General features: G+C 66.2%; 53 protein-coding genes and 1 tRNA gene (1 of these 54 running past the window's edge). 34 read left to right on the top strand and 20 right to left on the bottom strand.

The features are described from left to right. Nucleotides 1-1,009, bottom strand: a 1,009-nt coding sequence (gene aroB, locus SB4_RS00005) for a 3-dehydroquinate synthase (RefSeq protein ID WP_058750887.1), incomplete at its 3' end; no start/stop codon positions are given. After that, nucleotides 1,006-1,548, bottom strand: coding sequence for a shikimate kinase (locus SB4_RS00010; protein ID WP_058716841.1), 543 nt, complete (start codon nt 1,546-1,548; stop codon nt 1,006-1,008). The genes aroB and SB4_RS00010, both read right to left, overlap by 4 nt. Before the next feature lie 81 nt (nt 1,549-1,629). On the opposite strand from SB4_RS00010, the gene SB4_RS20475 reads away from it, so the two are divergent. Genes SB4_RS20475 through SB4_RS00025 form a run of 4 tightly spaced genes read left to right on the top strand, consistent with a single transcriptional unit; the run spans nt 1,630 to nt 5,432 of the window. Beyond that, nucleotides 1,630-1,764 carry a hypothetical protein gene (locus SB4_RS20475; protein WP_257575576.1) on the top strand — a complete coding sequence of 45 codons (135 nt, stop codon included), beginning with the start codon at nt 1,630-1,632 and terminating at the stop codon, nt 1,762-1,764. Between the two features lie 46 nt (nt 1,765-1,810). Next, the gene (locus tag SB4_RS00015; protein WP_241488423.1) at nt 1,811-3,574 is read left to right on the top strand and encodes a hypothetical protein; all 1,764 of its coding nucleotides are present in this window, start codon (nt 1,811-1,813) and stop codon (nt 3,572-3,574) included. Beyond that, a complete protein-coding gene (locus SB4_RS00020) occupies nt 3,571-4,470 on the top strand; it encodes a tyrosine-type recombinase/integrase (protein ID WP_058750888.1) in 900 nt (299 codons plus the stop codon). The genes SB4_RS00015 and SB4_RS00020 overlap by 4 nt, the downstream gene beginning before the upstream one ends. A gap of 11 nt (nt 4,471-4,481) precedes the next feature. Beyond that, a complete protein-coding gene (locus SB4_RS00025; protein WP_058750889.1) occupies nt 4,482-5,432 on the top strand; it encodes an acetyl-CoA carboxylase carboxyltransferase subunit alpha in 951 nt (316 codons plus the stop codon). 67 nt (nt 5,433-5,499) lie between these two features. Here the strand turns inward: SB4_RS00025 and SB4_RS00030 are convergent, their stop codons facing one another. From SB4_RS00030 to SB4_RS00040, 3 genes are all read right to left on the bottom strand, one after another. Continuing rightward, nucleotides 5,500-5,670: a Flp family type IVb pilin gene (locus SB4_RS00030; RefSeq protein ID WP_058750890.1), complete on the bottom strand. Its 171-nt coding sequence runs from the start codon at nt 5,668-5,670 to the stop codon at nt 5,500-5,502. Between the two features lie 202 nt (nt 5,671-5,872). Further along, nucleotides 5,873-6,043 (bottom strand): Flp family type IVb pilin, encoded by a 171-nt coding sequence (locus SB4_RS00035; RefSeq protein WP_058750891.1) that lies wholly within the window; start codon nt 6,041-6,043, stop codon nt 5,873-5,875. Between the two features lie 125 nt (nt 6,044-6,168). Then, entirely contained in the window at nt 6,169-6,354 is a 186-nt protein-coding gene (locus tag SB4_RS00040) for a Flp family type IVb pilin (RefSeq protein ID WP_058750892.1), read from the bottom strand. A 40-nt stretch (nt 6,355-6,394) separates the two neighbouring features. Here SB4_RS00040 and SB4_RS00045 point away from each other — a divergent pair, with 40 nt between their 5' ends. Beyond that, complete coding sequence (locus tag SB4_RS00045) at nt 6,395-6,862, top strand: (deoxy)nucleoside triphosphate pyrophosphohydrolase (RefSeq protein WP_058750893.1); 468 nt, start codon at nt 6,395-6,397, stop codon at nt 6,860-6,862. Here SB4_RS00045 and SB4_RS00050 read toward each other — a convergent pair. Further along, nucleotides 6,808-9,552 carry a DUF5695 domain-containing protein gene (locus SB4_RS00050; RefSeq protein ID WP_058750894.1) on the bottom strand — a complete coding sequence of 915 codons (2,745 nt, stop codon included), beginning with the start codon at nt 9,550-9,552 and terminating at the stop codon, nt 6,808-6,810. The genes SB4_RS00045 and SB4_RS00050 overlap by 55 nt on opposite strands. A 101-nt stretch (nt 9,553-9,653) precedes the next feature. Here SB4_RS00050 and SB4_RS00055 point away from each other — a divergent pair, with 101 nt between their 5' ends. The 9 genes from SB4_RS00055 (at nt 9,654) to SB4_RS00095 (ending at nt 19,986) form a co-directional block, all read left to right on the top strand. Continuing rightward, nucleotides 9,654-12,029, top strand: coding sequence for a beta-L-arabinofuranosidase domain-containing protein (locus SB4_RS00055; RefSeq protein WP_338112921.1), 2,376 nt, complete (start codon nt 9,654-9,656; stop codon nt 12,027-12,029). Between the two features lie 11 nt (nt 12,030-12,040). Further along, nucleotides 12,041-13,036 (top strand): Ldh family oxidoreductase, encoded by a 996-nt coding sequence (locus SB4_RS00060; RefSeq protein WP_193753705.1) that lies wholly within the window; start codon nt 12,041-12,043, stop codon nt 13,034-13,036. Between the two features lie 79 nt (nt 13,037-13,115). Next, entirely contained in the window at nt 13,116-14,849 is a 1,734-nt protein-coding gene (locus tag SB4_RS00065; RefSeq protein ID WP_206597975.1) for a DUF885 domain-containing protein, read from the top strand. A gap of 69 nt (nt 14,850-14,918) precedes the next feature. Then, nucleotides 14,919-15,833 carry a dihydrodipicolinate synthase family protein gene (locus SB4_RS00070; RefSeq protein WP_058716851.1) on the top strand — a complete coding sequence of 305 codons (915 nt, stop codon included), beginning with the start codon at nt 14,919-14,921 and terminating at the stop codon, nt 15,831-15,833. Further along, complete coding sequence (locus SB4_RS00075) at nt 15,833-16,543, top strand: GntR family transcriptional regulator (RefSeq protein WP_082669857.1); 711 nt, start codon at nt 15,833-15,835, stop codon at nt 16,541-16,543. The genes SB4_RS00070 and SB4_RS00075 overlap by 1 nt, the downstream gene beginning before the upstream one ends. Before the next feature lie 51 nt (nt 16,544-16,594). Then, nucleotides 16,595-17,998 (top strand): amino acid permease, encoded by a 1,404-nt coding sequence (locus SB4_RS00080; protein ID WP_058716852.1) that lies wholly within the window; start codon nt 16,595-16,597, stop codon nt 17,996-17,998. Nucleotides 17,999-18,077: 79 nt separating this feature from the next. Beyond that, a complete protein-coding gene (locus tag SB4_RS00085) occupies nt 18,078-18,686 on the top strand; it encodes a TetR/AcrR family transcriptional regulator (protein WP_058716853.1) in 609 nt (202 codons plus the stop codon). Between the two features lie 202 nt (nt 18,687-18,888). Then, entirely contained in the window at nt 18,889-19,308 is a 420-nt protein-coding gene (locus SB4_RS00090; protein WP_058716854.1) for a hypothetical protein, read from the top strand. 81 nt (nt 19,309-19,389) lie between these two features. Further along, nucleotides 19,390-19,986, top strand: a complete 597-nt coding sequence (locus tag SB4_RS00095; RefSeq protein WP_058750897.1) for an alpha/beta hydrolase — start codon at nt 19,390-19,392, stop codon at nt 19,984-19,986. 110 nt (nt 19,987-20,096) lie between these two features. Here SB4_RS00095 and SB4_RS00100 read toward each other — a convergent pair whose 3' ends face one another. Next, a complete protein-coding gene (locus SB4_RS00100) occupies nt 20,097-20,342 on the bottom strand; it encodes a hypothetical protein (protein ID WP_153005995.1) in 246 nt (81 codons plus the stop codon). Between the two features lie 66 nt (nt 20,343-20,408). Here SB4_RS00100 and SB4_RS00105 point away from each other — a divergent pair, with 66 nt between their 5' ends. Next, nucleotides 20,409-21,659 (top strand): S1 family peptidase, encoded by a 1,251-nt coding sequence (locus SB4_RS00105; RefSeq protein WP_241488424.1) that lies wholly within the window; start codon nt 20,409-20,411, stop codon nt 21,657-21,659. 57 nt (nt 21,660-21,716) lie between these two features. Here SB4_RS00105 and SB4_RS00110 read toward each other — a convergent pair whose 3' ends face one another. Beyond that, nucleotides 21,717-22,361, bottom strand: a complete 645-nt coding sequence (locus SB4_RS00110; RefSeq protein ID WP_058716857.1) for a GntR family transcriptional regulator — start codon at nt 22,359-22,361, stop codon at nt 21,717-21,719. Nucleotides 22,362-22,468: 107 nt separating this feature from the next. Beyond that, nucleotides 22,469-24,523, bottom strand: a complete 2,055-nt coding sequence (locus tag SB4_RS00115; RefSeq protein WP_058750899.1) for an NAD(+) synthase — start codon at nt 24,521-24,523, stop codon at nt 22,469-22,471. Between the two features lie 166 nt (nt 24,524-24,689). On the opposite strand from SB4_RS00115, the gene SB4_RS00120 reads away from it, so the two are divergent. From SB4_RS00120 to der, 5 genes are all read left to right on the top strand, one after another. Continuing rightward, entirely contained in the window at nt 24,690-25,034 is a 345-nt protein-coding gene (locus tag SB4_RS00120) for an ArsC family reductase (protein WP_058750900.1), read from the top strand. Nucleotides 25,035-25,083: 49 nt separating this feature from the next. Beyond that, on the top strand, nt 25,084-25,950 hold the full coding sequence (gene panB, locus SB4_RS00125; protein WP_058750901.1) for a 3-methyl-2-oxobutanoate hydroxymethyltransferase: 867 nt from the start codon (nt 25,084-25,086) through the stop codon (nt 25,948-25,950). A 116-nt stretch (nt 25,951-26,066) separates the two neighbouring features. Continuing rightward, nucleotides 26,067-26,735 (top strand): tetratricopeptide repeat protein, encoded by a 669-nt coding sequence (locus SB4_RS00130; protein ID WP_241488425.1) that lies wholly within the window; start codon nt 26,067-26,069, stop codon nt 26,733-26,735. Beyond that, nucleotides 26,732-28,054 (top strand): outer membrane protein assembly factor BamB family protein, encoded by a 1,323-nt coding sequence (locus SB4_RS00135; protein WP_058750903.1) that lies wholly within the window; start codon nt 26,732-26,734, stop codon nt 28,052-28,054. The genes SB4_RS00130 and SB4_RS00135 overlap by 4 nt, the downstream gene beginning before the upstream one ends. A 96-nt stretch (nt 28,055-28,150) precedes the next feature. Continuing rightward, the gene (gene der / locus SB4_RS00140) at nt 28,151-29,521 is read left to right on the top strand and encodes a ribosome biogenesis GTPase Der (protein ID WP_058750904.1); all 1,371 of its coding nucleotides are present in this window, start codon (nt 28,151-28,153) and stop codon (nt 29,519-29,521) included. A gap of 76 nt (nt 29,522-29,597) precedes the next feature. On the opposite strand, the gene bfr is transcribed toward der, so the two are convergent. From bfr to SB4_RS00160, 4 genes are all read right to left on the bottom strand, one after another. After that, nucleotides 29,598-30,113 carry a bacterioferritin gene (gene bfr / locus SB4_RS00145; RefSeq protein WP_058751020.1) on the bottom strand — a complete coding sequence of 172 codons (516 nt, stop codon included), beginning with the start codon at nt 30,111-30,113 and terminating at the stop codon, nt 29,598-29,600. 91 nt (nt 30,114-30,204) lie between these two features. After that, a tRNA-Ile gene (locus SB4_RS00150) sits at nt 30,205-30,280 on the bottom strand. A gap of 137 nt (nt 30,281-30,417) precedes the next feature. Next, nucleotides 30,418-30,684 carry a hypothetical protein gene (locus SB4_RS00155; protein WP_058716863.1) on the bottom strand — a complete coding sequence of 89 codons (267 nt, stop codon included), beginning with the start codon at nt 30,682-30,684 and terminating at the stop codon, nt 30,418-30,420. 193 nt (nt 30,685-30,877) lie between these two features. Further along, nucleotides 30,878-32,275 carry a M20/M25/M40 family metallo-hydrolase gene (locus SB4_RS00160; RefSeq protein ID WP_058750905.1) on the bottom strand — a complete coding sequence of 466 codons (1,398 nt, stop codon included), beginning with the start codon at nt 32,273-32,275 and terminating at the stop codon, nt 30,878-30,880. A 107-nt stretch (nt 32,276-32,382) separates the two neighbouring features. On the opposite strand from SB4_RS00160, the gene ettA reads away from it, so the two are divergent. Both ettA and SB4_RS00170 read left to right on the top strand, forming a co-directional pair. Continuing rightward, the gene (gene ettA, locus SB4_RS00165; protein ID WP_007403394.1) at nt 32,383-34,062 is read left to right on the top strand and encodes an energy-dependent translational throttle protein EttA; all 1,680 of its coding nucleotides are present in this window, start codon (nt 32,383-32,385) and stop codon (nt 34,060-34,062) included. A 138-nt stretch (nt 34,063-34,200) separates the two neighbouring features. Continuing rightward, a complete protein-coding gene (locus SB4_RS00170) occupies nt 34,201-35,385 on the top strand; it encodes a sensor histidine kinase (protein WP_241488426.1) in 1,185 nt (394 codons plus the stop codon). A gap of 28 nt (nt 35,386-35,413) precedes the next feature. On the opposite strand, the gene SB4_RS00175 is transcribed toward SB4_RS00170, so the two are convergent. The 4 genes from SB4_RS00175 to SB4_RS00190 all read right to left on the bottom strand — a co-directional run bounded on the left by SB4_RS00175 (nt 35,414) and on the right by SB4_RS00190 (nt 39,236). Then, complete coding sequence (locus SB4_RS00175; RefSeq protein ID WP_058732352.1) at nt 35,414-36,196, bottom strand: NYN domain-containing protein; 783 nt, start codon at nt 36,194-36,196, stop codon at nt 35,414-35,416. Nucleotides 36,197-36,222: 26 nt separating this feature from the next. Further along, entirely contained in the window at nt 36,223-36,603 is a 381-nt protein-coding gene (locus SB4_RS00180) for a DoxX family protein (RefSeq protein WP_058750906.1), read from the bottom strand. Nucleotides 36,604-36,716: 113 nt separating this feature from the next. Further along, nucleotides 36,717-37,199, bottom strand: coding sequence for a transcription elongation factor GreB (gene greB / locus SB4_RS00185; protein WP_058750907.1), 483 nt, complete (start codon nt 37,197-37,199; stop codon nt 36,717-36,719). 30 nt (nt 37,200-37,229) lie between these two features. Further along, complete coding sequence (locus SB4_RS00190) at nt 37,230-39,236, bottom strand: lytic transglycosylase domain-containing protein (RefSeq protein WP_058732355.1); 2,007 nt, start codon at nt 39,234-39,236, stop codon at nt 37,230-37,232. Nucleotides 39,237-39,316: 80 nt separating this feature from the next. On the opposite strand from SB4_RS00190, the gene dapA reads away from it, so the two are divergent. After that, complete coding sequence (gene dapA, locus SB4_RS00195; protein WP_058750908.1) at nt 39,317-40,216, top strand: 4-hydroxy-tetrahydrodipicolinate synthase; 900 nt, start codon at nt 39,317-39,319, stop codon at nt 40,214-40,216. A gap of 87 nt (nt 40,217-40,303) precedes the next feature. Next, nucleotides 40,304-40,612 (top strand): hypothetical protein, encoded by a 309-nt coding sequence (locus tag SB4_RS00200; RefSeq protein WP_193753702.1) that lies wholly within the window; start codon nt 40,304-40,306, stop codon nt 40,610-40,612. On the opposite strand, the gene SB4_RS00205 is transcribed toward SB4_RS00200, so the two are convergent. Further along, on the bottom strand, nt 40,609-41,520 hold the full coding sequence (locus tag SB4_RS00205; RefSeq protein ID WP_058750910.1) for an endo alpha-1,4 polygalactosaminidase: 912 nt from the start codon (nt 41,518-41,520) through the stop codon (nt 40,609-40,611). The two genes, SB4_RS00200 and SB4_RS00205, sit on opposite strands and share 4 nt — an antisense overlap. Nucleotides 41,521-41,644: 124 nt before the next feature. Here SB4_RS00205 and smpB point away from each other — a divergent pair, with 124 nt between their 5' ends. From smpB to SB4_RS00255, 10 genes are all read left to right on the top strand, one after another. After that, complete coding sequence (gene smpB, locus SB4_RS00210; RefSeq protein ID WP_007403364.1) at nt 41,645-42,124, top strand: SsrA-binding protein SmpB; 480 nt, start codon at nt 41,645-41,647, stop codon at nt 42,122-42,124. Beyond that, nucleotides 42,124-42,699 carry a DUF2062 domain-containing protein gene (locus tag SB4_RS00215; protein ID WP_193753703.1) on the top strand — a complete coding sequence of 192 codons (576 nt, stop codon included), beginning with the start codon at nt 42,124-42,126 and terminating at the stop codon, nt 42,697-42,699. The genes smpB and SB4_RS00215 overlap by 1 nt, the downstream gene beginning before the upstream one ends. Before the next feature lie 95 nt (nt 42,700-42,794). Further along, nucleotides 42,795-44,852: a M13 family metallopeptidase gene (locus SB4_RS00220; RefSeq protein ID WP_058750911.1), complete on the top strand. Its 2,058-nt coding sequence runs from the start codon at nt 42,795-42,797 to the stop codon at nt 44,850-44,852. A 61-nt stretch (nt 44,853-44,913) separates the two neighbouring features. Continuing rightward, entirely contained in the window at nt 44,914-46,941 is a 2,028-nt protein-coding gene (locus SB4_RS00225) for a M13 family metallopeptidase (protein WP_058751022.1), read from the top strand. Between the two features lie 78 nt (nt 46,942-47,019). Then, nucleotides 47,020-49,467: a hybrid sensor histidine kinase/response regulator gene (locus SB4_RS00230; protein WP_058751023.1), complete on the top strand. Its 2,448-nt coding sequence runs from the start codon at nt 47,020-47,022 to the stop codon at nt 49,465-49,467. Nucleotides 49,468-49,480: 13 nt separating this feature from the next. Beyond that, nucleotides 49,481-49,831: a response regulator gene (locus tag SB4_RS00235; protein ID WP_058716919.1), complete on the top strand. Its 351-nt coding sequence runs from the start codon at nt 49,481-49,483 to the stop codon at nt 49,829-49,831. Between the two features lie 93 nt (nt 49,832-49,924). Beyond that, complete coding sequence (gene ilvD, locus SB4_RS00240; protein ID WP_058750912.1) at nt 49,925-51,646, top strand: dihydroxy-acid dehydratase; 1,722 nt, start codon at nt 49,925-49,927, stop codon at nt 51,644-51,646. Further along, nucleotides 51,633-52,019 carry a hypothetical protein gene (locus SB4_RS00245; RefSeq protein ID WP_058750913.1) on the top strand — a complete coding sequence of 129 codons (387 nt, stop codon included), beginning with the start codon at nt 51,633-51,635 and terminating at the stop codon, nt 52,017-52,019. The genes ilvD and SB4_RS00245 overlap by 14 nt, the downstream gene beginning before the upstream one ends. Next, nucleotides 52,016-53,398, top strand: a complete 1,383-nt coding sequence (locus SB4_RS00250; RefSeq protein ID WP_058750914.1) for a bifunctional ADP-dependent NAD(P)H-hydrate dehydratase/NAD(P)H-hydrate epimerase — start codon at nt 52,016-52,018, stop codon at nt 53,396-53,398. Before SB4_RS00245 ends, SB4_RS00250 begins: the two co-directional genes overlap by 4 nt. A 4-nt stretch (nt 53,399-53,402) precedes the next feature. Next, nucleotides 53,403-54,599 (top strand): class I SAM-dependent RNA methyltransferase, encoded by a 1,197-nt coding sequence (locus SB4_RS00255; protein ID WP_058750915.1) that lies wholly within the window; start codon nt 53,403-53,405, stop codon nt 54,597-54,599. Here SB4_RS00255 and truA read toward each other — a convergent pair. Continuing rightward, entirely contained in the window at nt 54,581-55,330 is a 750-nt protein-coding gene (gene truA / locus SB4_RS00260; RefSeq protein ID WP_058750916.1) for a tRNA pseudouridine(38-40) synthase TruA, read from the bottom strand. The genes SB4_RS00255 and truA overlap by 19 nt on opposite strands. Then, a protein-coding gene (gene fmt / locus SB4_RS00265; protein ID WP_058750917.1) for a methionyl-tRNA formyltransferase crosses the window boundary here: on the bottom strand, nt 55,327-56,021 show its 3' portion. 211 nt of this gene lie beyond the right edge of the window; the window shows 695 of its 906 coding nt (coding positions 212-906); the start codon falls outside the window, past its right edge; it ends in the stop codon at nt 55,327-55,329. Before fmt ends, truA begins: the two co-directional genes overlap by 4 nt.

A 56,021-nucleotide genomic window follows, 5' to 3' on the forward strand; every position in this document is an offset into this window, starting at 1 on the left:
AGGGCAGGGTGCCCGCCGCCATCTTCTTGTCGTGCTTCATATGCTCGACCAACGTCGCGGACGACGCATTGATCCCGGCGGCGGCGAGACCATCGGGCAGGCCGACGGCGCGGAGATGCGCGGCGACCCGCTCGGCATCCTGCCGTTCGCAAATCCCCTGGCGTGCCGAATAGCGGAACGCCAGCGCACAGCCCGCCGCCACCCCCTCGCCGTGAAGCAGCCGGTCGGAGAAGCCCGCCTCCGCCTCCAGCGCGTGGCCGAAAGTATGGCCCAGGTTCAGCAGCGCGCGGATGCCGTTGGTTTCATGCTCGTCCGCAGCGACGATCCGCGCCTTGGCGGCGACCGAATGGGCGATGGCGTGGACGCGGGCCTCGGCATCCCCAGCCAGCAGGGCGGCGGCGTTGCTCTCGCACCATTCGAAAAAGGCGAAGTCGTCGATCAGGCCGTACTTCACCACCTCGGCATAACCCGCACGGACCTGCCGAGTGGGCAGCGTGTCGAGCACGTCCGGGTCGATCAGCACCATGGCAGGCTGGTGGAAGGCGCCGATCAGGTTCTTGCCCGCGCGCGCATTGATCGCGGTCTTTCCACCGACCGACGAGTCGACCTGCGACAAGAGAGTCGTCGGGATCTGGACGAAGCGGCAACCGCGCTTGACGATCGAGCAGGCAAAACCGACCAGATCGCCGATCACCCCGCCGCCGAGAGCAATGACATGATCCGCGCGCTCGACGCCCAGTTCGAGCAGCCGGTCGCAAACATGCTCCAGCTTCGCCCAGCTTTTGGTCTTCTCGCCGGGCGGCAGGACAATCGCCTCGCTCTCGACGCCCGCCGCGCGCAAGCTCGCCTGCAGCACCTCCAGATGCGGCCGGACATTCTCGTCGGTCACGATCGCCATGCGCCGCCCGCGCGACAGGGGCGCAAGATGCTCGGCGGCACGGGGCAGCAGGCCGCCCTCGATATGGATGGGGTAGCTGCGGTCGCCGAGCGACACGGTGACGGTCTTCATCGTCCGATGGCTTTCAGGATGGCGTTGACGGTGGCCTCGTGCGGGCCCCGCTTGCTGGAGACGTGGATGGGCGCGAGCGCGTAGATCGGGTTCCGCTTCTCGGAGAGTTCGCGAAGCACCTTCAACGGGTCCTTGCCGCGCAGCAGCGGCCGGGTGTCGCGTCGCTTCACCCGCTCGGCCAGCACCTCGGGACTGGCGTTTAGCCAGATGGCGGTCGCCTGTTCCAGGATCAGGGCGCGCGTGTCGTCGTTGATGAACGCCCCGCCGCCGGTCGCGATCACCTTGGGACGGCCATCGACCAGCCGGGCTATCACCCGGCGCTCTCCATCGCGGAAATAGGGTTCGCCGAACTGGGCGAAGATTTCGGTCACGCTCATGCCGGCGGCTTCCTCGATCGCGGTGTCGGCATCGACGAAGGGCACCCGCAACCGATTCGCCAGACGGCGTCCCACGGTCGACTTGCCCACGCCCATCAGACCGACGAGCACGATGGGCGACCCGTTCCAGCTTGCATCTACAGGGTTGTGGCTTTGCAACATTGCACTCTGCGCTATACAGCGGGCGCGCGCCCGGCAACACCGGCCGGGCTTTCACGGGTCCATTATAAGGTTTTGCGTTTCATGTCCCGTATGGTCGTTTCGCTCATCGTCCTCCTCGTCATCGTCGTCGGGGGCCTGTTCCTGCTCTCGGGCCGGGCGACCGAACGGCCGACCACCCAGGTCGAAAAGGCGGTTTCGCTTGGCAACCTGCAATAAGCGGACGGCCGCTTTTCGCCATCTTCCCCGGGCCGTCGCCTTATTGATGGTGGGGGCCGCCGCGATCGCCGCGGCACAGGATCGGCCCGAATCGCTGCTTCCCCCCGGCTTCGGCCAGCCTTCCGCGCCCTCCAGCGGGCGGGCCACGCCGCGCCCTACGCCGACGCCGGTGCGGACGGCCCCCGGCGCGGTGGTGGCTCCCGCGCCGACGCCGACGCCGGCCGATGCGGTGGGCGCATTGATCGAATCGCTGGCCAGCCCGGCGCCGAGCCCCACGCCGTCGCCGACCCCGACGATGAGTGCGCGGCAACTGGCCGAATATGAGCTGCCCGCTTCGGCGCGGCGTTCGCTGGCCCTAGTCGGCCCGGCGGGACCGGGCGAAGGTGCGCTCGACCAGAATGTCTTCGCGGGTGCCGATGGCCGCGTCGCCGAGACGCTGATGCGGCGACTGTCCGCGCCGCTGCCGTCGCGCTGGGCCTCGATCCTGCTGCGGCGGACGCTGGCGAGCCGCATGACGACGCCGCGTGGCGTGAACGGCGCAGACTTCGCCGCCGAACGCGCGTGGTTGCTGCTGCGCATGGGCGAGGCGCAGGTCGCCCGCGCGGTCGTCCAGTCGGTCGATCCGGGCAACTACACGCCCAAGCTCTATCAGGTCGCAATGAACGCGCTGCTGGCCGCCAGCGATCCGGCCGGGCTCTGCCCGCTCGCCGATGGCGGGGCCGCCGTGACCGGGCTGGGCGGTTATCGCGTGGCGCAAGGCTGGTGCGCGGCGTTGGCGGGTGACGGCGCGCGCGGCACGGCGCTGGTGCGGCAGGTCCGTCGCCAGGGCATCGCCGACGAGTTCGACATGAAGCTTGCCGACAAGCTGATGGGCGCCAGCGCCGGGCGGCGTGCGGTGACGATCGAATGGGGCGACGCCGATCGCCTGACCACCTGGCGCTATGGCCTGGCGACGGCGACGGGGATGACCGTGCCGCCGGATTATCTGGCCTATGTCGGACCGCAGGTGCGTGGATGGCTGGCGACCTCGGCGCCGGTGGCCGCGACGGACCGGGCGGCGGTGGTCGACCAGGCGGCGGCGATGGGCGTGCTGTCCAATGCCGCGTTGGTCGATTTCTACTCGAGCCTGGCCGATGACGATCAGGCGAGCCGTGATCAGGCCGCCATCGGCAACGACCTGCGCAATGCCTATGCCGCCAGCGACGAGGGACAGCGGCTGTCCGCGATCCGGTCGCTCTGGGGATCGGCGGAGCGCACGCCTTATGCTCGCCTGATCCTTACGGCCCGCGCCGTCGCGCGCCTGCCGGTGGTGGCGGATGGCAATGAAGCGGACCGGCTGGTCGCCTCGATGCTGTCGGCTGGTCTGGATCGTAGCGCGGCGCGTTGGCGCGATGCGGTCAAGGCCGGAAGCGACGGCTGGGCAATGATCCTGCTCAGCGATCCCGACCGGCAGGGACAGGTCTCTTACGATCAGGTCAGCAGCTATGGCGGCGGCGATGCGTTCAAGCAGCGCCTGTTCTTTGCCGGGCTCGCCGGGCTCGGTCGGCTGTCGCGGTCCGATATCGAAAAGGGCGCGGAAGCGCTCGACGTCCGGGTCGGGCAGAGCAACGCCTGGACCGAAGCACTCGACCAGGCGGTGGCCGACGAGCAGCCGGGCATGGTCGTGCTGCTCTGCGCGATCGGGATGCAGACCGGCGATTGGCGTGGCGTTCCGCCCCAGGGGTTGTATCGCATCCTGGAGGCGCTGCGCTCGGTCGGCATGGATACCGAGGCCCGGATGATCGCGGCGGAGGCCATCGCACGCGCATGACGGTTCGCGATGGCGCGCTGCTCGACCGCTTTCTGGAGATGATGGCGGCCGAGGCGGGCGCGGCGGGCAATACGCTGGCCGCCTATCGTTCCGACCTGCGACTGGCGGGGGAGGCGATGGGCGGACTGGCCGAGGCCGATGCCGATGCGTTGCGCGGGCTGGCCGATGGCTGGGCGGAGCTGGCCAATGCCACCGTGGCGCGCAAGGCGGCGGCGCTCCGGCGCTTCTACGCCTTTCTGCACGAAGAAGGGTTGCGGGCCGACGATCCGTCGTCGGTCTTGCCCCGCCCCGGTCCGAAGCGGCGACTGCCCAAGATATTGAGCCATGCCGATATTGACCGATTGTTTGCCGCGATCGGCGAGCGAACCGGGGCTGCGCATCCGAGCGCCAACGACCTGCGCTTGGCCGCCCTGGTGGAACTGCTCTACGGCTCGGGCCTGCGGGCCAGCGAACTGGTCGCCTTGCCGAGAGGGGCGGTGCATCCCGATCGGCCTTTCCTGATCCTGAAGGGCAAGGGCGGTACGGAGCGAATGGTGCCGATCTCCGACCGGGCGCGGGCGGCGGTCGCGGCGTGGCGGGTCCATGTCCCGGCCGACAAGCCGTGGCTGTTTCCCGGCGGCAAGAAGCATCTGACCCGTATCCGACTCTATCAATTGATCAAGGCGCTGGCGGCGGAGGCGGGCATTCCGCCCGACCGGGTCAGCCCGCATGTGTTGCGCCATGCCTTTGCCACGCATCTGCTGGGCGGGGGTGCCGATCTGCGCGCGGTGCAGGCGATGCTGGGCCATGCCGATATCGCTACGACCGAAATCTATACCCATGTCGAGGCGCAGAAGCTGGTCGAACTGGTCAACACGCGCCACCCGCTCGTTGATTTTCGGGCAAAGCGCCCTTAGGCGCTAGGCCCATGTCAACGACCTTCCTCGATTTCGAGAAACCGATCGCCGAGCTTCAGAGCCGGATCGACGAACTGCGCGACACGACGGCCGAAGGGGCGGTCGATATCGGCGCGGAGATCGCCAAGCTTCAGGCCAAGTCCGACAAGCTGCTGCGCGACACCTTCGCCAAGCTGACCCCGTGGCAGAAGACGCAGGTTGCCCGCCATCCGCAGCGCCCGCACTTCAAGCATTATGTCGCGGGGCTGTTCGACGAGTTCGTGCCGCTGGCGGGCGACCGCGCCTTTGGCGACGACCAGGCGATCATGGGCGGTTTCGCCCAGTTCCGTGGTCAGCGCGTGATGGTACTGGGCCATGAAAAGGGCGAGGATACCGCCAGCCGTCTCCGCCACAATTTCGGCATGGGCAAGCCCGAGGGCTATCGCAAGGCGATTCGCCTGGTCGAGCTCGCCGACCGTTTCGGCCTGCCGATCGTGACGCTGGTCGACACGTCGGGCGCATTTCCGGGCATCCAGGCCGAAGAGCGTGGCCAGGCGGAAGCCATTGCGCGGTCGACAGAGGCCTGTATGGCGGCGGGCGTGCCGGTCGTCTCTGCGATCGTCGGCGAAGGCGGCTCGGGCGGCGCGGTGGCGCTGGCAGCGGGCAACCGGGTGCTGATGTTCGAGCACGCGGTCTATTCGGTGATTTCGCCCGAGGGCTGCGCCTCGATCCTGTGGCGGACCGCCGACAAGGCCGCCGAAGCGGCCGAGGCGATGCGCGTGACCGCGCAGGATTTGAAGAGCTTCGGCATCATCGACACCATCGTGACCGAGCCGGTCGGCGGCGCGCATCGCGACCATGCGGGTGCGATCGCCAATCTGGGCGATTCGATCCAAAAGGCGCTCGGCGATCTTAGTGGCCTGGGCCGTGACGAGCTGAAGCGCGGCCGGGCAGCCAAGTTCCTGGCGATGGGCCGCCTCTAAAGAATAAGCGGGGCCGTTGACGAATATCCGTCGGCGGCCCCGAATGTCGCTAGCAGCTGTTTAGGGCTTAGCTGTTGGTGCTGAGCTTCGTCGAGATGTTGTTGAACGTGGTGTTCAACTGCGTGCCGAGCGCGCTCATCGCGCCAATGGCCGCCACAGCGATCAGGGCGGCGATCATGCCATATTCGATGGCGGTCGCGCCCTTGCGGTTGCGCAAGGTCTTGCGGATCATAGTCATACCAATCTCCGGGTCGAGAGCCGGAGCCGGTTGGGTGAACCTGGACGCTGGCCAGTGCCAGCGAGCGGTGCGCCGTGCGGCACCAGGTCTGTAGAAGCGTCGAATGACGCATAGGCCCGTCGCGTGGCGCACGGGCTGGCCGATCATGCCGAGAAGCGCGAACAGGTGGCGACGATGCGCCACCTGTTCTGCCACGAACCGTTTACGAGTTCGTCCTCAGCTTGCTCGAGATGTTGCCGAAGGTGGTGTTCAGCTGGGTGCCCAGGCTGGACATCGCGCCGATCGCGGCGACGGCAATCAGGGCGGCGATCAGGCCATATTCAATGGCGGTCGCACCCTTGTTGTCCTTCACCATCTTGCGAAGCGTCTTCATTCCGGTCTCCGTTAATTGCAGTATCTGGTCGATCACCCGGCTGAGCCGGAGCGCCGGTTCAGCTGCCGGAGCTTTACCCCGCCACTGGTTGACGAAGATTTAATGCGCTGCGCGGAAAGTGATTTTTAACCGCTGGCCTGGCGGAGATGATCGGCGATGAAGGTCAACAGGCTTTGAAAGCTTACCCCAAGCTGCGACAATCCGGCGAAAATCGCCACCATGACGGCCGTGACGATCAGGCCATATTCCACCGCCGACGCGCCGTGCGTATCGGCGAGGACATGGCGCAGGACGCGGAAAGCCTGGGGCATTCTCATGACGTTTGCGACATAATCGGATAAGGGTTAACAAATGGTCGATATCGCCGATAGGTCCGCAAGTCTGTTTCCAGTCGTCGCGGCGGCGCTGGTCGATGGGGAGGGGCGGGTCCTGCTGCAGCAGCGACCGGTCGGCAAGGCGTTGGCCGGGTTATGGGAGTTTCCCGGCGGCAAGCTGGAGCCTGGCGAGAGCCCCGAAGATGCGCTGGTCCGTGAACTGCGCGAGGAACTCGGCATCATGGTGACGGCGGACGCGCTCGAACCGGTGGGCTTCGCGACCGAGGTGTTGCCCGGCCGCCACCTGCTCCTGCTGCTCTGGGTCATCCGCTCGTGGCAGGGGACGCCGGTTGCGTTGGAGGCGGACGGGCTGATCTGGTGCGAGCCGGCGGCGATTGGCGCCTGGCCCATGCCACCCGCCGACGGGCCGCTCGTCCGCCAGTTGCGGACCTACCTCGCCGACAACAAAATGTCGGTCACCGACGCCGACAGCGGCACGGTGTAGCCTCCGCGTTCCAAAGTCCCGCGATTGGGGATGTAGGTGTGGCCGCCCGCTGTCGTCGTCTCGACGAACAGTCGGGCGGCGGGCGTGGCGGCGGTCGCGGGATCTAGGGTCAGGTGAACCTTGCCGGTGGCGGGGTCGTAATCGATCGCGGCGATCTTGCCCGCCTCCAACGTCAGCCACAGCCCGACCGGCGCGACGAATACCCGCGCGCGGGCGCCATCGCGGGGCACGACCCGGACATGGCCGTCGGCGAGTGACAGATTGCCGCCATAGCTGAGCCAGCCGAGCGTCGGATCGTTTACGACATAGGTGGCCGCCGCATAGGCATGGCCGAAAAAGCCCATGCCATAGTCGCCGCTATACGGGTCCCACTGCATCCGGTCGGGCCAGCTGTGGAAGGCGGCGGAGGATGCGCCGTCCTGGTCGATATTGGTGATGCCGCCCATCAACCCGCCATAAGCGACGCGCAGCAGGTGCAGGTCGCTGGGCTTGCGTCGGAACGAATCGAACAGCGGGATAGCGTTCAGCGTCGATCCGTAATGATGGATCTGCCGCTCCAGCCGCGGATATTTGCCGCCGTACAGGAAGTCCCAGTAACGCCGGGCATTGCCGTTATAGCCCCAGTGCGGGATCGACGGGTCATAGCCCAGGATCACCTCGCGCGTGACGTCCGCCTGCGGACCATAGCCGAAATAGCGCATCCAGGCATAGACCTCCGCCTGGCCGGTCGAGTCCCACGCCATCTCGCTGCCGAACGGATATTGCAGCGTGCGCCAATGGTCGGCGCGGCCCTTCATCAGCCGTTCGACCTCGGCGGCTTTGGCGGTCCAGCCCTCGCGCTTCAGGTCGGTCAGGATGTCGACGAAGACATCGCCCTCCATCAACCCGAATTGCGCATAATGCGGCGCGTCGCGCATCATCGCGACGATGGTTTGATACGCATGGTCGAGATACCAGTCCCAGGCGTGGACGCGGGTCATGCCAGGATGATTGCGCGCGATCCGATAGAGCACCCAATGCCCCGCCGCGACATGCGGGTAGTTGTAGGCGCGGCCCAGATCGTCCGCCTGATCCTTTTTCCACGAGGTCCAGCTCTGCCAGTCCTTGGCGGGTTGATAGAGATTGGGGAAGGCGGCCGGGTCGTAATAGAACAGGCTTTTCTTCACCCCGCCCGCATGGTCGCCATCGGCGACCTGAAGGCGGCCGACGACGGTCTTGTCGACCAGCTGCTCGATGCGGGCGATCTCGTCGGCGTTCGGGTTGTCGAGTTGCTTCATGACCGCCGCGACCCAACTGCCCGCACCGCCTTCGTCGCTCATGCCCGAGATCCAGACGCGGGGATCGGCGGTGACGACCTTCTGCGCCTCGCGGTCATAGGTCAGGATGGCGGGCGAGCGGCCGAAGGGATCACCCTTGCCCTCGAACCACTGCTTCGTGGTCGAGAAGCGGCCGAGATCGGCCATGGTCTGCTCCAGCGGCTTGGTGACGAAATACTGGACCGTCTGCACGCTGCCATCGGCATAGGTCAGGGTCAGGCGCGCACGCCCCCAGTTGCGTCCCCGCACCGACAACCGGGTCCAGCCGGGCTTGCCCTGTTGCCGCGTGACGTCGAGTGCGCCCGCCGGATAGCTGGCGATGCCGGTGATCGCCGAGGGCGCATGCACGAACAGCGTCGCTTCGAGATCGGTCGGTACGACATAGCCGGGCACGCCGACCACCACGGGGCGACCCTGCGCCGCCAGCGTCGGCTCGATCGCACGGATGCTGGGGGCGGCGACCAGACGCAGGCCGATCCGGCGACTTTCGCCAGGCGCGAGGGTGAAGCTGGTCGCTTCGTTCCACGGCGCTCCCGCCTTGGCCCATTCCTTCTGGGCATAGGCGGCGCTGGCGATGGTCCAGTCGTAGAAACCCTCGGACGTCTGGGCGCGGGGACTCGCCTCGACGATCACCGCCTGGCCCTTGGTCTCGCGGAGCGTCGGGATGGGGACATAGGCCTCCAGCGGGGTGTTCCGCTCGGGCAGGACGAGCAGCGCGGGGCCCGCCCCATTCAGCCGCGTGACCTGCACATACCCCGCATCGCGCCCGATATAGGGATCAGCGAAGCTCGCCTGGGCGTGGGCCTGTTCCAGCGTACGGTCGGTGATGATGTTGTCGAATACCATCGGAATGCCCAAGCCCCCGATCTCGACCGGCGCGCGGGACGTGTTGGTAAGGGTGAAGCGTAGCACCGGAGCGCCCTTGTCATTCACCCAGTCGCGCACGATCCGCAGCGGCAGGTTGGCCCCCATCGACCCGCTGATATCGGCCGAGGCAAGCGTGCTTCCGCGAGCGGGCAGGGCGCGCACCGGCCGCCGCTCGCGTGACGAGGAGTAATCGCGCCACTCGCCGGTGCCGCTGCGCAGCCGCAGATGGATGTCGCCCAGATGGTTGTAGCCATTGCCAGCGCGTTCCTTGGCCCGGCCGATGGGCAGGAAGTCGAAGCCGGGGGCGCCGATCGGCGACAGCCCGCGCGCCGTCCGGCTTACCGGATCGAGCCTCAGCGTGAACTGGCCGACGCGCAGGCCGGGCGCCACGCGGGCCGGAGTAGGGGCCACGCGCTTCGACTGGGCAGCACCGATACTCGGCGTGCCCGCCAGGATCGACAGCGTGGCGAGCGTCGCCGGAACGAGGCGGACAAGGCTAAGACGCATCTACAAACCCCCTGGTGGCGGGAGGGCTAGTACGAAAACCATCGCAATTGACCCTCTCCCTATCGCGGTATATTGGTATACAGTATTAGCGGGAGAGCAAGATGCTGAAGACCAGTAGGCGCGAATGGATGTGCGGCGCGGCCACGCTGGCGCTGGTCGGCGCGGCCCCCAAGGCGATGGCGGCGGGCGCATCGCTGCTCCCCGATACTGCAGAGCCTTTGCCGCTGTCGGCGGTTCGGCTGCGCCCGTCCATCTACGCGACGGCGGTCGAGACCAACCGGGGCTATCTTCATCGCCTGAGCGCCGACCGGCTGCTCCACAATTTCCGCGCCTATGCTGGACTGGAGCCCAAGGCCCCGATCTATGGCGGCTGGGAAAGCGACACCATCGCCGGTCACACGCTGGGCCACTACCTTTCCGCGCTGGTCCTGACCTGGCAGCAGACCGGCGACCCGGAGATGCGCGCTCGGGCCGACTATATTGTCGGCGAACTGGCGCAGGCGCAGGCGAAGCGCGGCACCGGCTATGTCGGCGCGCTGGGGCGCAAGCGGCCCGACGGGACGATCGTCGACGGCGAGGAGATCTTTCCCGAGATCATGGCGGGCAAGATCAAGTCAGGGGGCTTCGATCTCAACGGCTCTTGGTCGCCTCTCTACACGGTCCACAAGCTGTTCGCCGGGCTGCTCGACGTGCATGGCGGCTGGGGCAATGCGCAGGCGCTGGACGTCACAGTCAAGCTCGGCGGCTATTTCGCCAAGGTGTTCGCCGCCCTCGACGATGCGCAGATGCAGACGGTGTTGGGGTGCGAATATGGCGGGTTGAACGAGAGCTTTGCCGAACTCTACCAGCGCACCGGCGACCGCCAGTGGCTGGCGCTGGCCGAGCGCATTTATGACCGCAAGGTGCTCGATCCGTTGGTGGCGGGACAGGACAAGCTGGCCAACTTCCACGCCAATACCCAGGTGCCCAAGCTGATCGGCCTGGCGCGCATCCATGAGATCACCGGCAAGCCCGAACCCGCCAAGGGCGCGCGCTTCTTCTGGGATACGGTGACGGGTCATCACAGCTATGTCATCGGCGGCAATGCGGACCGGGAATATTTCTCCGAACCCGATACCATTGCACGGCACGTCACCGACCAGACGTGCGAGCACTGCAACACCTATAATATGATGAAGCTGACCCGGCATCTCTTTGGCTGGAAGCCCGATGGTCAGCTGTTCGACTATTACGAGCGGGCGCACCTGAACCATACGATGGCGGCGCAGCATCCGGGCAATGGCGGCTTCACCTATATGACGCCGCTGATGTCGGGCACGGCGCGCGACTATTCGACGGTCAAGGACGACGCCTTCTGGTGCTGCGTCGGGTCGGGAATGGAGGCCCATGCCAAGCATGGCGATTCCATCTTCTGGCAGGGCGGCGATACGTTTTTCGTCAATCTCTACATCCCGGCCGAAGCGCGGTGGGAGAAGCGTGGCGCGATCGTCACGCTCGACACCGCCTATCCGATGGACGGGCAGGCGACGCTGCGCTTCACCCGGCTCGACCGGGCGGGGCGCTTCCCGCTGGCGTTGCGGGTGCCCGGCTGGGCCAACGGACAGGCGGTGGTCGAGGTAAACGGCCAGACCGTCACGCCGACTTTCGAGCGTGGCTATGCGGTCGTGCAGCGGCGGTGGAAGGCGGGGGACAGTGTCTCCATCCGCCTGCCGCTCGACCTGCGGGTCGAGACGACGCCCGGCGACGACAGTGTGGTGGCGGTCGTGCGCGGGCCGATGGTGATGGCCGCCGATCTGGGCGGTCGCGACGACAAGTGGGACTCGCCCGATCCGGTGCTGGTGGGCGCGCATCCGCTGAACGGCTTCACCGCGACCGATGCCGCACAGGCGCGCTATGCGACCAAGGGCGTGTTCCGCCCGGCGGATTTCGCCTTCGTCCCCTTTTTCAGCCAATATGACCGGCGCAGCGCCGTTTATTTCAAGCGTTTTACCGAAGCAGGCTGGAAGACCAAGCAGGCGGCCTTCCTCGCCGATCAGGCGCGTGCCCGCGACATTGCCGCCCGCTCGGTCGACGTCATGCATCTGGGCGAGATGCAGCCGGAACGCGATCACGCCCTGACCTCGGAGATTTCCTATCCCGTCTCCTATCGCGGCAAGCAGGGCCGGGATGCGCGCTCGGGCGGCTATTTCGAGTTCACCATGGCGGTGCGCCCGGGGCCGATGATCCTGCAGGGCACCTATTGGGGCGATGAGCGCAAGCGCGACTTCGACATCCTGGTCGACAATGTGAAGATCGCGACCCAGCATCTGGAAAACGACAAGCCGGGCGCGTTCTTCGACGTCGAATACCCGCTCCCGCCCGCGCTGACGGCGGGGAAGAAGAGCGTGCGCATCCGCGTGGTTCCGCATGACGGCAGCTCGGCGGGGCCGATCTTTGGCATGCGGCTGTTCGCCGCCAAGCCGGGAGCGACAGCGTGACCGGTATCGCCATGACTCTGGACGAGTTGCGCGAACTGGCGCGGGCCAAGCTGCTGGGCGCAGGACTCGCCGCACCGCATGCCGAGGCGGTGGCCGAGACGATGGTCGCGGGCGAGCGGGACGGCTGCACCTCGCATGGCATCTACCGCCTGCTGGTCGCGGTCTCCAGCATCAACAAGGGCGTGGTCGTACCCGATGCCGAGCCGATCCTGTCCGAACCGGGGCGCGCGCTGGTCCGCGTCGATGGCGGCGGTGGCTTCGCGCAGCTGGCCTTCCAGACCGGCAAGCCGCTGCTGATCGAAAAGGCGAAGACCAATGGCATCGCTGCGCTGGCGCTGAACAACGTCGTCCATTTCGCGGCGCTCTGGCCCGAGGTCGAGGAACTGGCGGAGGCGGGCCTCGTCGCGCTGGCCTTCACGCCCAGCCATGCCTGGGTCGCGCCATCGGGCGGGGCGGAACCGGTATTCGGGACCAACCCGATCGCCTTTGGCTGGCCGCGCCCCGACGGCCCACCCTTCGTCTTCGACTTCGCCACCAGCATGGTCGCGCGCGGCGAGATCGAATTGCACCGCCGCGCGGGCAAGAATGTGCCCGACGACTGGGGTGTCGATGCGGATGGGAAGCCGACCACCGATCCGGCGGCGATCCTGTCAGGCGCGATGCGGACGTTTGGCGGACACAAGGGATCGGCGCTGGCGGCGATGGTCGAACTGCTAGCCGGGCCGCTGATCGGTGACATGACCAGCCGCGAATCGATCGAGTGGGATGCCGGGCGGGGTGGCTCTCCTTTGGGTGGCGAGCTGATTATCGCGATCGATCCCAAGGGTTTCCTGGGTGATCTTCTTCCCGAACATCAGGCGCGGGCCGAGGCGATGTTCGGCGCGATCACGGGGCAGGGGGCTCGGCTGCCCTCCGCCCGTCGCTATGCCGCGCGAGAGGTTTCGCTGGCGCAAGGCGTGACCATTTCGGCGGACCTGTACCGCGACGTGATGGCATTGAACGGTTGAGCAGATGAGGGGCAAGGGCATGACGAACCGGATTGCGTGGCTGTTGGCGGGGGCGGCGTTGGCCAGTGCGCCATCGAGCATGGCCGAAGCCAAGGGCAAGCCGCGCGCGCAGGCGGGCCGGACTGCCACTCGCCCAGCCGACGCCCGGTTCCGCGCCCTCTCGGAAGCGGAATATCAATGGCGCATCAGCCAGAGCGCGGCCGACGACGACAGCGGCAGCGCGGGCTCTCGTCAATTGCCCGACGAAGGCCCGGCCGCCCAGGCCGCCCGGCTGGCGCGTTGGGAATCCACTGCCAAGGCGCTCGACGCGATCGATCCGGCCAGCCTCTCGCCGAGCGTCCGCATCGACTATATGGTCTATCGCGGGCAGATCGATGCGCTGCTCGCCGCCCAGCGCTTCCGCGAATATGAAAAGCCGCTGACCGCCGACACCAGCTTCTGGGGCAATCTGGCGAGCTGGGCGCGAGGCAGCTTTACGACCGAGGCTCAGTACCGCGATTACATCGCCATGCTGCACCAGATGCCGCGCTATTTCGATCAGGAGATCGCCAATATGCGCGCCGGGCTGGATCGCGGTTTCACCGTGCCGCGCGTCACGCTGAAGGGGCGCGATATCGGGGTCGCGCAGGTGGTGGATGCCGGGGCTGGCGAGGAGCAGCCCTTTTACGAGCCTTTCAAGACCATGCCCGCCACCATGACGCCTGCCACGGCGGCGGCGCTGCGTGCCGAGGCGAAGGCGGCGATCCGCGACGATGTGCTGCCCGCGCATCGGCGGCTGCTGACCTTCCTGCGCCAAGACTATATGCCACGCGCGCAGGTCAGCACGGCGGCCTATGACCTGCCCGATGGTAAGGCCTATTACCGCTCGAAAATTCGCGAATATGTCACCGCCGACATGACGCCCGAGCAGGTGCACGCCATCGGCCTGTCGGAGATGCAGCGCATCCGTACGCGGATGGATCAGGTGATGAAGGAGGTGAAGTTCCAGGGCGATTTCCCCGCTTTCCTGACCTTCCTGCGCACCGATCCGCAATTCTACGCCAAGACGCCGCAGGAGCTGCTCGACCGCGCGGCTTGGTTCGCCAAGAGCTTTGACGGGGTCGCCTCGCAATGGTTCGGTCGCCTGCCGCGCAGCCGGTTCGCCATCAAGCCGGTGCCCGCCGACCTGGCGCCCTTCTATACCGGCGGGCGCGGTGGTCCGGGTATCTATCTGGTCAACACCTATAATCTGCCGTCGCGTCCTCTTTATTCGCTGCCCGCGCTGACGCTGCACGAAAGCGCACCCGGTCACGCATTCCAGATGCCGCTGGCCGCCGAAAACAAGGACCTGGCGCGCTTCCGGCGCGACAGCTACCTGTCGGCTTACGGCGAAGGCTGGGCGCTCTATTGCGAGGCGCTGGGCGAGGATATGGGTATCTACAAGACGCCCTATGAGCGGTTCGGGATGCTATCCTACCAGGCTTGGCGCGCGGCGCGGCTGGTCGTGGATACCGGCATCCACGCGATGGGTTGGAGCCGCGAGCGGGCCCAGGCCTATCTCCACGACAATACGGCGCTGTCCGATCACGAGATCGAGACGGAGGTGGACCGCTATATCGCATGGCCGGGGCAGGCGCTGTCCTATTATATGGGGCAGCTGGCTTTCCAACGCGCCCGCGCCAAGGCCGAGAAGGCGCTGAGGCCGAAGTTCAACATCCGCGCCTGGCACGATGCGATGCTGCAACTCGGCTATGTGCCATTGCCGGTGATAGAGATGCGGACCGATCAATTCATCGCGAATGGGGGCAAAGGCCCCTATCCCGACGAGGAATGATGATTGACCCGAGTATGCTGATCCGATAGACGGTATACGATATCTAAAACAACAGCAGGAAGACAGATAGTGAGCATCGGCTGGCGCGGCGTATTCCCCGCAGTGACGACCCAGGTCCGGGAAGATCTGTCGATCGACCTCGCCGATACGCAGCGGGTCGTCGATGATCTGGTCAATGACGGCGTGACCGGCGTTATCGCATTGGGCACGGTCGGCGAGAACAATTCGCTCGACTATGACGAGAAGGTCACGGTGCTGACTGCCATTGTCGAAGCCGTGGCGGGTCGCGTGCCGGTCATTACCGGCGTCTCGGAATATGACACGCGCCGCGCGGTGCGTTATGCGCAGGCCGCCGAAAAGGCCGGGGCCGATGGCCTGATGCTGCTGCCGCCGATGGTCTATGTGCCCAAGGCGCATGAGCTGGTGAACCATTTCAAGGGCGTGGCCGACCAGACCGGTCTGCCGATCATGCTGTACAACAACCCGCCTGCTTACCGCACGGTCATCGACCAGACGGTGCTGGAAGCACTGGTCGATGTGAAGAACATCGTTGCGGTCAAGGAATCGGCGCCGGATACGCGTCGCTTCACCGATTTCCGTAATGCCTTCGGTGATCGCTACACCCTGTTCGCCGGGCTGGACGACGTGGCGCTGGAAGGCCTCTATCTGGGCGCGCAGGGCTGGGTCTCGGGTCTGACCAACGCCTTCCCGAAGGAGTCGGTCGAGCTGGTCGCGGCGTTCGACCGTGGTGACCATGCCAAGGCGATGGAAATCTATCGCTGGTTCATGCCGCTGCTCCACCTGGATGCCGAGCATGACCTGGTCCAGTCGATCAAGCTGGCCGAGCAGGTCATGGGCCGCGGTTCGGAGCGCGTGCTGCCGCCGCGCTACATCCTGGAAGGCGAACGCCGCGCCGAGGTGATCGCGATGGTCGAAAAGGCCGCAGCGACCCGCCCCAGCCTGACGCAAGCCAAGGCCGCCTGATGGCGACGGCGCTCTCGCTCGACGACGCCGCCCGCATGGAAGCGCGGGGTCGGGGCGAGGGCGCCATATTGGTGCAGACGCTGGCGGACCGGATTTTTACGATCGTCCGCGAACGCATCATCGCCGGAGCAATACCGGCGGATCGCGCGATCCGCCAGGATGCGCTGGCGGCCGAACTAGGGGTCAGCAAGATCCCCCTGCGCGAGGCGATGGCCCGGCTGGAGCAGGAAGGCCTGCTCGAAGGCGTCGCCAATCGCGGCTACATGATCGCGCCGCTGTCCGCCGCGCAGGCGGAGGATATTTACGGCCTGCGCCTGAAGCTGGAACCCGCCGCTGCAGCCCATGCCGCTCTGGCCGCCGATGACGCGGACCGGGCCAAGCTGGTCGCGGCCTTCGACGCGCTCGACCAGGCCGCGTCCAGCGATCTGGCGCGCGTCGCCATCTGCAACCGGCAATTCCATATGGCGATGGTCCGCCCGCTGCGGCGGCCGCTGACCATTCAGTTGATCCGGCAGCTTGCGATCCTCGCCGAACGCTATGTCGTCGCACATTTGCAGCCCGCCGGGCGCGATGCGCGGGCCCATCTGGAGCATCGCGAACAGCTCGACGCCTTTCTGGCGCGCGACGCCACGCGGCTTCAGGCATTGCTTGACGTGCATATCCGGTCCACGTTGGTGGATCTGAAAGGCGGGTTTGCGCCCGTCGCCTGACGACAAAGCAATATGGCATAAGCCGATAAGGCGGGGGGATTTTCTCACATTATGTTCGGACCATTCAAACCGCTGGGCAGCGCGACCCGGCATGCCGAGGGGCAGGCGCTCGCGAAAACGCTGAGCTGGCCACATCTGATCGCGCTGGGGGTCGGCGCGATCGTCGGCACCGGCATCTACACGCTGACCGGTGTCGGCGCGGAGCGGGCCGGGCCCGCCGTCATCCTGGCCTTTGCCATTGCGGGCGCGGTCTGTGCCTGCGCCGCACTCGCCTATGCCGAACTGGCCACGCTGATCCCGGCGGCGGGCAGCGCCTATACCTTCAGCTACACCGCACTGGGCGAAACCCTGGCCTGGGTCGTCGGCTGGAGCCTGATCCTGGAATATTCGCTGGCCTGCTCGACCGTTGCGGTCGGCTGGTCGGGCTATCTGGTGGGCTGGATACAGGCGGCGGGCGTCCATCTGCCGCCAGAATTGCTGTCGGGACCGCATGGCGGCGGCATCATCAACCTGCCTGCCGTGCTGGTCGCCCTGTCCGTGATGGGGATGCTGATCGCGGGCACGCGGGAAAGCGCGACGCTGAACATCATCCTGGTCATCGTGAAGCTGGTCGCGCTGGGCGTCTTCGTCGCCTTCGCCGCGCCTGCGTTCAACGCCGACAATCTCCATCCGTTCATGCCATACGGCTTTGCCGCGCATGAGGTGGATGGTGCCAAGCGCGGGGTGATGGCGGCGGCGGCGATCGTCTTCTTCGCCTTTTACGGGTTCGATGCGGTGGCTACCTCGGCCGAGGAAGCGAAGAACCCCGGCCGTGACCTGACCATCGGCATCGTCGGATCGATGCTGGTCTGCACGCTGATCTATATGGCGGTTGCGATCGCCGCGATCGGCTCGCTGCCCTTCCAGCAGCTGGCGAACTCGCCCGAGCCGCTGGCGCTCGTCCTGCGCTCGCTGGGCCAGCCGACCGCCGCGCATCTGATCGCGCTGGCCGCCGTCATCGCGCTGCCCTCAGTCATCCTGGTGATGATGTACGGGCAGAGCCGTATCTTCTTCACCATGGCGCGCGACGGTCTGCTGCCCCAGTCGCTGGCGGTGGTCAGCAAGCGCAGCGGTGCGCCGACGCGCATCACGCTGGTCACCGGCGTGTCGATCGCGATCGTCGCGGGCCTGTTCCGGCTGGACGAGATTGCCGAGCTCGCCAATGCGGGTACGCTGCTAGCCTTCATCGCGGTGGGCGCCTGCCTGATGGTGCTGCGGCGCAAGGCGCCCGATGCCAAGCGACTGTTCCGCTGTCCGCAGCCTTATCTCGTCGGCACGCTGGCGATCCTGGGTTGCCTGTATCTGCTGTTCAGCCTGCCCAGTTCGACGATCGTTCGGTTCGTGATCTGGAACGTCGGGGGTCTGGCCTTCTACTTCGCCTATGGGCGTCGGCGCAGCGCCCTCGCCAAGGGGTAACGCTTCGTCCCGTTTAAAGCCCCGCCTTCCTGAAAGGCGGGGCTTTAAATTTGCGCGCTTGAGTTCTATACCAAGCGTTATGAAAAATATCCTGCCCGTGTGTAAGGGGCGTCCCCGCGAATTCTGCACCGATCAGGCGCTGGCATCCGCGCTCCGCGTTTTCTGGAGCAAGGGATATGAAGGCGCGTCCATGACGGACCTGACCGAAGCGATGGGCATCACCAAGCCCAGCCTCTATGCGGCGTTCGGCAACAAGGAAGCCCTGTTCCACAAGGCGCTCGACCTCTACGAAGCGGAAAAACTGGCCTATCTTCGCGACGCGCTGGACCAGCCGACCGCGCGGGGGGTGGCCGAGCATCTGCTCCGTGGAGCCTTGGAGGTCATGACCAGCCAGAGTGAACCGCGCGGTTGCCTGGGGGTGATCCACTCGGTGGCGTGTGGATCGGAGGCCGAATCGATCAAGGCCGAAGTCGTCGCGCGGCGTTCCTCGTCGCAGGCTGCGCTCGTTGCCCGGTTTCAGCGCGCGGTGGACGAAGGCGATCTGCGCAGCGATGTCGATCCGCTGGGCCTCGCCAATCTTTTGTTTGGACTGTTGCAGGGCATGGGGGTCCAGGCGGGCTCTGGTGTGCCGCGCGATCAGCTCGAAGCCTTGATCGGGTCCGCGCTGGCGATCTGGCCGTCGCGCTGAGCGGAAAATTATTCCGTAACGCCCGGTATAAAATGCTTGACCGCTTTCGGTTCGATTAATATACCGACCAGTATCGAAGGTGCCAAGCATCTTCGACAGGCAAAATTGGCGAGACAGCAGCAGTGGCGGCATGGGGCCGTCGACTTTGGCGGGCATTGGGCTGGCCGGGGCGGTATGTCGCGCGACCAAAAAGGGGTGTGTCATGGCCTATGTCGCTTTTCAGGAAATCGGTGCGGCGCGCGTGGCGCGGGATGCCGTGATGGCGCAGCAGGGGGCCGCGGCGATCCGCCCCGATGCACGACTGTCCGCGCTGGAATGGCAGGTCGTGGCGCTTGCCCGGCGTGACCGGGTGTCTAGCCTGCGCGAACCGACCCGGCTGGTCCGTGCGATCAGCAGCATCTTCGGCGAAACCCGCAATCCCCGCCTCGCCGACCCCTCGCTGGAGGCGCTGCGCCGCATGGCGGTGCTCAGCTGGCACCACGGCTATAGCGTGCCGTCGCATGAGGTTCGGGCGTTCCTGGCATCGGGCTATACCGCCGATCAATATGAGCTGATGGTCGACAGCATCGCGGTCTCGCTCAGCGATTCGCGGCGCGCAGCGCGGGGCGTCGCGGCGGAATGAGGCTGGGCCGCGTCGACGCCCCTTGCTCTTCGCGCAGCCTCGCGTACCTTCCGCTGAGGAGATCAGCGACGGGAGCAGATCATGCGGGCCGAACTGCGACTGAAGGACCCCTTTTCGATCATCACCCTGCCGATGGCCGGGCCCGGTGATCAGGCCGATCGCGCCCTGCCATGGGAACATCTGTTCGCCTGGCCGCGCCGGGGCGATGTCCAGCTCGCCTTCGACGGTAGCTCGCGTGAGGGGCGCGATGTCTGGGCGACCAAGCTCGATCATGCGGTGGCGCAGGCCGACAAGGCGGTTCTGCTGGTGGCGGAAGGCGCGGCGTGCCTGGCCAGCATCTGGTGGGCACGACTGTCGCCCAGCCATTATGTGTCGAAAGTGGCCGGTGCCGTGTTTTTCCAGCCACCCGCGACGACCGCTCTCGACCGGCAGAGTGGCCAGCTCTTCGCCTCCCCCGATGCGGCCTTGCCCTTTCCGTCGCTGGTCGCCGATGGATCGGTGCATGGCTCGGCCCTGGCGCAACTCTGCGGTGGCCGCTTGCTCGACGCGCCGGTTCATAACCCAGGCCCGACCGGCATGTGGCGTCAGGCGCAGCGCCTGATCGAGCGGCTGTCGGCGGGCGTCGTCGAACAGGATATGCGCGTCCTGCGCACGCTGGGCATCCACGACCACCCTTAAAAAAACGGCCCGGCGGGTCTATCCGCCGGGCCAGTCGATCGCCTTAGGGAGCTTCCTTTGGCGAGGCAGGAGCGGAGACAGGGCCAGGAGCCCCGCCGCCGAGAGAAACTTTATCGCGCGGCTGCGGCGTTGGGTGCACCCGCGTTTTCGCCGAGCAGGTCATCCGGTGCTACGGCGTTGTCCACCGTCCCAAGCTCGTCATTCGCCACCGTCTCGTTGGACACACCGTCGTTCGGCAGGGCCTCGACACCGCTATTGTCGGTCGCCGTCACATTGCCCGATCCCGAGGGCGAACAGGCCGCCAAGGCAAGGGCGGAGGCTGTCAGGATCATCGGCAGGCCATGGCGTCGCAACATCGGTTCGGTCCCCTTCATATTTCGTGTATGGCCCCGATCGGCCTTGAGGACGTAATACATATCAAAATGATGGGATATAACCAGCCGAAATCTTGGGGCCTTGATAGCTGGGCTTGGGCGAGTGGAATTGTCGCGCTGTTTCTGGCATTTGCCCTTGGTGGGACCGCGCAGGCGCAGGTGGTGCCGGCGGTGGCGCTGGACGATCCGGCGGCACTGGCGCTGGATGCGGCGACCTATGCTGCGGTTTCCGGGCAATCGCCCGAAACGGCCTTGCGCGCGCTTCAGGTGCAGCGGGCTTCGATAGCGCTGACCGATGCGCTCGAGGTGGAGTTTGCGGATCGCATCGCCGGGCTGTCGGTCGGTCATGCGCCGTTTCATGTCGATGTGCTGCTTACCGGGGATAGCCCGGTAGCCGATCGGACGGCGATGGTCGCGGGCACGCCGGTGCTCGTTCGGTTCAGGACGGGGGCCTATGCCAGCCATGCCCAGTTGGTCGTCGCGCTGGCGCTCCACCAGACCGAAATCCGCGCCAGCCTGACCCAGCCGCCCGGCATCGGCATCGACCCGCGCATCGGTGCGCTGGTGGTCATGGTCTCACGCGCCGACCTGGCGGCCGAGCCTGCGGAGGTGATGCGCGACCGGATCGCGCGGCTCGCGGGCGTGCCGGTGCGCATCGCGACGCTGGAGGCGCCGGATGTCGATCTGGCGGATTTGCAGGGCGGCGCGCGCATGGTCGGCGTCGATCCGGCCAATGGGCGGCGCTATGCCTGTACCAGCGGTTTCGTCGTGCGGCGTAGGGGTGAGGATGCGGTGGTGACCGCCGCGCATTGTCCCGACGATCTGTCCTGGATCGATGCGAACGGCACGGCCCATCCGCTGCGCTTTCAGGGGCAATGGGGTTGGGGCTATCAGGACGTGCAGGTGAATGTCAGTCCCACTCCGCTTCTGCCCTTGTTCTGGAGCGATACGGCCAAGACGATCACTCGCCGCGTCGTCGGTGCGCGCACCCGGGCGTCGACCCGGGCGGGCGACATCGTATGCCATCGCGGCGAGCGGACGGGCTATAGCTGTGCGGAGGTTTGGATGCCCGACTTCGCCCCCGCGGGTGACCTATGCGGCGGCGGTTGCACGCCGACTTGGGTGGCGGTGCGTGGTCCGACCTGTCGCAGCGGGGACAGCGGTGGCCCCGTCTTCCTGGGCGGCACGGCCTATGGCATCGTGAAAGGCGGCAGCTATCGCGGTGACGGCAGCTGCGCCTTTTATTATTACATGTCGCTCGATTTTCTGCCCGACGGGTGGACGCTGGCGACGGGTTGAGGGATCGCATTGCGGCGGAGTGCCGAATAGGGCGAGTGACCCGCCCAATGACGCCACTTAGCGACTAAGTTGCGCGCGAAGATCGACCATCGTGGCGCCGATATGGTCGGTCAGGAACCCGGCGACCCGTGCCTCGTCGCGGGCCAGCCATGCATCGAGCAACGCATGATGTTCCTCGTGCGCGCGATCTTCGCGGCCAGCCGGTTGCAGATGCTGGACCACATAGCGTTCGGCCAGCACCTGCAGCCGCTCGATCAGTTGGAAGGTCAGAGCCGCACCCAGCGGGCGGACAAGGGCCAGGTGAAAGGCGCGATTGCGGTGCGCGACTTCGTGCAGCGCGTCGCGCGTGGCCACATCCAGCGCGGCCAGGGCTTCGCGGGCGATATCCTGGTCCGCCGCCGTGGCGACGCGGGCGGCGCGTGCGGCGGCATCCGGTTCGATCGCCAGGCGCAGTTCGTAGATTTCCTCGGCTTCCGCAGCGCCCAGCGATCGTACGAAGAAACCGCGATTGGCCTGGCTGGTCAGCAGGCCTTCCTGCTCCAGCCGGGCGAGCGCCTCGCGCAGCGGAATCTTGCTGACACCCAGTTCGTTGGCCAGCGCATCCTGACGGATCGGCTGGTCCTCCGGCAGATGGCCGCTGATGATGCGTTCGCGAACGATCGTGAAGATCTGTTCCGACAATGTGCGAACGACAAGGCTCATGAATGTCTCTCGTGCCGACAGGCCGGGAGGAGCCTGTAATTCCGGGTTAAATGTTAGAGTTAGGTTATAAGCATAGACCTGTTCGTCACGGCCTGCCAAGAGTGTGATTACGGGTACGGAAGGCTGTCTCGTAGCTCTTCCAGCCAGACCGAGGCGGTGCCGTCCGACGGCGCTCGCCAGTCGCCACGGGGCGACAGGGCACCGCCCGGCGAGACCTTGGGGCCATTGGGCAGCGCCGATCGCTTGAATTGGCTGGTCTGGAAAAAGCGGGTCAGGAACCGCTCCAGCCAGTGCCGGATGGTGGGCAGGTCATAGGCGACCCGCGCATCCTGCGGCAGGTCCTCGGGCCAGCCGCCCGCATTGGCGTCGTGCCAGGCATGCCAGGCCAGGAACGCGATCTTCGACGGCTTCAGGCCGTAACGGATGACGTAATGCGCAAAGAAGTCGTTGAGCGCATAGGGCCCGATCATTGCCTCGGTGGACTGCATTGCGCCGCTGGCATCGGCAGGCACCAATTCGGGGGATATTTCCTGGGCCAGGATGGCGGCGAGCACCGTGTTGGTCGCGTCGTCGTATTGTCCGGTCCGGATGCACCAGCGGATCAGGAACTGGATCAGCGTCTTGGGAACCCCGGCATTGACGGCGTAATGGCTCATCTGGTCGCCGACGCCATAGGTGCACCAGCCCAGCGCCAGCTCCGAAAGGTCGCCAGTGCCCAGCACGATCCCGCCGCGCTGATTGGCCAGGCGGAACAGATAATCGGTGCGCAGCCCCGCCTGGACATTCTCGAACGTCACGTCATGCACCGGCAGCCCCCGCGCGAAGGGGTGGTTCATATCCTCCAGAAGCTGGTGCGCGGCGGGACGGATATCGATCTCCTCCGCCGAGACGCCGAGCGAGCGCATCAGTGCCCAGGCTTGGGCCTTGGTGCCCTGTCCGGTCGCGAAGCCGGGCATGGTGAAGGCCAGGATACGCTCGCGCGACCAGCCCAGCCGGTCGGTCGCCTTGGCCGCCACGATCAGCGCATGGGTCGAGTCCAGGCCGCCGGACACGCCGATGACCAGCGTCTTGGCACCGCTGGCTTCCAGTCGCTTGGCCAGCGCCTCGACTTGGATGTTATAGGCCTCGTAGCAATCCGCATCCCGACGGGCGGGATCGTCGGGCACGAAGGGAAAGCGGCGAACGGCGCGGCGCAGGCCCCGGTCCTGGGCTTCGGCATCGTGAACGAAGCCGATTCGGCGGAAACGCTGCTCGGGATGGCCGGCGAGGGCGGCGGCATCGTTGAATGTCCCGAAGCGCAGCCGTTCCTGCGCGATCCGCTCGACATCGATATCGGCCATGGTCAGCGAGGGCTCGCGCAGGAAGCGATCGGACTCGGCGATCGTCTCGCCCAGCTCGTGGATCAACCCCTGGCCGTCCCACGAAAGGTCGGTCGTGCTCTCGCCGATCCCGGCGGCGGAATAGATATAGGCGCAGGCCGTCCGCGCCGACTGCGCCGCGGCCAGCATGGCGCGGTCGCGCGCCTTGCCGATGACGATGTTCGACGCCGACAGGTTACAACAGATGGTCGCCCCCGCCAGCGCGCCAAAGGTCGAGGGCGGGGTGGGGGCCCAATAGTCCTCGCAGATTTCGGCATGGAAAACGAAGCCGGGCACGTCCTCCGCTGCGAAGATCAGGTCGGTGCCGAAGGGCACGCTCTGCCCGTCGATTGCAATGGTCAGGCCGGTGAGGCCCGCTCCGCTCGCGAACCAGCGCTTCTCATAATATTCGCGGTAGTTGGGCAGGAAGGTCTTGGGCACCACGCCCAGGATACGCCCCCGCGCGATCGCCACGGCGCAGTTATACAGCCGACCATTGCGCGGCAGGGCGGCCCCGACCAGCATGACGGGCGACAGGGCGGCGCTGGCATCCACCATCTCGCCCAGCGCGTCGAGCGTCGCGCCGTGCATCGCGCCCTGAAGATGCAGGTCGTCGATGGCGTAGGACGTCAGCGACAATTCGGGAAAGACGATCAGGTCGACCCCATCCTCATCGCCCCGCCGTGCCAGATCGAGCATGGCCGCTGCGTTCGCTCGCGCATCGCCGACCGACGCGGCGGGCGTCGCCGCCGCGACACGGATCAGGCCATGGGTGTGAAGCGCGTAAAAGGGGTGGTCCTGCATCGCTTCGGGATAGCGGGGCGGGGAAGGGGACGCTACCCCATGCGGTTTGCGGGCGGTCATGATCGGGAGTGGAAGCCGGTCGCCGTCAGTTGCGTCCGAACCTCCCCTGCCGATTTTCATCGACGGTCGCTATAAGCCTGCCCCAACTCCTGAATCGGGAACAGTCATGACCACTACCCTCTTCGGCATCCCCAATTGCGACACGATGAAGAAGGCCCGCATTTGGCTGGATCAGCACGGCGTCGCCTATCACTTTCACAACTACAAGACGGACGGCATCGACGAGGTGACCCTCCGTCAATGGGTCGACCAGACCGGTTGGGAAGTGCTGCTGAACCGCGCGGGCACGACATTTCGCAAGCTGGACGAGGCGGATCGGCAGGATATCGATGCCGACAAGGCGATCCGGCTGATGCAGGCCCAGCCCTCGCTCATCAAGCGGCCGGTGCTCGACCGCGACGGCACGTTGACCGTCGGGTTCAAGCCGGAACGTTACGCTGAGATATTCTAAGCGCATCCGGGGGGTGGAGCCCGGCGCGCGGCGGGGGTAAGGCGCTGTCATGTCAACGACCTACACGCTCGACACCGCGACCAGTCGCGCCAATCCCACGCCCGCCCCGATGAAGCGGCTGACCGTGCCCGCGATCCGTCGCGCCAAGGGCGAGACGCCGCTGGTCATGCTGACCGCCTATACGGTGCGCTCGGCACAGCTGCTCGATCCGCATTGCGACATGCTGCTGGTCGGCGACAGCCTGGGGCAGGTGATCTACGGCCTGCCCTCAACCGTGCCGGTCACGCTTCAGATGATGGCGGCGCACGGCGCGGCGGTCGTGCGAGGTAGTTATCATGCGGTCGTCGTCATTGACCTGCCCTTTGGTAGCTATGAGGCGAGCCCCGAAAAGGCATTCGAGAATGCCGCCTGGCTCCTGAAGGAAACCGGCGCGGCGGCGGTCAAGCTGGAGGGCGGGGTTGCGATGGCTCCGACCGTCCGCTTCCTGGTCGAGCGCGGCATTCCTGTGATGGGCCATGTCGGCCTGACGCCGCAGGCGGTCAACGTGCTGGGCGGTTACGGTGCGCGCGGGCGGACGCAGGAGGAGGCTGCGAAGATCATCGCCGATGCGGTCGCGGTCGCCGAGGCGGGGGCCTTTTCGGTGGTGATCGAGGGTGTGGTCGAACCCATCGCCATTAAAATCACCAAGCAAATTGCCTGCCCGACGATCGGCATCGGCGCGTCGGCCGAATGCGACGGCCAGGTGCTGGTCGGCGAGGACATGCTAGGCCTGTTCGACCGGACCGCGCGCTTCGTCCGCCGATACGAGACGATGGGTGATCGGATCGGCGAGGCCGCACGCGCCTATGCCGAAGATGTGCGGGCCCGGCGCTTCCCAGGGCCGGAACAGATCTATGCGCCGCGCGATGCCGGATAAATCAAGGCCGCTTCCCACCGGGCTCGCTCCTCGCTAAAGGTCGCGGCTTCTTGTTGCCTTGATCCAGAATAGCGGAGCCCGTCTTGGCCCTAACGCCCCAATCCAGCCAGGCCTTCATGAGCGAGGTCGACGACGAACTGCGTCGCGAAAGGCTGACCTCTTTCTGGACCCGCTGGGGCTTGATCATCGCGGGCGTCATCGTCGTCGCGCTGGCGGCATTCGGCGGCTATCTCTACTGGCAGCACCGCCAGACCCAGGCGGCGGGCGCGGACGGCGAGCAGTTGCAGGCCGCCTATGACGCGCTGGGCCAGAACGATCCCAAGGCGGCCAGCGACAAGCTGAAGGCGCTGGCGGGTTCGGACGTCGATGCCTATCGTGCGCTCGCGCAGTTCACCCAGGCCGATATCCTTCTGCAGAAGAACGATCTGAAGGGCGCGGCGGCCCGTTTCGCGGCGGTCGCCAACGATGCGTCGCTGGCCCAGCCCTTCCGCGATCTGGCGCTGATCCGTCAGACCATGGCCGAATATGACACGATGAAGCCCGAAGCCGTGATTGCCCGACTGGGTGGCATGGCGGTGCCCGGCAATGCCTGGTTCGGCAGCGCGGGCGAGATGGTCGCCGTGGCCTATCTGCGCCTCAACAAGCGCGACCAGGCGGGCCGTCTGTTCGGCCAGATTGCCAGCGACAAGGATGTGCCCGATACCCTGCGGCAACGTGCGGTTCAGATGGCCGGTGTATTGGGGGTCGACGCGGTCGGCCAGAGCGAGGACACCAAGACCCAATGACGAAGAATTTCCGCACCTCCGCGGCGCTGGCCGCGCTGATGGCGCTGGGCGCCTGCGGGGTGTTCAAGTCCGCGCCGAAGAAGACGCCGACCGTGGGCAACCGCGTGCCGATCCTCGTCTCGGAAACCGGGGTCGAGGCCGACAAGACGATTGCGGACGTGCAGGTCACGCTGCCAGCGCCCGAAACCAATCCCGATTGGGCACAGCCGGGCGGCAACGCCTCCAAGTCCATGGGCCAGCTGGCGCTGGCGGAACAGCCCCGCCGGGTCTGGGAAGCGACGATCAACGGCGGTTCGGCGCGCGATCCGCTGGGCGCGCCGCCGGTCGTGGCCGACGGCAAGATGTTCGTCGTCGATGCCGGCGGCGACCTGGTCGCCCTGAACGCCGATACGGGCGCGAAGCTCTGGACCACATCGATCACCGAGGGCGACGAGAACCGGCTCGCCCGCTTTGGCGGCGGCGCCAGCTATGACAGCGGCACGGTCTTCGCCACCGACGGCCTGGGCGATGTGATTGCGGCCAACGCGGCGGACGGCAAGGTGCTGTGGCGCGCCAAGCCCAGCGGTCCGCTGCGCGGATCGCCGACGATCGCCAACGGCAATGTCTATGTCCTGACCCAGGACAATCAGCTGTACGCGATCAACCAGACGGACGGTAAGATCGTCTGGGCTGGCCAGGGCACGCTGGAGACGCAGGGCGTGTTCGGCGTCGCGGCCCCTGCCGCCAGCCAGGGCACCGTCGTTGCCGGTTTCTCGAGCGGTGAGCTGAACGCCTATCGGTACGAGAATGGCCGCATGTTGTGGCAGGACGCGCTGTCGCGGACCAGCATCTCGACCTCGGTGTCGACGCTGTCGGACATCGATGCCGCGCCGGTGATCGACCAGGGCCGCGTCTATGCGCTGGGCCAGGGCGGTCGCATGATCGCGCTGGAACTGTCGACCGGCCAGCGGCTGTGGGAACAGAATTTCGCCGGCATCTCGACCCCGTGGATCGCGGGCGAGTGGATCTTCCTGGTGACCGATGACGCGCGCCTCGTGGCGCTCGCCCGGTCGAGCGGCAAGGCCCGCTGGATCGCGCAGCTGCAGCGTTTCCATAACGAGAAGAAGAAGAGCGGCGCGATCACCTGGTTCGGTCCGGTGTTGGCAGGCAATCGCCTGATCCTCACCAATTCGGAGGGGCAGATCGTCTATGCCAATCCGAGTGACGGGTTGGTGCAGGCAACCGTCGACGGCAAGACGCCCTTCGCGCTGCCGCCGATCGTGGCCAACGGGACGCTCTACGTCCTCGACCAAAAGGGGCGGATTTCCGCCTATAAGTAACGATCTTTCTGGCCCGTGGGACCTATGTTCCACGGGCCGGAACATTTGTACCGCTATACCCGTGACGAAAGGCTCGCCTTTCGCTAACGGAACGCGATGGCAAATCTTCCTATCGTCGCGATCGTCGGCCGTCCCAATGTCGGCAAGTCGACGCTGTTCAACCGTCTGGTCGGAAAGAAGCTGGCGCTGGTCGATGACCGGCCCGGCGTGACGCGCGACCGGCGCGAAGGCGACGGGCACCTGCTCGGCCTGGATTTCCGGGTCATCGACACGGCGGGTTATGAAGACGAAGACCCCGACACGCTTCCCGGCCGGATGCGTCGCCAGACCGAGGCCGCGGTGGCAGAGGCCGACGTTGCGCTGTTCCTGGTCGACGCCCGCGCCGGAATCATGCCGCTGGACGAGGAAATCGCCCGCTGGCTCCGTGCCTCCGACACGCCGATCGTGCTCGCCGCCAATAAGGCGGAGGGGCGTGCGGCCGAACAGGGCATTTTGGAAGCGCTGGCGCTGGGCTTTGGCGATCCCGTCCAGCTGTCGGCCGAACATGGCGAAGGCGTGGGCGATCTGTTCGAGGCGCTGCTCCCCTATATCGATCGCGAGGTCGAGGAAGAGGAGGAGGTCGATCTCGAAAACCCCTTCGCGCCGCTAAAGCTCGCCATTGTCGGGCGCCCCAATGCCGGCAAGTCGACGCTGATCAATCGCTTCCTGGGCCAGGATCGCCTGATCACCGGACCTGAGGCGGGCATCACCCGCGATTCGATCGCGATCGACTGGGAATGGCACGACCGGGATGGCGAGGTGCGGCATGTCCGCCTGATCGACACCGCCGGGATGCGCAAGAAGGCCAAGGTGCAGGACAAGCTGGAAAAGCTGTCGGTCGCCGACGCCCTGCGCGCAGTCGATTTTGCCGAGGTCGTGGTGCTGCTTCTCGATGCCACGCTGGGCCTGGAGTCGCAGGACCTGCGGATCGCCGACCGTGTGCTGGAAGAGGGGCGGGCGCTGCTGATCGCCCTGAACAAATGGGATGTGGCGGAAAATCCGTCCTCGCTTTTCAACGGTGTCAAGAAGGCTCTGGAGGACGGGCTCAGCCAGGTGAAGGGCGTGCCGCTGCTGGCGGTGTCGGGTGCGACCGGCAAGGGGCTGGATACGCTGATCGAGGTCGCGTTCGAGACACGCGCGGCCTGGTCGAAGCGCGTGCCGACGGGCGAACTCAACCGCTGGTTCGAGCGTGCCGTCGATGCGAACCCGCCACCCGCACCGGGCGGCAAGCGGATCAAGCTGCGCTACGTCACCCAGGTGAAGTCGCGTCCGCCGAGCTTCGTGATCTTCGGAACGCGGGTGGATCAGCTGCCCGCCAGCTATGAGCGCTATCTGGTGAACTCGATGCGGCGGGAATTGGGCTTCGGCGCGGTGCCGGTGCGCCTGACGCTGCGCGCGCCGAAAAATCCGTTCGGCAATAAGGATTAAGGGCAGGGGCTTAGGCCCCGATCCTTGAGCCGGGAAAGGGCTAAGGGCGGGCTCGCTGGAACCCGCCCCACCACCTTCATCCCTGAAGATGCGGCGCTGCGCCCGACTTGGGCGTGTCGTTTTCCGCCATGGCGTTCAGCTGGACATAGTTCTGGATGCCCATGCGTTCGATCATCTCGAACTGGCGCTCCAGCGTGTCGACATGCTCTTCCTCGCTCGCCAGGATACGCTGGAACAGGTCGCGGCTGACGTAATCACGGACCTGCTCGCAATAGGCGATGGCTTCCTTGAGCTGGGCCACGGCCTCGATCTCGATCGCCAGGTCGCCCTTCAGGACTTCCTCGACGGTCTCGCCGATGCGCAGGCGGCCGAGCAGCTGGAAATTGGGCAGGCCGTCCAGATAGAGGATGCGTTCGGCCAGCCAGTCGGCATGGCGCATCTCGTCGATCGATTCGTGATATTCAAACTGGGCGAGCTTGTAGACGCCCCAGTGATCGAGCAGGCGATAGTGCAGGAAATACTGATTGATAGCGGTCAATTCGTTCTTGAGCGCTTCGTTCAGAAACTCGATGACCTTGGGGTCGCCCTTCACCTTCATATGCTCGTCCTCAATGATTTGGCGCACCCTAGAAAGTCGGGGCCCCGGACGGCAACAGGTTTTTACAGGTAAATTCGTGCAGTGTTGGTGGGCCCGGCAGGACTCGAACCCGCAACCTAGCCGTTATGAGCGGCCAGCTCTAACCGTTGAGCTACAGGCCCCACCGAAGATGTCCGTAGCGTGACGTCGGACAAGTTCGCAAGCGTGAAACGTCAAAGAAAAAGGGCACCTCCGCAATGGAAGGCGCCCTTTTTCCGACAAACAGTCGGCGCTTCGGACCCGAAGGTCCGAGGCGGCATTACTGCATGTTGTCAGCCTTGGCGTCGGCAGCGTCACGGACGTTGTCGGCAGCGGCGTTCATGTTGTCAGCAGCGTTCTCGAGCGAGGCAGCAGCAGCACCGTTCGAGGTGTTGTCGGCAACCGCTTCGAGGTTGTCGGCCTGCATTTCCATGTTGTCAGCCAGCATGTCCGCGTTGTTCTCAACAGCGGCAGCTTCAGGCGACTTGTTGCAGGCGGCCACGGACATCAGGCCGGCGGCAGCGAGAACGAAAGCGATCTTCTTCATTCGAATGCTCCCAAGCATAAGCAATCATCGCGGCCGACCCGAATGCCGTCGCGAAGCGGCTCAAATAACGCGCGGTTCATCGCGGTCAATCCGCAAAATTCACTTCCTGGCAAGGTTCGCGACGAACCGATGGCGGCTATCCGGCTTTTTCAAGGCGTTGGCGTTACCAAAAGGTTACCAATGCCCTTACGATTTAGCGCGGTTTCACGGCATCGATCGCTTCCGGCGCATTGGCGACGACCGCCAGCATCGCGGTCCAGGCCGCGACATTCTGGCGCAGGGCGGCCGGATCGATCCGGTCGATCACGTCGTCGGGCGTGTGATGGGTATCGAAATAATCCCAGCCCGACTGGTTCAGGTCGATCGCCGCCGTCCCCAGCTTCAGCGTCGGACCGATGTCGGTGCCGTCACCGCCCAAGCCGCTGCCCCGCGTGATGCCCAGCGGCGCGAGGGCGGTCTGCAACCGATCGGCGACGGGCTTGGCCGCGGGGGGCAGGTTCACCTCGAACCGCCAGACCCGATCGGCGCCGAAATCGCTTTCCGAGGCGGTGGCATGGCGTTCGCCCGCATGGGCCTTAGCATAGGCCGCGCCGCCCAAGCCGCCGACTTCCTCTGCGCCGAACCAGACGACGCGGATGGTGCGGCGCGGTTGGCCAGCGTCCATGATTCGCTTGGCGGCAGCCGCGGTGATCGCGATGCCGCTGGCGTCGTCGATCGCGCCCGTGCCGAGGTCCCAGCTGTCCAGATGACCGCCGACCAGCACAATGCCCGCCGACGGATCGCTGCCAGGCACCTCGGCGATGACGTTGCCTGATTCGCGCATGCCGACCTGGCGCGGCGTCAGGACCAGCTTCATGCGGATGGGCGCACCGCGAGCCGCGATTCGCTCCAACTGTTCGGCGTCGGGGACCGACAGGGCGGCAGCGGGGATCGGCTTCACCCCGGCGGGGAAGTCGGTGGTGCCGGTATGCGGAAAGCGATGATGGTCGGTGCCGATCGAACGGATGATGATCGCTGCCGCGCCGCGCTGCGACGCCAATGCCGGTCCGACGAAGCGCGCGGTGCCATAGGCGCCATAGCCCGACCCATCCTGCGTACGAGGCATGGCGTTACCGATATAGACGATCCGGCCCTTGATCGCGTTGTCCGGCGCAGCTTGGAACGCGGCCATATTGGCGAAGACCACGACCTCGCCGGTCAGGCCGGTGGCTGGCGTTGCTCCCGAATTACCGAGCGCGGCCAGCGTCAGTTTCTGCGGGAAGGGGGCGATGATCTCGGCCGTTTCCGCGCCGCGTTCCCAGACGGGCATCCGATAGGGCTCGACCCGCACATTCTTGAAGCCCAGCGCGGTCAGTTTGGCGACCGCCCAGGTGCGTGCGCGCGCCTCGGCCTCGGTTCCGGCCAGCCGCTGCCCGACTTCGGTCGTCAGCCCCTCGATAATGTCCCAGGCGGTATCGTCCTTCAGCGCGGCATCGCGCAGTTGCGTCACCTGCGGATCGACAGTCGCGGGCATGGGCGGCGCGGTGCGCTGGGCCAGAACGGGAGAGGTGAGGGCGGAGGCGGTCAGGGCCGCGAGGATCAAGCGCTTCATGCGTCGGAGTGTTGCGCAGGTCGTCCCGTTTGCCAACGGGTCGCGCACCCACTACATGGGCGGGAAATTTCCACAGTCGCAAGAAAAGCACGGAGCCCCGCGCCGCCATGGCCGTCCAATATACCTATGTGATGAAGGGTCTGACCAAGACCTTCCCCGGCGCCAACAAGCCTGTCCTCAACAACATCCACCTCCAGTTCCTGCCGAGCGCGAAGATCGCGATCATCGGCCCGAACGGCGCGGGCAAGTCCACGCTGATGAAGGTGATGGCGGGGATGGACACCGACTTCACCGGCGAGGCCTGGGCGGCCGAGGGTGTCCGCGTCGGCTATCTGGCGCAGGAGCCGCAGCTCGATCCGTCGAAGGACGTGATGGGCAACGTCAAGGACGGCGTGCGGCCGATCGCCGATCTGGTCGATCGCTTCAACGCCATCTCGGCCGAGATGGGCGACCCGAAGGACGACACCGATTTCGACGCCCTGATGGAAGAGATGGGCGAGCTTCAGGCCAAGATCGACGCGGTCGACGGCTGGTCGCTCGACAGCCAGCTGGAACAGGCGATGGAAGCGCTGCGCTGCCCGCCGGGCGATGCCGACGTCACCCGCCTGTCGGGCGGTGAAAAGCGCCGCGTCGCGCTCTGCAAGCTGCTGCTGGAAAAGCCCGACATCCTGCTGCTCGACGAACCGACCAACCACCTGGACGCCGAGAGCGTGTCGTGGCTTGAGAACTACCTCAAGGAATATACCGGCAACGTCATACTCGTCACCCACGACCGTTACTTCCTGGATAACGTCGTGAACTGGGTGCTGGAGCTCGATCGCGGCCGCTACTACACCTACGAATCCAACTATTCCGGCTATCTGGAAAAGAAGGCCAAGCGCCTGGAGCAGGAAGAGCGCGACGAGGCGGGCAAGCAGAAGGCGATCGCCGACGAGCTGGCCTGGATGCGTCAGACGCCCAAGGCCCGCCAGACCAAGTCGAAGGCGCGTATCCGTGCGTTCGAGGAACTGATGGAGAAGCAGGAGAACCGCGTCGCGGGCAAGGCGCAGATCCTGATCCAGATCCCCGAGCGACTGGGCGGCAAGGTGATCGAGGCCAAGGGCCTGACCAAGTCGTACGGCGACAAGCTGCTGTTCGAAAATCTCGACTTCATGTTGCCGCCGGGCGGGATCGTCGGCGTGATCGGGCCAAACGGCGCGGGCAAGTCGACCCTGTTCAAGCTGATCACCGGCCAGGAACAGCCCGATGCCGGCACGATCGAGATCGGCTCGACCGTCAAGCTCGGCTATGTCGACCAGAGCCGCGACGAACTCGATCCCAACAAGAATGTCTGGCAGGAAATCTCCGACGAGTTGGAGGTCTTCCGCTTCGGCAAGCAGGAGTTGGGCACCCGCGCCTATGTCGGCGCGTTCAACTTCCGTGGCCCCGACCAGCAGAAGAAGGTTGGCCAGCTGTCGGGCGGTGAGCGCAACCGCGTCCACATGGCCAAGATGCTGAAGGAGGGCGGCAACGTCCTGCTGCTCGACGAACCGACCAACGACCTCGACGTGGAAACGCTGCGTGCGCTGGAAGAGGCGCTGGAGACGTTCGCGGGCTGCGCCGTGGTCATCAGCCACGACCGCTTCTTCCTCGACCGCCTCTGCACCCACATCCTGGCGTTTGAGGGTGACAGCCATGTCGAATGGTTCGAGGGCAATTACGAATCGTACGAGGAGGACAAGCGCCGCCGCATGGGCGATGCTGCCGACCGTCCGACCCGTCTAGCGTACAAGAAGCTGACCCGTTGATCCTGACGATCACGGGTTAGGCAACGCCCTTTCCGAGCGATCGGGAAGGGCGTTTTGCTATACTGGGTTTAAAAAGAATGCGGCGAAATCCCAGTTTATTCGTTATCGCAGCAAGAGAAATAAGGGGTTCGAGCGGGAATGGCGGTGGTGGAACAGGCGCAGGGTGACGATCAAGAGGTCACCGGCGCAGGGCAGTTGCATTACCGGCTTCGCCAGCAATCGGTCCTTGCCGCCTTTGGGATCGAGGCGCTGCGGGCTCGTGATCTCGATCCCATGTTGCAGCGAGCGACCGAGCTGTGCGCAGAAGGGATGCGATCTTCTTTTTGCAAGTTCCTGGAATATAAGCCGGAACGTGAAACGTTGCTGGTCCGTACCGGCGTTGGCTGGGGACCGGGCGTGGTCGGTTCGACCGAGATGCGCACCGATCTGGGCTCGCCGGCCGGGTTCGCGCTGCAGACCGGGCAAGGGGTCATCTCCAACCATCTCGACCAGGAAGAACGGTTTCGCACGCCGCAGTTCATGGCCGACCACAAGATCCGCCGCGCGATCAACGTGCTCGTCGAAGCGTCCGGTCAGCGTTACGGCGTGCTGGAAGTCGACAGCCCCGACGAAGGGCGGTTCGAGGAGGCCGATCTGGCCTTTATGCAGGGTTTCGCGAACCTGATCGGCGTCGCCATCGAGCGTCAGGAGGCGGAGCGTCGTCTGGCCGAGGCGGTCGAGCATCAGCAATTGCTGACCCGCGAGGCGAGCCACCGGGTCAAGAACAGCCTGGCGCTGGTGTCCGCGATGCTCAATCTCCAGAAGCAGGAGGATGACGACCCTCGCGTCCTGCGGATGCTGAACGATGCGCAGGCGCGGATCGCGGCCATCGCGCAGACGCACGATCGGCTGTGGCGTAGCGAACGGGTCGGCATGGTGTCGCTGGACGATCTGGCTTGCGGTATCGCCGAGCAGCTGGCCGAACAGTCGCAGCAGCATCAGGTGCATTGCGATATCGAAGCGATCGAGATGAGCGCCGACACGGCCATTCCGATCGGCCTTATGCTGACCGAACTGCTGACCAACGCGATCAAATATGCCTATGGGGAAGAGGGCGGGACGATCCATGTGTCGCTGAACGCCCGCGACGGCCAAATCGTCCTGTCGGTGCGCGACGAGGGCAAGGGAATGCCCGCCGATTTCGATATGAAGGCGGCCTCGCGCCACAGTCTGGGCATGCGGATGATCGCCAGCCTCGCGCGGCAGCTTCGCGGCGATGTGCGCTTCGAAAATGCACAGCCGGGGACCTGTGCGACGCTGACCATGCCGGACCCGAGGGATTGACACGGCTCCGCCGCCCCCAGGGACATGATTACCGCACCCGCTTCACGAAGGTCCGGCCGTCCTCGCGCCGTTCGGTCTGGAAGTTCGGCACCGCCTCGATCAGGTCGGACAGCCGTTTGAAACCATAGTTGCGTGTGTCAAAGCTGGAACGATTGCCCGCCAGCTGGCCCATTGCTGACAGGCTGGCAAAGCCGCGTTCGTCGCGCTTGACCGAATTATAGGCGTCCACCAGCAGCTTGAGCAGTTCGTCGTCGATCGGGCGCGGCGTGCCCGCCGTCCGCTTGGACTGTTCGATCGAGGGCGGCAGCGAATCGGCCAGCGGTACGTCGGCGGGGGTGGGCTTGCCGCTGGCGCGCTCGGGGCGGGGTGTTTCGTTGATCAGCGCGCCGACATCGATGAAGCGGCTGCACGCCTGTTTGAACGCCTCGGGCGTGCGGCTGTTGCCGAAGCCATAGACGGGGAAGCCGTCCTGTCGGATGCGGGTGGCCAGCGGCATGAAGTCGCTGTCCGACGACATGATGCCGAACCCGTCGATCCGCCCCCGGAACAGAAGGTCCATCGCGTCGATGGTCATCTTCATGTCGGTGGCGTTCTTGCCCTTGGTCAGGTCGAACTGCTGCTGCGGCTCGATCCCGTGCTTGACCATGACGTCGCGCCAGCCTTTCAGGCCGGGCTTCGACCAGTTGCCATAGGCCCGGCGGACATTGACCGTGCCCAGCTCGGCCAGGACGGTCAGCACGGGGTCGATGGCGGCCGACTGGGCATTGTCGGCATCGATGAGCAGCGCGATGTTGCGGGTCAGGGCGTTCATGACGCCCTGCCTATCAGAGCGCAGGGTCAGCTGCCACGGCGCATTGCATCGACGCCGATCGATCCGCCACCGGTCGCCGCGAGATAGAGGAAGGCAAAGCAATAGAGGATCGCCGCCTCGCCCCCATTGGCGAGCGGCAGGAAGCCCTGCGGCGCATGGGCCATGAAATAGGCGACCGCCATCTGGCCGGACAGGACAAAGGCCACGGGCCGGGTGAACAGGCCCATGAGCAACAAACCACCGCCGACCAGCTCCAGCACGCCCGCAACGGTCAGCAATGGATTGAGCGGCATGGGAAAGGGCGGGATGGCGAAGAATTTCGACACGCCATGCGCCAGGAACATCAGGCCGAACACAGCCCGGAGCAGGGACAGAAGCGGGGCGGAGAAGCGGGCGGGAATGAACATGGCGGATACTCGGTGACGAAGGGCCGCGACGATCGCGATCCCTTGGTCCGAATCTTGCCACCGGCCCGAACGGCAGCAAGAACCGGATGCGAAACGATCCGTTGCAGATGCGCTTACGGATCGGGATAGGTGATCGCCATCACCTCATATTCGCGTTCCCCCGCAGGCAGGGTCACACGCCGCAGGTCGCCGACCGAGGCACCGCGTAGCGCGCGAACCAGCGGCGCGTTCCAGCCTACCCGGCCCTGGCCTGCATCGGCCTCGTCATCACCGACCAGTGTCAGCACGCGTTCGTTGTCGTCTTCATCGGCGATGGTGACGGTCGCGCCGAACCAGACCTTGCGGCGATCCTCCTGTCGGGCGGGGTCGATGACCTTGGCGGCCTTCATCCGCTTGGATAGCCAGCCCAGCCGCCGGTCGATTTCGCGAAGGCGCTTGCGACCATAGATATAGTCGCCATTTTCCGACCGGTCGCCATTACCCGCCGCCCAGGCGATCGTATCGACGAGCTTGGGCCGCTCGACCGCGAACAGCGCCTCATATTCCTGGCGAAGCGCGGCGTAACCCGCAGGCGTGATATAGTTGGGACGGTCCATCCCGCCGCTGTATCGCGCCTGCGCCCGCGATCAACCCGGCCGCGACTTGCCGAGATACCAGCTGAGCGGCGTCGGCCCCCGGCTGGTGGCGCGGGCCGGGTTCATCAGGTCATAGACGACCGCATTCTCCAGTACCCGCTGCACGTAGTTGCGCGTTTCGGAATAGGGAATGGCCTCGATCCAGTCGACGATATCGACCGTGCCGGTGCGCGGATCGCCATTGGCGCGCAGCCATTTGTTCACATTGCCGCCGCCCGCATTATAGGCCGCGATGGCAAGCGGATAGCTGCCGAAATTGTTACGGATTCTCTCGAAATAGCTGGCGCCGAGCTGGATCGACAGGCTTGGATCGGAGGTCAGCGACGCGGGCGAATAGGCCAGGCCGATCTTGCCCGACTGTTCGGCGGCGGTGGCGGGCATCAGCTGCATCAGTCCGCGCGCGCCCGCGTGGCTGATGGCGGCGCGGTCGAATTGGCTCTCCTGCCGCGCGATGGCGTGGATGATCGTCCAGCTTTGCTCATAACCTGCGGGCACGGGTACGGTCGGGAAACCGGCGGCCGAATAGTCGGTCAGCCCGTTCTGCATGGCGCTGCGCCCGACCATCACCGCCAGATCGGGACGGTTGATCGTGCGGGACAGGTCAGCGGCGAGCAGATGGTCGGTCTCGCTCTGCGCATCCGCCGCGATCTGACGGACAAAGGCGGTCTGGTCCTGCCACTGGCCGATCTGGCCCAGGAACTTGGCGGCACGCACCGTCTCGCGCGCGTCGAAGGCGGCGCGGGCGGTGGGCGCGACATTGGTCGCGGCGATGGCGGGCGGGGCGACCAGTGGACGACCGGTCCGCTCCAGCGCCAGCTGACCATAGAATTGGTCGCGATATTGCGCGGCGCGGTTGTAATAGCCCGACGCCTCCAGCGACCGCCCGGCCGCTTCCGCCGCGCGACCCGCCCAGTAAAAGCCCTTGGCGCGCGTCTGCGGCGACTGGCTGCCCCGGCCATAGCGGTCGAACAGCGTCATCGCATCGGCGGGCCGGGCGAGCTTCATCGCGGTCTGCCCGGCCAGCCACACCAGGCTGGTATAGTCGTCGCGCTCGCCATAGGGCTTGGTCGAGACGTCGGTCCCCGCCGGATAGGCATCGTCGACCTGCCGCGCGATGTCATAGGCGGTCTGGAGCTGTCCGTCGGCCGAGGCCGCACGGGCATTGATCAGCAGCGCTTCGTAGAATTTCTCGACATTGCCCGGTCGCACCGACAGCTGACGACTGCGCGCCAGCCAGGAGCGCGCGGTCAGGCTGTCGCCCGTATCACGCAGCCACAGGGCCCGGTCGGCGACATAGCCCGCATCATTGGCGTAAAGCTCGGCGGTCGAGGCCGAGAGGCTGGCGGCATCGGCCGACTTGGTACGGAAGGCGAGCCGGGCGGCGAAGACCGGCCGCCGCGCCGCGCTGGTATAACCGAGCTGGCGCGCGGCCGCGCTGGTCTGGCCCGACCAGAGCAACGCATCCATGCGCGCGTCATGATCCTCCGGCGTCAGTGCCGAGGCGAAGCTGGTCATGACCAGCGCTTCGTCGGTCGGCGACAGCGTGCCGCGCCGCCATGCGGTGCGCGCGGCCTGTGCCGCTTCGCCCGTCGCGCCGGTCGCCAGCAGTGCCCGGGCATAGGCGACGCCGCCCGTCGCCGACTGGGGCGGGAAGCGGCGGAAATAGGACACGATGCTGGACGGCGCGGCGGTGAAGTTCGCCGCCTGCCGCTCGGCGGCGCGACGAATGCCCGCTTCGCCGGGCCAGCCGGGATGCGCCATCAGGAACCCGGCATAGCTGTCGAAGGGCAACGCATCGGTCTGTTGCAGCGCGCGCCACTGGGCCAGCGCGGCAGCGATCGCGCCGTCGGCCGCAGACGGCATGACGGCCGTGCTCTGGTTCGGGCTCATATTCGCCATCTGGGTGCGATACCGGTCGAGCTGGTCCTGCCCGCCCGGTGCAACCATCGATCCCGCCAATGTCGCGAGGAGCGCGCCCGCCTTCGTTAATGCCATCATGGTGGACAGAATAGGGACTCTACCCGTACATGTCCTGAACAAAGTGTCCCATTCGGCGCAGCAGGAGCGCATTTCCTCTCATGTTTTCAGGGTCCATACCGGCGCTCGTGACGCCGTTCGACGATCAGGGCGGTCATGTCGGCGGAGCGTTCGACGAAGCGAAATTCCGCGATTTCGTCGAATGGCAGATCGCCGAGGGCTCGACCGCGCTGGTCGCGTGCGGGACGACGGGCGAGGCGGCGACCATGCCCAAGGACGAGCATTTCCATGTCGTCCGCGTCTGCGTCGACCAGGCGCGGGGCCGGGTGCCGGTGATCGCGGGCGCAGGCTCGAACGATACGATCGTCGCGATCGAAAATCTGAAGGCCGCGCAGGAAGCGGGTGCCGACGCCGCGCTGATGGTGCCGCCCTATTACAACCGGCCGAGCCAGGAGGGCATCGCCCTTCACTTCGCCGAACTGGCGAAGAACGCGCCGCTGCCCATCGTGCTCTACAACGTGCCGGGCCGGACCGTGACCGATATCCAGCCCGCGACGCTGATCCGGGTGGTGCAGGCGGCACCCAAGGTCTTTGTCGGCGTGAAGGATGCCAGCGGTGCGCTGGCGCGGGTGTCGCATCATCGCGGCGCGCTGGGCCCGGATTTCTGTCAGCTGTCGGGCAATGACGACCTGGCGCTCGCCTTCAACGCGATGGGCGGGGTTGGGTGTATCTCGGTAACGGCCAATGTCGCGCCGCGTCTGTGCGCCGAGTTCCAGGCGGCGTGTGCGGCGGGCGAGATGGCGCGGGCGCTGGAACTTCACGACCGGCTGTTCCCGCTGCACGAGGCGATGTTTACCGACGCCTCGCCGGGCCCGGTGAAGTACGCGCTCAGCCGCATCCTGCCGCATTTCCCACAAGGCGTGCGCCTGCCCATGACCTGGCCGTCCGAGGCGGCGCGGGTCCAGGTCGACGCTGCGCTGGCTCATGCCGGACTGATCTGACCCGGCCGCGTTTCCGCCGCATTCCTGCGTCAGCATCGCTTCGTCGATGGCGCGAGGGAGCGGCGGCCGATGTGGACGGTAGTGTTGATGGCCTTGCAAGTCGGTGCGGTGGCCGGGCCCGTACTTCCCGCGCCCCGCCGCGCACCCACCACGCGACGCTGCCCGCCCAGCGACAGCGGGGACGACGTGGTGGTGTGCGGACGCTCGCCCGACGCCGATCGCGTCGGCACCATCCCGGACTATTCGCGCCCCTTCACCCTGCCCAAGGCCCGTACCGACATTCCCGGCGTCGGCACGCTATCCGCCGAGACCGAGCAGGCGGGGGTCGGCGGTTTCTCCAGCAACCGGGCGATGATCCGTCTCAAGATCCCGCTCGGCGGTCCGCGCAGGAATTAATCGCAGGCGAAGCGATAGCTGTCGTCCAGCGCCAGCGGCAGGACCAGTGTGCGTAGACCCTGCTGGCGAGAGGCGGCGCACATCGCCTCGCGCGCGCCATTGCTGTTGGTGCGATAGCGGTCGGCATATTCGGCGACGAACACCGGCTTGCCCGCGTCGAGGAACACCGAATAGCCGCCGCATTCGTCATATTCGTGGCATTGTTCGTTGATCGCGAAGTCGAAGGCGGGCTGGAGCAGCGCGAGCTGGTCGGTATCGTTCTTCAGGCCGACGCCGAGCCCCCGGGCATGGGCTTCGCTCGCCAGGAAGCGGTTATAGTCGAGTTGCATCGCGGCGGTCAGGCCCAGGCCGTTGTCATTGGCATAGCCGTCGACATTGTCGGGCTCGACCGCATCGCAGCCCTTGGTCCGGGCGAGATCGAGCCGGGCGGTCATCACCTTTCGCACCGCCGCCGAATCGGTCTTCAACCAGCGTTCGTCGGGCCAACCGCTCAGCACCTTGCCGCGATCCGAACTGGGGATCAGCGCATCGTCGGGCCGCCCTTTTTCCGAGCTGCCCGCCGAGAAATAGCAGACGACCCGGCGACCCTGCCCATGCAGCGCCGCGATGGTAGCGGCATCGGTGGTGAACAGGTCGATGTCATAGACCGCGACGTCGTAGCGCGTGTTGAGCGTCCCGCTGAGCTGCCACTGCCAACTGGTCGCGCGGGCCGGTCGCCACCAGCTGCTGGCGCTGTCGGTCGGGCTGGGCGAAGCAGAGGGTCGGGGCGAGGGCGTCGGCGAAATGATCGGGGAAGGATCTTCGTCGCCGCCGCCGCTGCCGCACGCACTCGCCGTCGCGACGCAAAGCCCCGCCGCCAGACCGCCGATCCATCGTGCGAAGATCGGGTGATTCCGTGTGTTGCCCATAGGTTGGTCATGCGACAGCGTGGCCCGCTTGACCACCGTTGCATCGCGGCTCGCGCCCGGAAACGGGACAGAGCGTCGTGACCGGCTTTTCACGCGGGCTCCAAGCGCCTACATCGGCCCGTCCATGCGCCCGAAACCCCAAACGTTCGACAAGAAGAAGATCGTCGCCGAGAACCGGCGCGCCCGCTTCGATTATGCCATCGAGACCACCTATGAGGCCGGTATCGCCCTGACCGGGACAGAAGTGAAATCGCTTCGCTTCGGCGAGGGATCGATCGCGGAGTCCTATGCCGAGGTGCGCGGCGAGGAGGTGTGGCTGGTCAATTCCAACGTGCCGGAATTCAGCCACGGCAACCGCTTCAATCACGAGGCGAAACGCCCGCGTAAATTGCTCCTTCATGAGCGCGAAATAAACAAGCTCCACGGTGCGGTGGCGCGTGAGGGCATGACCCTGGTGCCACTGATGATCTATTTCAACTCGCGCGGTCGCGCGAAGGTGGAGCTGGCATTGGCGAAGGGCAAGAAGGCGCACGACAAACGCGATTCGATCAAGGAACGTGACTGGAAGCGCGAGCAGGGCCGCATCCTGCGCGATCGCGGCTGATGGCGTCGGCCGTGCCGACCATGTGGGGCCGTTCCATGGCCTGGGTCCGCCGCAACATGCCGACCCGCGAGTCGATGGAGAATAACCGGCTGCTCCGGCCGGTGGCGCACCGCGTCCTTGCGCCCGAACTGTGGCGCTTTACTCGGCGTTCGGTGCCGCGCGGCGTCGCGCTGGGCGTCGTTGCGGGGTTCCTGTTTCCGGTGGCGCAGATCGCCATCGCGGCGGTCTTCGCCTTGCCGTTTCGCGCCAATGTGCCGGTCGCGGCGCTAACGACCTTCATCACCAATCCGCTGACCACCCCGCTTTTGTGGCTGATCGCCTATCGCATCGGTACTTTTCTGTTGCGCAGCGAAACGCCGATCAACACCCAGCCGGTTGCAGAGGCGGCGACGGGATGGCTGCAATGGGCACTGAGCGCGTTTCACTGGCTGTGGGAGCAGGGTCCGGCCTTTGGCCTGGGTCTGTGTGTCCTGACCGCCGGATGCGCGGTGGTGGGCTATCTGGCATCGGCCCTGGGCTGGCGGGTATGGATTGCCCGCAAATGGCGCAACCGTCGGAGATCGCCCGCAATTTGATAGCGGTATCTCGGTTTGGCGTGTCTTTCTAACGGTTTGACTAGGCGTATCGTCTCGCTACAACAGCGCTATCACAATCCTTTTTGGGAATTCAGATGCGCTCTCTGCTGATCGCCGCCCTCCTCACGACCGCCATTTCCCCTGTCGTTGCCCAGACCAAGAACCCCGTCGACAAGGCCGCCGTCGGCCCGGTGAAGCCCAACGCCAAGAATGGCCCCGAAATCGGCGATTTCGGTTTCGACATGGCGGGCCGCGACACGGCGGTGAAGCCGGGCGACGACTTCTTCGATTATGCGAATGGCACCTGGTACAAGGCGACGACGATCCCCGCCGATCGTTCGTCCTATGGCATGTTCCACGTCCTGCAGGATCGCTCGCTGGAGCAGACCCGTACGATCCTGGACGAAGCCACGAAGCAGCCGGGCAACAAGGCCGGTGACTTCTACGCCAGCTTCATGGACGAGGCCGCCGTCAACGCAAAGGGCGTAACCCCGGTCAAGCCCTGGCTGGAGCAGCTCCGCGCGACCAAGGACCGCGACGCGCTGGCGGTCGAAATGGCCAAGCTCCAGCGTCAGGGCGTCGGCTCGCCCTTCGGCGTCTATATCGGTCAGGACGACAAGGCCCCGGATACCTACATCCCTAGCTTCGGCCAGAGCGGCTTGGGCCTGCCCGACCGCGATTATTATCTGAAGGACGACGCCAAGCTGGCGAGCGTACGCACCGCCTATCAGGCCTATCTCGCCAAGATGCTGACTTTGGCGGGCGAGCAGAATGCCGAGGCGCGCGCGGCGGCCGTCTTCAACTTCGAAAAGGCGCTGGCGGGTGTCCACTGGACCCGGATCGAGAGCCGCGACGCCGACAAGACCTATAACAAGTGGACGGCCGCCGACTTCGCCGCCAAGGCTCCGGGCTTTCCCTGGGCGCAATATATGCAGACGATGGGCGTGTCGGGCCGCCCCGCCTATCTGGTCGCGCAGCCCAGCGCGATCACCGGCGAGGCCAAGCTCTACAGCGAAGCGCCGCTGAACGTCCTTCAGGACTATGCGATGCTGAAGGTCCTGCGCAGCTATGCCGGTTACCTGTCGAGCGATTTCGACAAGACGAACTTTGCCTTCTACGGCACCACCCTGTCGGGCACGCCCGAGCAGCAGGCGCGGTGGAAGCGGGGCGTCGGTCTGGTTTCCAACGGCCTGGGCGAGGAAGTCGGCAAGCAATATGTCGCGAAGTATTTCCCGCCGGAATCGAAGGCCGCCGCCGATGCGCTGGTCAAGAACCTGATCTCGGCGATGGGCGACCGTCTGCGCAATCTGGAATGGATGGCGCCTGCGACCAAGCAGAAGGCGCTGGCCAAGCTCGCCGCCTTCACCCCCAAGATCGGCTATCCCGACAAGTGGAAGGATTATTCGGCGCTGCAGATCCAGCGCGGCGACTTGGTCGGCAATGTCGCGCGGGCCAATGCCTTCGAGTATCAGCGGGACCTGAACAAGCTGGGCCAGCCGATCGATCGCGGCGAGTGGTTCATGACGCCGATGACGATCAACGCCTATGCCAACCCGCCGATGAACGAGATCGTGTTCCCGGCGGCGATCCTGCAGCCGCCCTTCTTCGACCCGAAGGCCGATCCGGCGGTCAATTACGGCGGCATTGGCGCGGTCATCGGTCACGAGATCAGCCACCATTTCGACGATCAGGGCCGCAAGTATGACGCGACCGGCAAGCTGACCGACTGGTGGACGCCGCAGGACGTAGCCCGTTTCAAGACCTTCACTGATGCGCTGGTGAAGCAGTATGACGGTTACGAACCGCTGCCCGGCCAGCATGTCCAGGGCGAACTGACGCTGGGCGAAAATATCGCCGATCTGGCGGGTCTGACCGTGGCGCTTGACGCTTATCACAAGTCGCTGGGCGGCAAGCCCGCGCCGATCATCGACGGGACGACGGGCGACCAGCGCTTCTATTTTGGCTGGGCGCAGGTCTGGCGGACCAAGTGGCGCGAACCGGCGCTGCGTCAGGCGCTGCTGTCCGATCCGCACTCGCCGGGCCATGAGCGCGTGCTGACGGTGCGCAACCTGGACCCCTGGTATGCGGCGTTCGGCGTCAAGCCGACCGACAAGATGGCGCTGACGCCGCAGCAGCGCGTCCGCATCTGGTGATGGCATGAACAAGGCTCCCCGGCGACGACCGGGGAGCCGCTTTTTTGTTTCGGAGAGAATGATGAAGAGCATGGCCATCGCCGCGCTATTGGGCGCGACCGCGATCACCGGTGCCGTGGCGCTGAACGCGCAGACCAGCCCCGCCGCCTCGAAGGGCCCGACCTATGGGCGGTTCGGTTTCGATGAAAAGGGCATGGACAAGTCCGTCCGCCCCGGCGACGACTTCTATGCCTTTGCCAATGGCGAATGGGCAAAGACCACCGCGATCCCGGCCGACAAGTCCAGCTATGGCGCGTTCGACAAGCTCGCCGACCTGTCGCGAGAGCGGACCCACACCATTCTGGAACAGGCCAAGGGCCAGCGGAACCAGATCGGCACCGCCTATGCCACCTATCTCGACACCGCCGCGATCGAGGCCAAGGGACTAGCGCCCATTCAGCCCTGGCTGAACCGGATCAAGGGGCTGACCGACAAGTCGGGCTATGCCGCCTTGCTGGCCGAGGCGGATCGCAATGGGGTCGGTATCCCCTTCGGTTCGGGTGTCGGGCAGGATGCCCGCCAGCCCAATCTCTACACCGTTGGTTTGCGTCAGAGCGGTCTGGGGATGCCGGACCGCGATTATTACCTCAGCAACGATCCCAAGATCGCCGCCCAGCGCGCGGCCTATCAGGCCCATTTGGCCAAGATGCTGACCATGGCGGGCGAGCCGGATGCCGAGGCGCGCGCCCAGGCGGTCGTCGCCTTCGAGACGGAGATCGCCAAGGTCCACTGGACCCGGATCGACAGCCGCGACCGGACCAAGACCTATAACAAGATGACCGTGGCCGATCTGGCGAAGAGCGCGCCCGGCTTCGACTTCGCAACCTATTTGAAAGGCGTGGGCACGCCGGTCGATACGCTGGTCGTCGCGCAGCCGACGGCGGTGACGGGCATCGCCGCACTGATCCAGTCGACGCCGATCGCGGTGTTGAAGGACCAGTTGCTGCTCCGCTCGCTCGACGAGTTCGCCGATGTCCTGCCCGCCCAGTTCGATCGCGAGCAGTTCGCCTTTTACGGCACCGTCCTGTCAGGCACACCGCAGCAGCAGGAACGGTGGAAGCGTGCCGTGGACTTCACCAGCAGCGCGCTGTCCGATGAGGTGAGCAAGGTCTACGTCGCGCGTTATTTCCCGCCCGCGACGAAGCTGGCCGCCGATGCGCTGGTGAAGAACGTCCTGGCCGCGATGGGCAAGCGTATAGAACAGCTCGACTGGATGGCGCCCGAGACCAAGGCGAAGGCGCATGCCAAGCTGGCCGCCTTCACGCCCAAGATCGGCTATCCCGATCGCTGGAAGGATTATTCGGGACTGAAGATCGTCTCCGGCGACGCGTTCGGCAACGCGCTGCGCGCCGCGCAGTGGCGGCATGAGGAGAATATCGGCCATCTCGGCAAGCCGATTCAGCGCTGGGAATGGGGCATGACCCCGATGACGGTCAACGCCTATGCCAATTTCGGCATGGTCGAGATCGTGTTCCCGGCCGCCATCCTGCAACCGCCCTTCTTCGATCCGAAGGCCGATCCGGCGGTCAATTATGGCGGTATCGGCGCGGTGATCGGTCACGAACTCAGCCATCATTTCGATGACCAGGGATCGAAGTTCGATGCCAAGGGCCAGCTGACCGACTGGTGGACGCCCGCCGATGTCACGGCGTTCAAGGCCCGGACGGGCGCGCTGGTGAAGCAGTATGACGCCTATGAGCCGCTGCCCGGCCTGCATGTGAAGGGGGCGCTGACGCTGGGCGAGAATGTCGCCGATCTGGCCGGGCTGTCGGTCGCCTATGACGCTTATCACGCGTCGTTGAAGGGTAAGGCCGCGCCGGTGATCGATGGCTTCACCGGCGACCAGCGCTTCTATCTGGGCTGGGCGCAAGTGTGGCGGCGCAATTATCGCGAAGCCAATCTGCGCAACCGCCTGCTGACCGATCCGCATTCCCCGTCGCAGCAGCGTGCCTGGGTCGTCCGCAATCTCGACCCCTGGTACGGTGCCTATAGCCCCAAGCCCAGCGACAAGCTGTATCTGACGCCCGAGCAGCGCGTCCGTATCTGGTAAAACTCCGTAACCCCGCCACGGGGCCGGGCGCAGGATCGCGCTTGACCCGTGGCGGGTCGCCGGATGAAGAGTTTCGTCATGGCGATCGCGTCCTCAGAAAGGTTTAATCCCGTCCGCCTCGCGGGCCTCGTCTCGATCGCCAGCGGGGCGGGGGCGGCGGCGTTGCTGTTCGTCGCCATCCGCAGCTGGATCGTCGCGGCAGGGTTTCTTGCTGCGGCACTTCTCGTTTTCGGGGTGATCTTGACCTGGCGATTGCTGACGCCGCGGGTCGAGCAGACACGCCGCAGCGTCGACTGGGATTTCGCGCGTGTCGTGGCGGATGCCAGCCATGATGCGATCGCCGTCACCGACCGGGCCGGGCGGCTGGTCTGTGCCAATGACGCCTATGCCTCGCTGTTCCCGATGATGCCGACTCCCCCGGGCGTGCCGCTGGATGCGCCCAGCGTCGAGGCCTTGGCCCAGGCCGGGCGGACCGCCTGGCGCGATGGGCTGGGGCGTGCCGACCGGATCGCGGTGATGGGCACCGAACTGTCGGTGCTGGTGACGCGCGCGGGCGATGAAGCCGATCTGCTCGTCTGGCGCTTCGCGGTGGCCGACGAACAGGATTTGGCCGAGACGGTCGAGCGGCTGATCGGCGGCATTCATGGCGACCGGCTGGGGACCGCCGGGATCATGGCTGCGCTGATCGCACCCGATGGCCGGGTGCGCGCGGCCAATCGCGTGCTCTGTGCTCGCGCGATGGGCGGTGAGATGCTGTCGATCGTCGGCCGCGATTTCGCGACGTTCCTGGCGCATGACACGGGCGGACAGGTGCGTTTTGCCGCCGAACTAGGCAAGGCCGAGGGGCGTCCCCTTCGTGTCCTGCAAATTCCCTTTGTTGAGGGGGAGGGCGCGCCGATGCTGGTCGTCCTGCTCGACGAAGACGAGCCGCTGGTCGCCCCCGCAGGCGCCAATGCGGGTAGCCATGTGCGGGGCCTGGTATCGCTCATGCCCTTCGGCATCGCGCTGGTCGATCGGGACGGTCGGTTCATCCAGATGAACTCCGCCTTCATGCGCGCGGCGGGCGTAGCGGGCGGTACGCCGCCGCTCTATCCGGGTGATCTGGTGGTGCGCGAGGACAAGGCGGCGGTGGCGGATGCGATTCGCCGCTTTGCCGGGGGCGCAACGCATTCGGCCGATATGGCGGTTCGCCTGAAGGATCACCCGGAGGAGCCCGTCGCGCTCACCATCGCGGGGGCGCGGGGGCTGGGCGAGGCGGCGGTGCTGCTCAGCCTGAAGGACAATTCCGAGGAAAGCCGCCTGAAGCGCGAAGTGGCGCAGGCCACCAAGATGCAGGCGGTCGGCCAGCTGGCGGGCGGCGTCGCGCATGACTTCAACAATATCCTGACCGCGATCATCGGGCATTGCGACCTGATGCTGATGCGACATTCGCCGGGCGACAGCGACTATGACGACATCCAGCAGATCCGCACCAACTCCAACCGCGCCGCCAGCCTGACGCGCCAGCTGCTCGCCTTCTCGCGACAGCAGACGTTGCGCCCGCAAATCCTGCAACTACCCGACGTCGTGTCGGAGGTGTCGAACCTGCTCAAGCGGTTGCTGGGCGAACGGGTAAGGCTGGACGTCAGCCATGGCCGCAATCTGGGGCCGATCCGCGCCGATCCGGGGCAGTTGGAGCAGGTGGTCGTCAACCTCGCAGTCAACGCGCGCGACGCGATCCTGGACAATGAACCGGTGGGCGGCGGCATCCTGACCATCCAGACGCGTGCCGTTTCGATGGCGGACGTCCGCGCGATGGGCAACGATATCCTGCCCGCCGCCGATTATACGGCGCTGACCATCAGCGACAACGGCACCGGTATCCCGGCGGAGATCCTGCCCAAGATTTTCGAGCCCTTCTTCACGACCAAGGAATTGGGTAAGGGCACCGGCCTGGGCCTGTCGACCGTCTACGGCATCATCAAGCAGTCGGGTGGCTATATCTTCGCCGATTCTCCGCCAAGCGGGGGCGCGAAATTTTCCATCTATCTGCCGGTCCACGCCGCCCCCGCGCTGCCTGCTGCCCGGACGAGCCCGGAAAAGCCCGCCGCGCGTGCCGCAAGCCATTGGGGCACGGGCACCATCCTGCTGGTCGAGGACGAGGATATGGTGCGCGCGGTGGCCGAGCGCGCCTTGTCGCGGCAGGGCTATACCGTGTTGGCCGCCGAGAATGGCGAGGCGGCGCTCGAAATGCTCGACAAGCATGGCAAGCCAGACCTGCTGATTTCCGATGTGGTGATGCCGACCATGGATGGCCCGACGATGGTCGGCCATGTCCGCAAACGCTATCCCGACCTCGCGGTCCTGTTCATGTCGGGCTATGCCGAGGAGCAACTGCGCAAGTCGATCACGCTGCCCAATGTCGGTTTCCTGCCCAAGCCCTTCTCGGTCCAGCAACTGGCGGAAGCGACTCAGTCGGCGCTGACGCAAGGCACCGGCGCCGATACATCATCGGAACAAGCTGCTGGCGGATGGCGTAAAGCATGATATGGCGGTGGCGATGACAGAGCCCGTGCAGATCCTCATCGTCGAGGACGAACCCCTGATCGCCATGATGCTCGAGGATTTCCTGGATGTCCTCGACAAACAGGTCGCAGGGACCGTGGACAGCGTAGACGATGCTTTGGCGCGTGTGGCCGAAGGCGGCATCGACGCGGCGATCCTTGACGTCAACCTGCGCGGCGGCCAGAAGAGCACGCCGGTCGCCGAGGCGCTGGCCGAACGCGGTGTCCCCTTTGTCTTCGCCACTGGCGGCTCGGACGATGCGGTGGACGAGCGTTTCCGCGACCGCCCACGCCTGCAAAAGCCGTTCACCATGGACGGCGTGGCCAAGGCGCTGAGCGCACTCTAGATACCGGTGATCGCGCGGTCGAACGACCGTCGGTGCTGCAATTTGCGAAATTTGCTTGCGTCAAAGGCCCGTCTCGCGACATAGGCCTGCGCCATGACACGCCAATTCGACAAGTCCCGCCTGCCGTCCCGCCACGTCTCCGTCGGACCGGAGCGCGCGCCGCACCGCAGCTATTATTACGCCATGGGTATCCAGGAAGAAGATATCGCCAAGCCGTTCGTCGCGCTAGCGAGCGCTGGCAACAACTCGGCCCCCTGCAATACGACGCTCGACGCGCAGGCCGATGCCGCGCAGGGCGGCGTGATCCGTGGCGGCGGTATGCCGCGCCGGTTCAACACCATCACGGTGACCGACGGCATCGCCATGGGCCACCAGGGTATGAAGTCCTCGCTGGTCAGTCGCGAGGTCATCGCCGATTCGGTTGAGCTGTCGGTGCGTGGCCACTGCTATGATGCGCTGGTCGGCTTTGCGGGCTGTGACAAATCGTTGCCGGGCATGATGATGGCGATGCTGCGCCTGAACGTGCCATCGATCTTCGTCTATGGCGGATCGATCCTGCCAGGCCGTCACCAGGACCGCGACGTGACCGTGGTCGACGTGTTCGAGGCGGTGGGCCAGCACGCGGCGGGCAACTGCCCGCTCCATGACCTAATTGCGCTGGAAAAGGTCGCCTGTCCCGGCCACGGCGCCTGCGGGGGCCAGTTCACCGCCAACACCATGGCGTGCGTCGGCGAGGCGATCGGCCTGTCGCTACCAAATAGCAACATGATGCCAGCGCCCTTCCTCGATCGCCACGGCATTGCCGAGGCGGCGGGCGAACAGGTGATGGAGCTGGTCGCGCGCAACCTGCGTCCGCGCGATATCTGCACCCGCGAGGCGTTCGAGAATGCCGCCCGCGTGGTGGCTGCCACCGGCGGCTCGACCAATGCCGGTCTCCACCTGCCGGCGATGGCGAACGAGGCGGGGATCGACTTCGACCTGTTCGACGTGGCCGAAATCTTCAAGACCACGCCCTATATCGCCGACCTGAAGCCGGGTGGTCGTTATGTCGCCAAGGACATGTATGAGGCGGGCGGCGTCTATATGCTGATGAAGACGCTGTTGGCGGGCGGGTTCCTGCACGGCGACTGCATGACGGTGACGGGCAAGACGCTGGCCGAGAATATCGACGAGGTGACGTGGAACCCCGACCAGAAGGTCATCTACGACGTCAAGACGCCGATCACGCCGACCGGCGGCGTCGTGGGCTTGCGCGGCAGCCTGGCGCCCGAGGGAGCCATCGTGAAGGTCGCGGGCATGAAGCGCCTGCAGTTCGAGGGCACGGCGCGGGTCTTCGATTGTGAGGAAGAAGCCTTCGCCGCCGTCGAGGCGCGCGAGATTACCGACGGCACCGTGGTCGTCATCCGCTATGAGGGACCGAAGGGCGGCCCCGGCATGCGCGAGATGCTGTCGACCACGGCGGCGCTCTACGGTCAGGGGCTGGGCGAGAAGGTCGCGCTGATCACCGATGGCCGCTTCTCGGGCGGTACGCGCGGCTTCTGTATCGGTCATGTCGGACCCGAGGCGGCGGATGGCGGTCCGATCGCACTGGTCGAGAATGGCGATGCCATTCGCATCGATGCCGAGGCGGGCACGATCGACCTGCTGGTCGAACCTTCCGTGCTGGACGAGCGCCGTGCGCGCTGGACCCCGCGCGTGAACGATTACCAGTCCGGCGTGTTGTGGCGCTATGCCCAGAATGTCGGCCCCGCGCATCAGGGCGCGGTCACCCATCCCGGCGCCAAGTCCGAGCGCCATGTCTATGCGGACATCTGATGTCCGCTGGCTGGCCGGTGCCCTGGCACTGGCCGGCTGTTCGGGCGGGCAGGGAGATGAGCAGACGGCGGCCGCCAACACGTCGTCCGCACCGCAAAATCCCGGCCTCGCCATCGAATGCGCGCTGTCGGGCGCACAGAATTTTGCGCGGGACTGCACCGTCGAACAGTCCGCCTCTGCGGACGGAGCGATCCTGACGGTACGGCATCCCGATGGCGGGTTCCGGCGACTTCGGGTGGCGCAGGACGGACGCGGCGTTGCTGCCGCCGACGGCTCGGTACCGGCGCAGGTTCGGGTCGCCGGTGACAATCAGATCGAAGTTCAGCTGGGCGATGACCGCTACCGCCTGCCAGCGACAGTCGGAACGCCATGATCCCGATCCATGGCCAGCCCGTCCTGACCGCCGCGGCGATGCGGGCCGCCGAGCAGGCGGTAATGACGCAGGGCGTGTCCGAAGCGACGCTGATGGACCGGGCGGGCCGTGCCATCGCCCAGGCCGTGGCCCGTCTGGCCGCCGGGCGCGAGATATTGGTCCTGTGTGGGCCGGGGAATAATGGCGGTGACGGCTATATCACCGCCGCCCGATTGCGCGAGCAGGGTCATAAGGTGCGAGTCGCGGCACTGGCCGAACCGCGAAGCGAGGGATGTCGGCGTGCGGCTGAGCTATGGGGCGGAGCGGTGGCATCGCTCGACGAAGTGGAACCAGCGCCCGTCTTGGTCGACGCGCTGTTCGGCACCGGCCTGTCACGCGGATTGGAGTCAGTGACTGAGCAAAGCCTTGCCCGGCTCGCGGAGGCGGCTTGGCTCCGCATCGCCGTCGATCTGCCCAGTGGTATCGCCACGGACACCGGTCGGCTGCTGAGCGAGGTGCCGCGCTTCGACGTCACCCTGGCGCTGGGCGCGGTGAAGCCGTCGCATCTCCTCCAACCCGCCGCAGGTCGCATGGGCGAAGTCCGCCTTCTGGACATCGATGTGCCGAGCAGCGGCGCGGTTCGGGTCATGGCGGCACCCGCTTTGCCCAGCCCGGATGCCCACTCGCACAAATATAGCCGGGGGATGGTCGCGGTCGTCGCGGGCAGCATGTCGGGTGCGTCCGAACTGGCGGCGATGGCGGCGGCACGGGCAGGCGCGGGCTATGTGCTGTTGCTCGCCTCCGATGTCACGAGTGGACCGGTACGGCCCCACTCGATCGTGCGACGCGACTTTAATCTGGATGCGTTGGCGGACGACCGGATCGGTGCGGTTGCGATCGGCCCCGGCCTGGGCCGTGACGACGATGCACGGCGACGTCTGGGCGCGGCGCTGGGCAGCGGACGGCCGTTGGTGATCGACGGCGATGCGCTGCGTCTGGTCGAGACGGAGGAGCTGGCCGCGCATGTCGGCTCCAAGATCCTGACCCCGCATGGCGGCGAGTTCACCCATCTCTTCGGCGGCATGAAGACCGACAAGCTGACCGCGACGCTTGACGCCGCCCGCCGATCGAACGCCATCGTGGTCCATAAGGGCGCGGATACGGTGATCGCCGCCCCCGATGGTCGCGCGATCCTTTGCCCGGAGGCGAGCCCCTGGCTTTCCACCGCCGGCACGGGTGACGTGCTTGCGGGCGCGGTGGCTGCAATGCTGGCGGCGGGCCTCGAACCGCTGGCAGCGGCGGAGGCGGGCGTATGGCTTCATGCCCAGGCCGCGCGGGTCTGCGGGAAGGCTTTCATCGCGGACGACTTGGCAGACGCGCTTTCCGCCGTCAGAGGCTGACGCCATGAGCGACATCATCATCCGCGTTGCCGCCCGAGGCGACGGCGTGACCGCGAACGGCCGCCATGCCGCCTTTGCTGCCCCCGGCGACACGCTGTCCGAGGACGGCCGCGTCACGCCCGGCCCGCATCACCAGACACCGCCATGCGGCCATTTTCCGCGCTGTGGCGGGTGCCAGCTCCAGCATCTGGACGATGAAAGCTATGCTGGATTCGTGACCGATCGAGTCGCCTCCGCGCTCGATGCGCAAGGGCTGACCGCGCCGCTGCGCCCGACCCATGTCTCGCCGCCGCACAGCCGCCGCCGCGCGACGCTCCATGCCGAGCTCAAGGGCGGCCGCGTCCTGATCGGCTTTTCGGAGGAAAAGAGCCACGCCATCGTCGACCTGGCGGAATGCCATATCCTCGACCCGCAGCTTTTCGCGCTGGTCGCGCCGTTGCGCACACTGCTCCAGCGACTGGGGTTCAAGCGGCGCGGCGACATCCATCTGACGCTGGCCGATCAGGGCGCGGATGTGCTGGTCACCGGCTTTTCCCCCGACGGGCTGGAAGCCGCCGAGGCGATCATCGGCTTTTGTCAGCGGCACGGTGTCGCACGCTTCGCGGTCGATGACGGGCTCGGCCCGGAAACCCGCTGGGAGCCGGAGCCGGTGACGGTCACGCTGGGCGGGGTGGGCGTACCCTTGCCGCCGGGCTCCTTCCTGCAAGCGACGCGCGATGGAGAAGCGGCGCTGGTCGCCGCCGTGCGCGACGCCGTGGGCCAGCCGCGCACGACCGCCGACCTGTTCGCCGGGCTCGGCACCTTCGCCTTGGCGCTGCCCGGCAAGGTCTATGCCGCCGAGGGTGCGCGCGATGCGATCCTGTCGCTGAAGGGCGCAGCGAATGCGACCGGGCGCATGGTGTTCGCCGAGCATCGCGACCTGTATCGCCGTCCGCTGACCAAGGCGGAACTCGACCGGTTCGATGCGATCGTCCTCGACCCGCCGCGCGCGGGGGCCCGCGACCAGGCCGAGGCGCTGGCCGAGGCGGAGGTCGGCGCAGTCGCCTATGTCTCGTGTAATCCGGCGAGCTTCGCGCGCGATGCCAAGGCGATGGTCGAGCATGGCTGGCAACTCGACTGGGTGCAGCCGGTGGGGCAGTTCCGCTGGTCGACTCATGTCGAACTGGCGGCGCGTTTCTCGCGTCAGCCTTCGTCCGGGTAATCGGCCGCCACGAAGAACAGCCCGTCCGACGGCGCGTTCAGCCCCAGCTGCGCGCGGTCCCGGGCGTTGAGCGCCGCTTCCACATCGTCGGGCGACCAGCGACCCATGCCGACCAAGGCCAGACAGCCGACCATCGAACGCACCTGATGGTGGAGGAACGAGCGGGCGGCGGCGCGGATATACAGCCGCGCGCCCTCCCGCTCGACCGATAGCAGGTCCAGCGTCCGTACCGGACTGTCCGCTTGGCAGTGCACCGAGCGGAAGGTGGTGAAGTCGTGGCGCCCGACCAGCCGCGCGGCGGCATCGGCCATCGCGCCTTCGTCCAGCGGCTGCGGCACCTGCCAGGCCTGTCCCGCCTCATGGGTCAGCGGCGCGCGGCGGTTGACGATTCGATATTCGTAGGACCGACGGATGCAGGAGAAGCGGGCGTGCCAGTCGTCCGGCACCGTCATGCAGTCGAGCACGGCCACCGGGTTCGGCCTGATTCGCGCGTTGATCGCCTCCATCAGGCGAAAGGGCGCGATATCCTTGCCGATGTCGACATGGGCGCGCATTGCCAGTCCGTGCACCCCCGCGTCGGTGCGTCCCGCCGCATGGACGGCGGTGCGCTCGGCCGTCACGGCATGGACGGCATCCTCCAGCGCTTGCTGGACGCTCGGCCCATGCGACTGGCGCTGCCAGCCCATGAAGGGCCGCCCGTCAAACTCCACAGTCAGCGCAAATCGCGTCAAAGCCGCGTTCCCGCCGGAATGGGGAAGCCGCGCAGCAGGTCTTGCGCGCTGGATACGCCGCGCCCGGCGCGCTGAACCGTCAGCGGGCGCAGCGCGCCTTCGCCACAGGCGATTGTGAGATGTTCGTCCAGCACTTCACCCGCCGCGCCCTTCGCGTCGATCGGTTCGGCGGACAGGATCTTGATCCGTTCGCCCTGAACCTCGAACCAAGCACCCGGCACAGGCTGGAAGGCGCGGACCTGGCGTTCCAGCTGGGCGGCGGATTGCTTAAAGTCCAGCCGCGTCTCGGCCTTGTCGATCTTGGCGGCATAGGTGACGCCATCCTGGGGCTGGGGGCGGGGCGGATAGCGATCCGGGTCGGCCAGGACCTGGACCATCAGCCTGGCCCCCATTTCGGCCAGTTCGTCGGTCAGCTCGCCCGTGGTCTTGCGCCCGACAGGCGTAGAGCCCTCCAGCCGCACCGGTCCGGTATCGAGGCCCGCTTCCATTTGCATGATACCGACGCCGGTCACGACATCGCCTGCCAATATGGACCGCTGGATCGGCGCGGCCCCCCGCCACCGGGGCAGCAGCGAGCCATGGACGTTCAGGCAACCCAGGCGCGGCGCGTCCAGGATCGGTTGCGGCAGGATCAAGCCATAGGCCGCGACGACCGCGACATCGGCCCCGAAGTCCGCAAACCGCGCCTGCT

This window comes from Sphingomonas sanguinis (assembly GCF_001476905.1).
GTDB lineage: Bacteria > Pseudomonadota > Alphaproteobacteria > Sphingomonadales > Sphingomonadaceae > Sphingomonas > Sphingomonas sanguinis_B.

Coding starts and splice junctions, on each gene's coding strand:
- SB4_RS00010 (WP_058716841.1), bottom strand. CDS start 1,548: ATGTTGCAAAGCCACAACCCTGTAGATGCAAGCTGGAACGGGTCGCCC.
- SB4_RS20475 (WP_257575576.1), top strand. CDS start 1,630: ATGTCCCGTATGGTCGTTTCGCTCATCGTCCTCCTCGTCATCGTCGTC.
- SB4_RS00015 (WP_241488423.1), top strand. CDS start 1,811: ATGGTGGGGGCCGCCGCGATCGCCGCGGCACAGGATCGGCCCGAATCG.
- SB4_RS00020 (WP_058750888.1), top strand. CDS start 3,571: ATGACGGTTCGCGATGGCGCGCTGCTCGACCGCTTTCTGGAGATGATG.
- SB4_RS00025 (WP_058750889.1), top strand. CDS start 4,482: ATGTCAACGACCTTCCTCGATTTCGAGAAACCGATCGCCGAGCTTCAG.
- SB4_RS00030 (WP_058750890.1), bottom strand. CDS start 5,670: ATGACTATGATCCGCAAGACCTTGCGCAACCGCAAGGGCGCGACCGCC.
- SB4_RS00035 (WP_058750891.1), bottom strand. CDS start 6,043: ATGAAGACGCTTCGCAAGATGGTGAAGGACAACAAGGGTGCGACCGCC.
- SB4_RS00040 (WP_058750892.1), bottom strand. CDS start 6,354: ATGCCCCAGGCTTTCCGCGTCCTGCGCCATGTCCTCGCCGATACGCAC.
- SB4_RS00045 (WP_058750893.1), top strand. CDS start 6,395: ATGGTCGATATCGCCGATAGGTCCGCAAGTCTGTTTCCAGTCGTCGCG.
- SB4_RS00050 (WP_058750894.1), bottom strand. CDS start 9,552: ATGCGTCTTAGCCTTGTCCGCCTCGTTCCGGCGACGCTCGCCACGCTG.
- SB4_RS00055 (WP_338112921.1), top strand. CDS start 9,654: ATGCTGAAGACCAGTAGGCGCGAATGGATGTGCGGCGCGGCCACGCTG.
- SB4_RS00060 (WP_193753705.1), top strand. CDS start 12,041: ATGACTCTGGACGAGTTGCGCGAACTGGCGCGGGCCAAGCTGCTGGGC.
- SB4_RS00065 (WP_206597975.1), top strand. CDS start 13,116: ATGGCCGAAGCCAAGGGCAAGCCGCGCGCGCAGGCGGGCCGGACTGCC.
- SB4_RS00075 (WP_082669857.1), top strand. CDS start 15,833: ATGGCGACGGCGCTCTCGCTCGACGACGCCGCCCGCATGGAAGCGCGG.
- SB4_RS00080 (WP_058716852.1), top strand. CDS start 16,595: ATGTTCGGACCATTCAAACCGCTGGGCAGCGCGACCCGGCATGCCGAG.
- SB4_RS00085 (WP_058716853.1), top strand. CDS start 18,078: ATGAAAAATATCCTGCCCGTGTGTAAGGGGCGTCCCCGCGAATTCTGC.
- SB4_RS00090 (WP_058716854.1), top strand. CDS start 18,889: ATGGCCTATGTCGCTTTTCAGGAAATCGGTGCGGCGCGCGTGGCGCGG.
- SB4_RS00095 (WP_058750897.1), top strand. CDS start 19,390: ATGCGGGCCGAACTGCGACTGAAGGACCCCTTTTCGATCATCACCCTG.
- SB4_RS00100 (WP_153005995.1), bottom strand. CDS start 20,342: ATGTTGCGACGCCATGGCCTGCCGATGATCCTGACAGCCTCCGCCCTT.
- SB4_RS00105 (WP_241488424.1), top strand. CDS start 20,409: ATGATGGGATATAACCAGCCGAAATCTTGGGGCCTTGATAGCTGGGCT.
- SB4_RS00110 (WP_058716857.1), bottom strand. CDS start 22,361: ATGAGCCTTGTCGTTCGCACATTGTCGGAACAGATCTTCACGATCGTT.
- SB4_RS00115 (WP_058750899.1), bottom strand. CDS start 24,523: ATGCAGGACCACCCCTTTTACGCGCTTCACACCCATGGCCTGATCCGT.
- SB4_RS00120 (WP_058750900.1), top strand. CDS start 24,690: ATGACCACTACCCTCTTCGGCATCCCCAATTGCGACACGATGAAGAAG.
- panB (WP_058750901.1), top strand. CDS start 25,084: ATGTCAACGACCTACACGCTCGACACCGCGACCAGTCGCGCCAATCCC.
- SB4_RS00130 (WP_241488425.1), top strand. CDS start 26,067: ATGAGCGAGGTCGACGACGAACTGCGTCGCGAAAGGCTGACCTCTTTC.
- SB4_RS00135 (WP_058750903.1), top strand. CDS start 26,732: ATGACGAAGAATTTCCGCACCTCCGCGGCGCTGGCCGCGCTGATGGCG.
- der (WP_058750904.1), top strand. CDS start 28,151: ATGGCAAATCTTCCTATCGTCGCGATCGTCGGCCGTCCCAATGTCGGC.
- SB4_RS00155 (WP_058716863.1), bottom strand. CDS start 30,684: ATGAAGAAGATCGCTTTCGTTCTCGCTGCCGCCGGCCTGATGTCCGTG.
- SB4_RS00160 (WP_058750905.1), bottom strand. CDS start 32,275: ATGAAGCGCTTGATCCTCGCGGCCCTGACCGCCTCCGCCCTCACCTCT.
- ettA (WP_007403394.1), top strand. CDS start 32,383: ATGGCCGTCCAATATACCTATGTGATGAAGGGTCTGACCAAGACCTTC.
- SB4_RS00170 (WP_241488426.1), top strand. CDS start 34,201: ATGGCGGTGGTGGAACAGGCGCAGGGTGACGATCAAGAGGTCACCGGC.
- SB4_RS00175 (WP_058732352.1), bottom strand. CDS start 36,196: ATGAACGCCCTGACCCGCAACATCGCGCTGCTCATCGATGCCGACAAT.
- SB4_RS00180 (WP_058750906.1), bottom strand. CDS start 36,603: ATGTTCATTCCCGCCCGCTTCTCCGCCCCGCTTCTGTCCCTGCTCCGG.
- greB (WP_058750907.1), bottom strand. CDS start 37,199: ATGGACCGTCCCAACTATATCACGCCTGCGGGTTACGCCGCGCTTCGC.
- SB4_RS00190 (WP_058732355.1), bottom strand. CDS start 39,236: ATGATGGCATTAACGAAGGCGGGCGCGCTCCTCGCGACATTGGCGGGA.
- dapA (WP_058750908.1), top strand. CDS start 39,317: ATGTTTTCAGGGTCCATACCGGCGCTCGTGACGCCGTTCGACGATCAG.
- SB4_RS00200 (WP_193753702.1), top strand. CDS start 40,304: ATGGCCTTGCAAGTCGGTGCGGTGGCCGGGCCCGTACTTCCCGCGCCC.
- SB4_RS00205 (WP_058750910.1), bottom strand. CDS start 41,520: ATGGGCAACACACGGAATCACCCGATCTTCGCACGATGGATCGGCGGT.
- smpB (WP_007403364.1), top strand. CDS start 41,645: ATGCGCCCGAAACCCCAAACGTTCGACAAGAAGAAGATCGTCGCCGAG.
- SB4_RS00215 (WP_193753703.1), top strand. CDS start 42,124: ATGGCGTCGGCCGTGCCGACCATGTGGGGCCGTTCCATGGCCTGGGTC.
- SB4_RS00220 (WP_058750911.1), top strand. CDS start 42,795: ATGCGCTCTCTGCTGATCGCCGCCCTCCTCACGACCGCCATTTCCCCT.
- SB4_RS00225 (WP_058751022.1), top strand. CDS start 44,914: ATGAAGAGCATGGCCATCGCCGCGCTATTGGGCGCGACCGCGATCACC.
- SB4_RS00230 (WP_058751023.1), top strand. CDS start 47,020: ATGGCGATCGCGTCCTCAGAAAGGTTTAATCCCGTCCGCCTCGCGGGC.
- SB4_RS00235 (WP_058716919.1), top strand. CDS start 49,481: ATGACAGAGCCCGTGCAGATCCTCATCGTCGAGGACGAACCCCTGATC.
- ilvD (WP_058750912.1), top strand. CDS start 49,925: ATGACACGCCAATTCGACAAGTCCCGCCTGCCGTCCCGCCACGTCTCC.
- SB4_RS00245 (WP_058750913.1), top strand. CDS start 51,633: ATGCGGACATCTGATGTCCGCTGGCTGGCCGGTGCCCTGGCACTGGCC.
- SB4_RS00250 (WP_058750914.1), top strand. CDS start 52,016: ATGATCCCGATCCATGGCCAGCCCGTCCTGACCGCCGCGGCGATGCGG.
- SB4_RS00255 (WP_058750915.1), top strand. CDS start 53,403: ATGAGCGACATCATCATCCGCGTTGCCGCCCGAGGCGACGGCGTGACC.